The organism is Pseudomonas graminis, assembly GCF_900111735.1.
Lineage (GTDB): Bacteria > Pseudomonadota > Gammaproteobacteria > Pseudomonadales > Pseudomonadaceae > Aquipseudomonas > Aquipseudomonas graminis.
The window spans coordinates 1-44090 of sequence record NZ_FOHW01000041.1 but is presented as its reverse complement, the minus strand read 5'-3'; the positions used below and the strand labels follow the sequence as shown (position 1 = coordinate 44090).

Here is a 44090-nt window from a genome sequence, read left to right as displayed (position 1 = left end):
CGCGTCGCTTTTAGTGGGACCGGCTTTAGCCGGGAAGAGGTCAGTTCAAACACCATCAGATTTGCGGTGTCACGCCTGACGCCTTCCCGGCTGAAGCCGGTCCCACGAGGTGCGCGGTCTGTAGGACTGGCTTTAGCCGGGAAGAGGCCCGCGAGAACAACCATACATTTGCGATGTCACGCCTGACGCTTTCCCGGCTGAAGCCGGTCCTACGAGCGTGCGGCGTGTCAGTGGGACCGGCTTTAGCCGGGAAAAGGCCGGTATCAGCACCATTAGATTTTCGGTGTGACACCTGACGCTTTCCCGGCTAAAGCCGGTCCCACAAAAAAGCACGCGGCCCTCTGCCATCAACGCTCGTGCAATGCCTCGGCGCGGGCTTTGAGGACAGGTTTGAGCAGGTAGCTCAGGATGGTTTTCTTGCCGGTAATGATGTCCACCGAGGCGACCATGCCGGGGATGATCAGCAGCGGATGCTCATCGGTGCCGAGGTGGCTGCGGTCGGTGCGCAGTTTGATCACGTAGAAGGTGTTCTTCTTCTCTTCGTCCTGGATGGTGTCAGCGCCGATCTGCTCCAGCTTGCCTTTCAGCCCGCCATAAATCGTGTAGTCGTAGGCCGTGAACTTGATCATCGCTTCCTGCCCCGGGTGCAGGAAGGCAATGTCTTGCGGGCGAATGCGCGCTTCTACCAACAGCGTGTCATCCAGCGGCACCACTTCGGCGATGTCGCTGCCCGGCTGAATCACGCCGCCGACGGTGTTGACCAGCATCTGCTTGACCACGCCGCGCACCGGCGACGTCACCATCGTACGGTTGACGCGGTCTTCAAGGCCCTTGGCCGTCGACTGCGCCTTCGAAAGGTTGGTGCGCGCCTCGTTCAGTTGCGTCAGCGCGTCGCTGCGGAATTTGCCACGGGTCTCATCGATCTTGCGCTGCACTTCGGCAATCGCCGCTTGTGCGCGGGGGATTGCCAGGGTGGTGCCGTCCAGCTGACCACGGGTTTCGACCTCAGAGCGTTTCAGTCGCAGGATGTCCACCGGCGACACCGCGCCCTGGGACACCAACGGCTCGGACATGCCGATCTCCTGGCGCAACAGGCCCAGGCTGCTGCGGTATTGCTCCTGCTTGGAAGCAAATTCGCGCAACTCTTGCTGCCGTTGAATCAACTGCTGCTGCAAACCACCCACTTCGTCCACCAGTTGCTGACGGCGGCTCTTGTACAGGGACTCTTCGTTGGACGCCTGATTCGGCACCAACTTGCGCGCTTCAGCGCTGATGTTCAGCGGACGATCATCGACCTCGGCGCTCAGGCGCTCAACGCGCAGCTGCATGGCCAGACGATCAGCCTCTGTCTCACCAACGTTGGACGCAAAACGGGTGTCGTCGAGACGAATCAGCGGGGCGCCAGCGTCGACGATCTGGCCGTCATGGGCGTAGATCTGCGCAACGATGCCGCCCTCCAGGTTCTGGATCTTCTGGATCTTGGTCGACGGAATGGCCTTGCCCTCGCCCTTCGTCACTTCATCGATCACGGCGTAGTTCGCCCAGACCAGCAAGAACACGAAGAACAGGATCACGGCCCAAATGGTCAGGCGCACGATGCGCGGAGCGTCGTCCACCAATGCCTTTTTGACTTCGGGCAGCGCCTGGCCTTCCAGCGAAGGCGAGCCCTTGAAGTAGCCGAAGATGCCGCCACCGGAGTTTTGACCTGACTTAAGCAACACTGATCTGCCCCTTCTTCAACGCTTCCATAACGGCGGCTTTCGGGCCGTCGGCCACGATCTGGCCGCGGTCGATGACCACCAGGCGATCAACCAGGCTGAGCAACGAAGCTCGGTGTGTCACAAGAATCACGGTCTTTTTCTCGATAACGCCAAACAGGCGCTGCTTCAAACGTTCTTCGCCGGTGTTGTCCATGGCGCTGGTGGGTTCGTCGAGCAACAGAATCGGCGGATCGAGCAACAAGGCCCGCGCCAGGGCGACGTTCTGCCGCTGACCACCGGACAGATTCTGCCCGCGCTCACCCACTTGCAGCTCGTAGCCCTGGGGATGCAGGCTGGCGAATTCATGCACGCCGGCCAGTTCAGCAGCCTGCAGCACCATCTCGTCATCCACGTAACGCGCGCCGGAAATCAGGTTGTCGCGCAGCGTGCCGGACAACAGTTGAATGTCCTGGGCAACGTAACCAATGTTGTGGCGCACTTCACTGACGTCGATCTGGCGAATGTCGACGCCATCCACCAGCAGCGAGCCTTCGTCCGGCTGATACAAACCGACCAGCAGCTTGGCCAGGGAGCTTTTGCCTGAACCGCTACGGCCGATGATGCCGACCTTCTCGCCCGGGCGGATCACCAGATTGATGTTGCGCAGCGCCAGGTTCTGCTGGTTCGGGTACGTGAATTCCAGGTTGCGGAATTCCATGGCGCCCTGCAGGACCTGACGGCTGAGCGGACGCTCATCGAAGTTGCGCTCCTGCGGCAGCTCCATCATCTGATCGACCGACACCATGGTCACTTTGGCTTGCTGATAACGGGTCAGCAGACCGGACAGTTGCGCCAACGGGCCCAGAGCGCGACCGCTGAGCATGTAGCACGCCACCAGGCCGCCCATGCTGAGGACGCCGTCCATGATCATGTAGACGCCAAAACAGATCATCGCCACGCCGGCCAGTTGCTGAATCAGCAGGGTGATGTTCATGGCGAGACCGGAAAGCACTTTGACCCGCAGTTCCAGGCGGCTGAGCGTGCCGATGGTGTGCTCCCACTGGTACTGACGCTCGCTTTCAGCGTTGTTGACCTTCACTGCATCGAGGCCGGCGAGGGTTTCGATCAGGCTCGACTGACGCTCGGCCCCCAGCGCCATGGTGCGCTCAAGGGTGGAGGTCAGCGGTTTTTGCAGGAAATGGCCGATGCCCAGCGCCAGCGGGAAGGCAATGATGGGAATCCACACCAGATGCCCGCCCAGCAGCGCGATCACCAACAGGATGATCAACGTGAACGGCAGGTCGATGAGGCTGGTCAGGGTCAGCGAGGTGAGGAAGTCACGCATGCCCTGGAACTCATGGATGTTCTGGGCATAGCTGCCGACCCGCGCCGGGCGAAATTTCATCGCCATGCCGACGATTCGCTCGAACAGCGTGGCGGAAATGATCAGGTCGGTTTTCTTGCCGGCCAGATCCAGGCACAGACTGCGCAGGCCCTTGAGCAAAAGGTCAAACAGGAACGCGCCACAGATACCGGTCGCCAGCACCCACAAGGTTGCGGTGGCCTGGTTGGGCACGACACGGTCGTAGACGTTCATGACAAAAAGAGGGGTAGCCAGCGCGATCAGGTTGATCACGAAGCTGGCAGCGATCGCGTCGACGTAAAGCCAGCGAGACAGCTTGAGTGTGTCTTTGAACCAGGAGCGAGCGCGCGGGATGAGCGAGCCCTGGGTTACGTCAAATTTATGCTGCGGCTGTGCGAAAAACACCCGACCGCTGTAATCCTGCGCCAGCGCTTCGGTTTCGATCAGCACTTCGCCACCGTTGCTTTCGCTGATCAGCAGGCGGGCAGACTCACCCTCCCAACCGAGCAGAACGGCAGAGCGCCCTTCTTTCAGGAGCAGCAAGGCGGGCAAGGCGATCTCGGGAATCTGGGTGAGCTTGCGTTGCAGCAAACGCCCCTGCAAGCCGGCCCGGGCTGCGGCGCGAGGCAACAGATCCGGGCTCAGGCGTTGGTCGGGCAATGGCAGACCGGTGGTCAGCATCGCCCGGCTCGCTGGCTTGTGGTGCAGGGCGCAGAGTGTCAGCAGCCCGTCGAGTAACGGATCGTCGTGCTGGCTGCGTGGATCATGACCTAATTGAGCCGAAGGTAATTCCAAGTCCACGCTGACACTCTCTTTCTTAACGATTAAAAGAAGCTGACTCCGTCAAGAATCAGTTCATGCCCGGCAGCTGAACGGTCGGTTTGACATCGTTCTGCACAACCGATGCCATCGGCGCTACGACGCCCTGGCTTTTCAGCAATGTGCCCATGTCCGCCTTGATGCGGTACTGGGTGTACGTCTGCAGGTTTTTCAGCTGCACCAGACGCTGTTGCGCGGTGAACAACTCGTTCTCGCTGTCGAGAAGGTCGAGCAGGGTACGCTCTCCCAGACTGAATTGCTGCTGGTAAGAGGTACGCACACTGTTGGCCCGCTCGACGTACTGCTGAGCGATCGGCACCTGGGCATTGGCGTTGTTGTAGGCGTTCCAGGCCAGGCCCAGTTCTTCGTTCAACTGACGCAGTGCGTTGTTGCGGATATCCAGTGCCTGGCTCGACAGGTACGACTTCGATTGCAGGTCGGCCTTGTTGCTGCCACCGGCGTACAGGTTGAAGCGCATGCGGACCATGGCTTCCCAGCCATTGTTGTGGCCTTCGTCGCCGCCAATGTTGTTATCGGCATTGCGGCCCAGTTCTGCATCGAAACGCGGGTAGTAATTGGACTGAGCCGAGGTGTACTGCTTTTCAGCGGCAACGATGTCGGCTTCGGCCGAGCGCAGCACCGGGCTGTTTTCCAGCATCTGGCGGCGGGCTTCGTTCAGATCGGCAGGCATCATCGCGAACGGCGACGGTGCTTCAAGTTGATCAGCTTCCAGACCAACGGCACTCAAGTAATTGGTTTGTGCGTCGGCCAGGTTGGTTTGTTCGGTGATCAGGTTGTTACGAGCCTGTGCCAGACGGGCATCGGCCTGGTCCATATCGGCCATACGACCCACGCCGCGGGAAGTGCGAAGTTTGATTTGGTCGTAAATACGTTCGTGACTCTTCAGGTTCTCTTCAGCCAGCCGAACCATTTCACGCTGGGTAAGAACATCCAGATAGACCTGCGCAACAGTCAACGCGGTACGTTCGGTTGTATTTAACAGCGAGTATGCCCGGGAATTGGCGGTGGCTTGTTGACGCGCAACTTCGTTACTTGTTGCAAAGCCATCAAACAGCATCTGCTGAAGGCGGATGGCGGACTCGCCGCGGTCCAGCGTCTGGTAGTCGTGACGACCGGTCGAGGCACGGGTGCTTGGCGTATCGGAACCGGCCCGGCCGTAGCCAGCCGTGACGTCGACACGCGGCAGGTAGCCGCCTCTCGCAGCGCGGAGCGCGTAGTCCTGGGCGATACGGGCATTGATGCCGGCCTGCACCTCGGGATGTTCGTCCATGGCTTTCTGCATGGCGGACTGCAGGGTCTGAGCCTGAACGAAGCCGGCACAAAGGATAAGGGGTACAGCAGTGAAGAGGTGCTTACGCATTTTGGTGGTTTCCCGAGAACGTACTTGTTCAAAACGCAGCAATACACACTGCCGCATCGTAAAAATGGCCATTGAAGTGATCGTTTCGAGAGTGTTCTGAAGGGCGCTTGCGATCACACTGCAGAAATACGCGATCTCATCAAATATCAATGTGACATTACGGAAGCGATTGTTTAGGATGTCGCCGAATAGGTCAATACTTTGGCAGAAAGTTAATTCCGGTGCCGACCTGCTGTTGATAAATTGACGCCAGATTATGAGCAACTTAGTAAGTTCCCTAACTTGTTATCTGGCATCGAAACAAATGCGAATTTTTTACGTATCCCAGTATGAAGCGGCGTTAGTTAAGGCCGGTCAGCATGATGGATACCAACTGAACGGTAATTTCGGAGAGTCACCCCCATGAGCAGTGTTGTTGCCATCGTCAAAAGCATTGTTGGCCAGGTAGTCGCAGTTTCCCCGGAAGGGATTCGTCGTGTGCTCATCGAGGGTGACCGGTTGTTCACCGGCGAGCAGCTTGTGACAGGCCCGGGAGGCGCAGTCACGCTGCAGCTTGCTGATGGCCGTCAATTGGACATTGGCCGTGACAGCCAGTGGAGCGCAGACGCACCGGCTTCTACCACCAACCTTGCCGAAGCCACCGCGCAAGCGGCACCGTCCGTTGCTGAACTGCAGCAGGCCATCGCCGCCGGCGCCGACCCGACCAAAGACCTCGAAGCCACTGCAGCAGGTCCGCAAGCAGCCCCAGGTGATGGCGGCAACGCAGGCGGCGGCCACAGCGTGGTGATGCTCACCGAGACGGCGGGCGAAGTGGATCCGACCATCGGCTTCCCGACCAACGGTCTGGGGACGACGGCTGTGCCGCCTCCTACGCTGAGCAACGGCCTGCCGATCGACAACGGCAATGGCAACGCCGCCGCTCCTCAGCCAACGGGCACCCTGACACTGACCGCCACCCAGACGCTGACCGAAGCCGGCGGCGCGCTGGTGTACACGGCAAACGTCACGCAGGCCCCGACATCGGACCTGACCATTACCCTGTCCAACGGGTCGACCATCGTCATTCGTGGCGGCGACACGTCGGGCTCTACCACTGTTCAAGTGGCTGACAACAACACGCCGTACATCGACCCTTCAGTTATCAGCACGACCATCACTGGCACAACGGGCGGTGGCGGCCTGGTCGTGACGACCGATCCGACGCCGGCGGTGACCACCATCACCGACACCATCGACACCACCATTGCCAGCATCACCGGCACCCAGTCGGTGATTGAAGGCCAGGCCGCCACGTACACCATTACGTTGAGCAACCCGGCGCAGACCGAAGTCACGATCAACCTGACCTACAGCGGCACCGCGACCAACGGCACCGACTACACGCAAGTGGTCAGCGTGAAGATCCCTGCCAACAGCAGCAGCGTCACCTTTGACCTGAACACCCTTAATGACACGATCCCGGAAGGCGTTGAAAACGTCACCGTGGCGATCGGCGCCATCAGCGGCGGCAACTTCGAGAACGTCGCTGTCAGCGCTACCAACGGCAGCGTCACTACCACCATCATCGACAACGATGCTCTGCCGGTTGTCGATCCGAATGGCGGCGCTAACGGCACCAACAGCGAAACCACCTTCACCGAAGGCCAGGCTGGCGTATCGATCGCCGACCAGTTGACCGTCACCGACGCCGACAGCCCGAACCTGCAAGGCGCGAAAGTCACCCTGACCAACCCTCAGGACGCCGACACCCTGGTGGTGGGCAGCCCGAACACGAACATCGCGGTCAGCACCGCCACCGTCAATGGCCAGATCGTACTGACCCTGACGGGCGCGGCCACCGCTGCCGAATACGAAGCCGTGATCAAGTCGATCACCTTCCAGAACAGCAGCGAAGACCCGAGCGTCGCGGATCGCACCATCACTGTGACCGTCAACGACGGCCAGAACGACTCCGCACCGGCCACCAGTATCGTGCACGTCGTCGCCGTCAATGACGCCCCGACCGTCTCGTTCACCGGCACCGATTACGTCGAAAACGGCGCGCCCCAGGCGTTGGTCAACAACCTGCAGATCGGCGACGTCGACGGCGGCCAGTTGAGCGGCGCGAAGATCACCGTGACCGGCGTTCAGGCCGAAGACCTGATCGCATCGCCGTCCTTCCAGGGTGGCAACAGCGGTACCACGGCCTCGGGCATCAGCTACACGCTGGGCAACGACGCCAACGGTAACGTCGTCATTCAGTTGAACGGCAACGCCTCGATCGCCGACTACACCACGCTGATCAACTCGATCACCTACGCCAACAGCAGCGACGCACCGGTTACCACCCCACGCGGCGTGACGATCGAAGTGACTGACGTGGACACCCACGGCACCAACAACCTTACGGGCAGCGCCACCGGCGAAGTCGCCATCACCCCGGTCAACGACGCGCCGACCGTCATCGACGCATCGGGCAACGGCGACGAAGACACCATCATCGCGGTCAAGCTGACCGGCGCTGACGTCGACGGCACCATCGATCACTTCAATCTGGTCAGCCTGGCAGCCAACGGCACGTTCTACGCCGACGCTGCCGGTACCCAGGCGCTCACCAGTCTCAGCAACATCGCGGCTACCGCCAACGGCGCGACGATCTATTTCAAGCCGGACGCGAACTGGGCGGGCGATACCAACTTCACCTATACCGCGGTCGACAATCAGGGCCAGCCAGCCGGCGCGCCAGCCAACGGCATCATCAACGTCACTCCAGTGGCCGATGCGCCGATCGTTACCGTTGCCGACGCACAAGGTAATGAAGACTCCGCGATCAAGATCAACGTCGGCACCGCATTGGTCGACACCGATGGCTCGGAATCCCTGGGCCCGTTCGTGGTGTCCGGTATTCCAGTGGGCGCCGTGCTGACGGACGGCACCCACAGCTACACCTCGATCCCGACCGGCGACGGCGCTGTCTACATCAATGGCTGGGATCTGACCAACCTGACGATCACGCCGCCGAAAGACTTCAACGGCCCGATCACCCTGCAAGTGAGCTCGACATCGACCGAAAGCGCCAACAAGGACTCGGCCACCACGATTCAGTCCCTGACCGTGAACGTGACGCCAGTGAACGACGGCCCGGCGGTCAACTTCGACAGCGTGACTTACACCGAAAACGGTGCGCCGATCGCGCTGGTCAATAACTTCAGCATCACCGACATCGACAGCACTCAACTGAGCAGCGCAAAAATCACGCTGACCGGTATTCAGGCTGAAGACCTCGTTGTGTCCCAGTACTACAAAGGTGGCACTACTGGCCTGACTGACCTGGGCATCACCTACACCCTGAGCAACGACGCCAACGGCAACATCGTGATCGACCTCACGGGCAATGCCTCGGTCGCCAACTATGAAACCCTGATCAAGTCGCTCACCTACGCCGACAACAGCGAAAACCCGAGCACCGTACCGCGCGGCGTGAGCATTTCCGTCACCGATCTGGACGCCAACGGCACCACTAACCTGACCGCCTCTCACGACGGCCAGATTAACGTGATTGCCGTCAACGACGCTCCGACCGTAAACGCGGCATTGGGCCAGGGCAACGAAGACACCGCCATCGCGGTCAAGCTGACCGGCGCTGACGTCGACGGCACCATCGATCACTTCAACCTGGCCACCATGGCCGAGCACGGCAAGTTCTACGCCGACGCCGCCGGGACCCAGGAGCTGACCAACCTCAGCAACATCGCCGCCAGCAACAACAGCGCGACGATCTACTTCAAGCCGGACGCCAACTGGGCCGGCGACACCAACTTCACCTACACCGCTGTCGACGACCAGAACGTGCCAGCAGGCGCCCCAGCCAACGGCATCATCAACGTCACGCCGGTGGCCGATGCCCCGATCGTCACCGTTGCCGACGCCCAAGGTAATGAAGACTCCGCGATCAAGCTGAACGTGAGCACCGCGCTGGTCGACACCGACGGCTCCGAGTCCCTCGGCCCGTTCGTGGTGTCCGGTATTCCAGTGGGCGCTGTGCTGACTGACGGCACCCACAGCTACACCTCGATCCCGACAGGCGATGGCGCGGTCTACATCAACGGTTGGGATCTGACCAACCTGACGATCACGCCGCCGAAAGACTTCAACGGCTTGATCAACCTGCAAGTGAGCTCGACCTCGACCGAAAGCGCCAACAAGGACTCGGCCACCACGATTCAGTCCCTGACCGTGAACGTCGGGGCGGTTAACGACGCGCCAACGGTTACCTTCACCAACCCTGACTACGTCGAGAACGGCGCACCTCAGGCATTGGTCAGCAACCTCCAGATCGGCGACGTAGACAGCGCTCAACTGAGCAGCGCGAAAATCACGCTGACCGGCATTCAGGCGGAAGACCTGATCGTTTCCCAGTACTACAAAGGCGGCACCGACGGCACCACCGGTACCACCGACCTGGGTATCAGCTACACGTTGAGCAACGACGCCAACGGCAACATCGTTATCGACCTGACCGGCAAGGCGTCCATCGCGGACTACACCACGCTGATCAACTCGATCACCTACGCCAACAGCAGCGATAACCCGATCACCACGCCACGTGGCGTGACCATCGAAGTGACCGACGTTGATGCCAATGGCACCAACAACCTGTCGGGCAGCGCCACTGGCCAAATCGACGTGACTGCGGTCAACGACGCGCCGGTAGTGAACGCCGCTTCGGGTTCGGGCAACGAAGACACCACCATCGCCGTCAAGCTGTCCGGCTCTGATGTCGATGGCACCATTGGCCACTTCAACCTGGTCAGTGCCCCTGCCAACGGCACCTTCTACTCGGACGCCGCCGGCACTCAGCCGCTGACCAACTTGACCAACATCACCGCCAGCAACAACGGCGCGACGATCTACTTCAAGCCGGACGCGAACTGGGCAGGCGATACCAACTTTACTTACACCGCAGTCGACAACCAGAATCTGCCCGCCGGCAACACGGCAACGGGCACGATCAATGTCACGCCAGTGGCTGATGCGCCGATCGTCACCGTCACTAACGCCCAAGGTAATGAAGACAGCGCCATCAAGCTGGACCTGAGCGCTGCACTGGTGGACACCGACGGTTCCGAGTCCCTCGGCCCTGTCATTGTGGGCGGCATTCCAGTGGGCGCGGTGTTGAGCGATGGCAACGGCCACAGCTACACCTCCATCCCTGTTTCCGAAGGCGGCGATGGCGAGGCTTACCTCACCGGCTGGAACCTGAGCACCCTGACGATCACGCCGCCGAAAGACTTCAACGGCTCGTTCAACCTGCAAGTCAGCTCGACCTCGACCGAAAGCGCCAACAAGGACTCGGCCACCACCATTCAGTCCCTGACCGTGAACGTCGCGCCAGTGAACGATGCGCCAGTGGTGAACTTCGACAGCACCACCTACACCGAAAACGGTGCGCCGATGGCGATCGTCAAAGACTTCAGCATCACCGACGTCGACAGCACGGAGCTGACCAGCGCGAAGATCACGCTGACCGGTATTCAGGCTGAAGACCTGATCGTTTCCCAGTACTACAAAGGCGGCAGCGACGGCACCACCGGTACTACCGATCTGGGTATCAGTTACAAGCTGAGCAACGACGCCGACGGCAATATCGTTATCGACTTGACCGGCAAGGCTTCGGTTGCCAATTACGAAACCCTGATCAAGTCGATCACTTACGCCGACAACAGCGAAAACCCAAGCACTGCGCCACGCGGCGTGACCATCGCTGTGACCGACGCAGATGCCAATGGCACCAACAACCTGACCGTCGTTCACGACAGCCAGATGAACATGATTGCCGTCAATGACGCTCCAGTTGTTAACGCTGCGTCGGGCCAGGGCAACGAAGACACTACCATCGCCGTCAAGCTGTCTGGCTCTGACGTCGACGGCACGATCGACCATTTCAATCTGGTCAACACGCCAGCCAACGGCACCTTCTACTCCGATGCCGCCGGCACTCAGCCGCTGACCAACTTGAGCAACATCGCCGCCAGCAACAACGGCGCGACGATCTACTTCAAGCCAGACGCGAACTGGGCCGGTGACACCAACTTCACCTACACCGCCGTCGATGACCAGAACCTGCCAGCGGGCGCGCCTGCCAACGGGATCATCAACGTCACGCCGGTGGCTGATGCCCCGATCGTCACCGTCACCAACGCCCAAGGCGATGAAGACAGTGCCATCAAGCTGGACCTGAGCGCTGCACTGGTGGACACCGACGGTTCTGAGTCCCTCGGTCCGGTCATTGTGGGCGGCATTCCAGTGGGCGCGGTGTTGAGCGATGGCAATGGCCACAGCTACACCTCCATCCCTGTTTCTGAAGGCGGCGATGGCGAGGCTTACCTCACCGGCTGGAACCTGAGCACCCTGACCATCACGCCGCCGAAAGACTTCAACGGCTCGTTCGACCTGCAAGTGAGCTCGACGTCGACCGAAGGCGCCAACAAGGACTCGGCCACCACGACGCAGTCACTGACCGTGAACGTTGCGTCGGTCAACGACGCGCCGGTAGTCGACAACGCCACAGGCAAGGGCAACGAAGACACCACCATCGCCGTCAAGCTGACGGGCTCTGACGTCGACGGCACCATTGACCACTTCAATCTGGTCAACACGCCTGCCAACGGGACCTTCTACTCCGATGCCGCCGGCACTCAGCCGCTCACTGGTACCACCAGCATCACCGCCACCAACAACGGTGCGACGATCTACTTCAAGCCGGACGCGAACTGGAATGGCAGCACGCCGTTCACGTATACCGCCGTCGACAACCTGGGCACGGCTTCCACCACCCCGGCAACCGGCACCATCACAGTGACGCCGATCAACGACGCGCCTGTGGTCAACTTCGGCAGCATCACCTACACCGAAAACGGTGCAGCGACGCCGATCGTCAAAGACTTCAGCATCACCGACGTCGACAGCACTGAGCTGAGCAGCGCGAAAATCACGCTGACCGGCATTCAGGCTGAAGACTTGATCGTTTCTCAGTACTACAAAGGCGGCGCCGACGGCACCACCGGTACCACCGATCTGGGTATCAGCTACAAGCTGAGCAACGACGCCAACGGCAACATCTTCATTGATTTGACCGGCAAGGCTTCGGTAGCCGACTACGAAACCCTGATCAAGTCGATCACCTACGCCGACAACAGCAACAACCCGAGCACCACGCCACGTGGCGTGACCATCGCTGTCACCGATGTGGATGCCAATGGCACCAACAACCTGACTGTCGTGCACGACAGCAAGGTCAACGTGATCGCCGTGAACGACGCGCCTGTTGTCGACAACGCCACAGGCAAGGGCAACGAAGACACCACCATTGCCGTCAAGCTGACCGGCTCCGATGTGGACGGCACCATTGACCACTTCACCCTGGTCAACACGCCTGCCAATGGCACGTTCTACTCGGACGCTGCCGGCACCCAGCCTTTGACCGGTACCACCAGCATCACCGCCACCAACAATGGCGCGACGATTTACTTCAAGCCGGACGCGAACTGGAACGGCAGCACGCCGTTCACGTATACCGCCGTCGACAACCAGGGCACGGCTTCCACCACCCCGGCAACCGGCACCATCACCGTAACGCCAGTCAACGACGCGCCGGTGGTCAACTTCGGCAGCATCACCTACACCGAAAACGGTGCAGCGACGCCGATCGTCAAAGACTTCAGCATCACCGACGTCGACAGCACCCAGCTGAGCAGCGCGAAAATCACGCTGACCGGCATTCAGGCTGAAGACTTGATCGTGTCCCAGTACTACAAGGACAGCAACAGCGGTGATACCGGTCTGGGCATCAAGTACACCCTGACCAACGACGCCGACGGCACCATCTACATCAATCTGACCGGCAAGGCTTCGATAGCCAATTACGAAACCGTGATCAAGTCGATCACCTACGCCGACAGCAGCAACAACCCGAGCACCACGCCACGCGGCGTGACCATCGCGGTCACCGACGTGGATGCCAACGGCACCAACAACCAGACCGTCGTTCACGACAGCCAGGTCAACGTGATTGCCGTCAACGATGCGCCGGTGACCAAGTCAGCGTCGGCAGCGGGCGACGAAGACACCACCATCGCGGTCAAGCTGACCGGCTCCGATGTGGACGGTAAAGTCGATCACTTCAACCTGGTCGACATGGCGGCACACGGCACGTTCTACGCCGATGCGGCCGGCAAGGTCGCGCTGACCAGCCTGAGCAACATTGCGGCAGTCGGCAACGCTGCAACGGTGTACTTCAAGCCAGCCGCCGATTGGGCGGGCAGCACGTCGTTCACCTACAAGGCAGTGGACAACCAGGGCAAGGCAGACTCCACGCCAGCCACCGGCACCATCAGCGTGGCGCCTGTCGCCGACCAACCGCTGGTGACACTGGGTTCCGGCGTCGTTCAGTCGACCGGTCTGGTGAAAGACGTCTACGTCGGCACCCTGAAAAACATGGGCACGGACGGCAACGGCGCCAACGAATCGACCATCAAGGCCGGCTTCAACACCACCGTGGATCCGACCACGCACACGGTCGCAAGCGGTGCGCAGGACTCGTCCGTCTCGGTCGGGACCGGCACCAAGTTGTCCGGTCTGATGTACATGGAAGCCGGCCACACCTACACCTTCTCCGGTACCGCGGACGACAGTCTGTTGATCACCGTCGGTGGCCAGACCGCAGCCAACGCCACATGGGGCGCGGGCGGCAAGATCCAGAGTGCGGGCTTCACGCCAACGGAGTCCGGCTACTACACACTGGACATCTACCACTACAACCAGGCGGGCCCGGGCAGCTACAACATCAACCTGGTCGACAAGAACGTCGGCACCGGCGCGACCCAGACCGTCGCCCTGAACGGCAGCAACGTGCTGCTGTTCGCAACGGTCGATGACCTCAAGGCTTCCGGCCTGAACGTCTCGCCATTGCACGAAGGCACGGTTGGCAGCGGTGAGGGTTACTACACCGGTTACGAACTGAACCACGGCACCGAAGGCGCCGCGATCAAGCTCAGCCCGGTCAAAGCGGTATTCGGTGACAGCCTCGACGGTTCGGAGACTCACGTCACCACCCTGAGCGGCGGCGCACCGGCGGGCTCGATCCTGACCGACGCAGCGGGCCACACGGCCACCGTGACGACCCACGTCGAAAACGGCAAAACCGTGATGGACACGATCGACGTCAGCAAATTTGACCTGTCGACGCTGAGCATCACCACGCCTGACTACTTCAGCGGCAAGTTCACGCTGAACGTCACGGCGACGGCGACCGAAGCGACTGTGCCAGGCGTCCCAAGCGCCGTAGCCAGCGCCAGCGACAGCAAGGCGATCACCGTTACTGTCGAGTCTCAGACCTACAAATCGAGTGAAGGCCTGGCCGGCACCGACCCGACGCCAATCAACGGCACCACCGGTGGCGACATCATCGTCGGCGACGTCAGCGGCACGACCATCGTGCAGGGCAAGAGCTACAACATCGCCTTCATCGTCGACAGCTCGGGCAGCATGGGCAAAAACCTCGACACGGCGAAGACCCAGCTGCAATCGGTCTTCGAGAAACTGGCGAACGGTGCCCAGACGGCCAACGCCGGCAAGATCAACGTGCTGCTGGTGGATTTCGACACCAACGTGCGCTCGACCGTTGCTGTGGACATGTCTGACAAGGCTGCTGCCATGAAGACCCTGTCCGCAGCGCTGGCCGGGATGACCTCGGGCGGTACCACCAACTACGAAGATCCGTTCAAGACCACGGCGAACTGGTTTGCCGGCTTGAACAGCAGCAACCCGACGGGCGAGAACCGCACCTACTTCATCACCGACGGCGAGCCTAACGTTTACCAGAACACCAGCACGGTGCTTGGCAAGGTTAATGGCTCCGATTTCACCCTGGCGATGGCGCTGGTGACCTGGAAGGAAAAAACAACGTACGAGATCAACGGCAAAACGGTCATCACAGGCGATGGCACTGTTTACGACGCGAGCGGCAAGTGGGCCGGCGTACTGACCAGCCATGCCGACGGTAAGGGTGGCAAGGAATACAGCCTGACTTCTCCTGAGATGAACGGTAGCCAGGCGGTCATCACCGACGCGGACACCGGCTACGCACTGCTGTTGAAGCAGTCGCCAACCATCGAAGCAATCGGTCTGGGCTCGGGCGTGAAGACGGCCACCCTCGATCGCTACGACAGCGACCACCACTCGTTGAACAACGTCAACGCCGATGACCTGGCGAAAGCGGTGCTGGGCGACCAGAAAACCATCGCGCCGGGCAGCGACACCCTCAACGGTGGCGACGGCAATGACATCCTGTTCGGCGATCTGATCACCTTCAACAACCAGGGCGGCATTACGGCGCTGAAGGCGTTCGCGGCGGATACCTTGCACGTCAACGTGTCGACCATCGACGACAAGACGCTGCATTCGTTCGTGACCAGCCACATTGATCAGGTAGCAGACCTGGCCGGCAAGTCGTCGACTTCGCTGGACGGCAACGACACCCTGCTGGGCGGCAATGGCAATGACATTCTGTTCGGTCAGGGTGGCAATGACGTGCTCGTCGGCGGTAAAGGCAACGACATCCTCTTCGGCGGCGCCGGTGCGGACACGTTTACCTGGAAAGCTGGCGACACCAACAGCGGTGGCGTTGACGTGATCAAGGATTTCAACAAGGATGCTGGCGACCGCATTGATCTGCGCGACCTGCTGCAAGGTGAAGACACCGACACCCTCAGCAAGTACCTGCAGGTCAGCAACGATGGCCATGACACCATTCTGCAGGTGAGCACCACCGGGCAGTTCGCGTCGAACGTCACTGCGGCTGCCGCGGCGACCACGGCCGATGTGCACATCAAGGTGGAAGGCGTGACCTGGAGCAATGCCATGGTCAACTCGCTGGTGAGCGGTGCGGATCCGACCATCAAAGTCGATCACCACTGATAGCTGAGTCGCGAGAGCTGTTGTACTGTGCTGGCAGCCGTCCCTGACGGTTGCCAGCCCGGTTAGTCCCTGAGGAATGAGCCATGTTTTACGTTCAGCGCGATGCCGATGGCACGCTAATTCGCGTGGAAGCGACGGCCTTCGCCGAAGCAAGCGAGCAACTGCCGCCCGATGACCATCAGGTGCAAGCCTGGTTTGCCAACGAAGTGGTCGAGAAAAGCCTGATCCAGCTCAAGTCCAGCGACATGGACATGATCCGGGTACTGGACGACTTGATTCAGGTCCTGACCAGCAAAGGCATCCTCAACATCACCGACCTCCCCTCCGCCGCACAGGCGAAATTGATGGATCGTACCCAGGCCCGGGAAACACTGGGCGGCCTGAGTGATTTGATCAATGACGATGAACAACGGCTGATCTGAAGCCCACCCACCTCCCCGACCTTGGCGCTTATCCGCTTACGGCATGCCATTCGAAAACAATGCTGGCTGACGCGCTAGATGCAAGAGCGCGCGGGCCCGCGAATGCGTTCTGTCAGTTGATAAAAGGTAACCGACACACCGCAATCGCGAGCAAGCTCACTCCCACAATTTCACGCCCGCCCCCAAAATCCGCGTTGCACGCAAATCCCCTGTAGGAGCGTGGCTTGTCCCGCGATCTGGCGCGAAGCGGCAGTCAACCCGATGAATGCGGTGTGCTAGCGATAAATGCGTCGGGAGGTTTGACGACTGCTGCGCAGCCGATCGCGGGACAAGCCACGCTCCTACACCGTACGGTGTCTGGCGCAGCATCCCTGTTCGCCGCATATGCAAATCTGGAGCCGGCTTGCTGGCGAACGCGTCCTGTCAGTTGATAAAAGATAACTGACACACCGCATTCGCGAGCAAGCTCACTCCTACAATTTCTGCACGCGCATCCGCGTCGAACGGATTTACGTACCCGCACCCAAAATCCGCGTCGAACGCAAATCCCCTGTAGGAGCAATCGGAGGTTACGACGGTCGCGAAAGCGGCGGGTCTGTGACATTCATGCCGTCTGACCCACCGCAATCGCGAGCAAGCTCACTCCTACAATTTGTGTATCCGCCTCCAGATCCGCGTCGAACGCAAATCCCCTGTAGGAGCAATCGGAGGTTACGACGGTCGCGAAAGAGGCGGGTCTGTTACATGAATATCGCCTGACACACCGCCTTCGCGGGCAAGCGCGCTCCTACACAGAGCGCGTCAGCCAGCATTATTGAATTCCACCGGCAGACGCATTGGATGACCACCCGCCGCTGTGGAATCGCAGGATGAAATGGAATGGACCTCGGTCCGCCTCTGCCCGAAGGGCGTAGGAGCGCGCTTGCCCGCGAAGGCGTCTTCCGGGGCGCCGCCCCCCACGCCTGACACAACGCCTATTGACCAACCCATACAAATCCGTACGAGCCGGCTTGCTGTCGAATGCGGCGGGTCTGTTACATGAATATCGTCTGACACACCGCAATCGCGAGCAAGCTCACTCCTACAATTTCTGCACCCGCACCCAAAATCCGCGTCCAACGCAAATCCCCCTGTAGGAGCAATCGGAGGTTACGACGGTCGCGAATGCGGCGGGTCTGTTACATTCATGTCGTCTGACACACCGCATTCGCGGGCAAGCGCGCTCCTACACAGAGCGCGTCAGCCAGCATTATTGAGAGAACAGCAGGCGGATTCCTCAGCCCATCACTTCCACGGCGCAGGGTCCCCGAACAACTGCCCCTGTACCCCTTCAATCCCCATCTCAAGGATCACCCGGTGTTCACCTTCTGTCTCAACACGCTCGGCAATCAGCGGCAGGTCGATGCTGTGGGCCGCGCGCTGGACTGCTTCGATAAACAAACGCTTATGACTTTCCTGGTCAATGGTGCGGATGTAGCTGCCATCGATCTTCAAATACGCCAGCCCCAGATGCGCCAGGTTGCCGATCATGCTGAAACGCCCGCCAAACCGCTGCAGCGCCAGGGAATAACCGGCTTCTTGCAGGCGTCGGGTCAGCTTCTCCAGCACCGCTTGCTCCGGCACCTGCTCCTCGCCGATCTCGAAGGTCAGGCGGGCGCCGAGTTTCGGGTGCTGGCGCAGGGCGTTGAACACTTCGTTGAGCGCCGCCGCGTCGTTCAGCGTGGCCGCCGACAGGTTCAGCGCCAGTCGCTCATTGTGCGTACCCAGATGCCCCAGCACTTGCCGCAACATCAGCAAATCCAGCCGGCTCGACCAGCCAAAGCGTTCCAGCCACGGCAGAAAGCGCCCCGCCGGAATTGTCTCGCCGTCAGCATCGACCAAGCGCGACAGCACCTTGTAATGCATCACGGTCGCGCCATCGCCCGACGCCACCACCGGCTGGAAGAACAACTGAAAACGCCCGTGCTCAAGGGCATGGTCCAACGTCCTGTGCCACGCGTGCTGATCCTCACCCAGATCACCAATCGCGCCGCGCTCGATGCAATACCACGATCGCTCGCCGCCGCTTTCAGCCTGGGAAAGCGCCTGATCCGCCAACCCCAGCAGGGTCATCGACGCATCGCCCGGGCTGTACGGCGCCAGCCCCATGTGCGCGACGGGTGAGACATCGGAGGCACCGGTGGCTTCCAGACTCATCAGCGCCGCCTCAAGATTCTGCACCAGCTGCACGGCTTCATCGTGAACCATGCCCGGCGCCAGCACGGCGAACTCACCGCCTCGGCTGCGGCTGATGAGGTTACGGGTTTCCGGAAACTTCTCGCAGTGACGCACCAGTTGCTCCGCCACCGCCACCAGCAAGGCATCGGTGCGCTTGCCGCCCAGACGTTGGTTCAGACCGGCCAGATCGGTGACGCGCAACAGCATCAAATACCCCGCGCGGCCGTCTTCCAGATGACTGACGTGGGCGTTGAGCTGCATGTCGAAATAACGGCGGTTGGACAGCCCGGTCAGGCTGTCCTGATAAGACTCGATGCGCAGCTTCTCACTGCGCTCGGTGCTTTCCTGAAACAGCGCCTTGAGCTTCTCGACCATCTGGTTCATCGCCTGCACCACCCGGCGCAGCTCCGGCGTGCGCGGCAGCTCAGGCAGAACGAGGAACTCGCGACGACCAATCGCCTGGGACTGCGCCACCATGTAGTCCAGCGGCTTCAACTGCCGGCGCAACAGCATCGCCCCCAGAATCGCACTGACCACGCCGCACACCAGCAACCAACCCAGGCTGCCCAGCGCGCTCTGCCACAGTTTCGCCAACGCGAACATCGGATGACTCACCACCTCGACCCGCGCCGTCTGCTGCCAGCCACGGCTGACAATCGCCTCGCCGCCCGCCGGTTCAAGCCCGATGGCGTTGATGAACCACTGCGGCACGCCCTGATTGTCCGGCGTCGCACTGCGCTCGACGATCGCGTCGCCACTGGCCAGATCCACCACCCGGATGCTCGCGTAATAACCGCTGTCAAAGATCGACGACACCATCAGCTCAACCATCGCCGGGTCATCGATATTGGACGTCAGCGACAGGGCCAGCGAGGTCGCAGCGTCCTGGGCGTGGGAGCGCAACTGATTGACGTACTGCGCCCGCGAGCTTTCGAGGCTGACGACAAAACTCCCCGCAAAGGCAACCACCAGAAACAGACAGATCGCGATCAACAGCTGTTTGAACAGAGACATCAGTACTCCTAATTCTCGGGCTCGGTGGGGAAGCCTTCTGCAGTCATTTTTTTCAGCACGTCCTGCCACCGAGACAGACGCTTGGTGTCGCTCACTTTCTTGTTGCCCTGCGCGCCCGGCAGCCACAGCCCTTCAGCGTTGAAGGCATACACCGGCAACAGATCCGTGCGTTGGCTGGCGGGTTTGATCTCGTCGATCAGGCTGTCGAGCACCAGCGGCATGGCGTTGGGGCTCGAGTAATAGGTCAGCACCATGTGCGCGCGATTCAGGCGCAGCGCTTTAACGTACGTGATCAGCAGCTTCTCGCTGGGCACGCCGAGGCGGCGCAGGCTGAAATACTTGGCGATCGCGTAATCCTCACAATCCCCCGCGCCCTTGATCAGCGACTCGACCGGTGTCGCCCAGTAATCGACCTCGTGCCACAGGTCGATGTCTTCGGCGTAGCGCATCTGCTTGTTGAAGAACAGGTTCACGACCTTCAGCTTGTCCAGCTCGCTGACCTGCTTCTCGGTCGCCAGCAGGTTCTGCCAGGCATCGATGCGCTGCTTGCCGGCGCCCAACGGACCGTACAGCGCCTCGGCACGGCGGCTGATCAGGGAAAAATCCCAATCCGCGCGCAGATAGCCGACACACGCCGTGCACGTCAGTGCAAGCGCCAGAAGCATCCATAATCCAGGGCGCTTTTGAGCCGAACGTGCTGCCAATTTGTCTAGTCCATCGGGCAATGGATAACGGAAAGCGATGGTGAGGGGTTGGGGGAGGAAACGCAATGGCGCAGTGCGATCATGCGCGGAAGCAAATGCCCGCAAATGCGCTCCATGACAGGCTCGTGCCCGTTGATTTCATCGCTGCCAGGTTGCCAGTCAAACGCTGGCGGTAGGCTGAAAAGTGCTTGCGCCACACCAACTGACGCATGTTTTCCCCGTTTACTTGGGGCTTGAGTTACCCAAGTCCTTCAGCGCTTCGGAATCATCCCCGCCGAGCCAGACGTTCACACTGGCAACGCTCTCTTGCGACAGCTTGCCGGCCCAGCGATTGAGAATGAACAGGTTGGTGATGAAGTCGTACTGAGATTTCAGCAGATCGCCACGGGCCTTGAATTCGTTCTGCACGGCGGTCAGCACATCGACGGCGTTAACCACGCCATAGCTGAAGGCTTTCTGCGCGGCGATGCTCGATTGCTTGGCCGAAGACAATGCATTCTGCCCCGCGCGGATCTTGTCCACGGCAGACTGGGCCGTCAGATACGCGTTAGTGGTTTCCTTCACCACTTGCCGGCGCACCCCCTCCAGATCCTGCTCGGCTGCGTATTGTTCGTCATACAACCCGCTCACCCGCGCAGACGTCGAGCCACCGCTGTAGATCGGTACTTTCAGGCCGATGGTGGCGACATAGCTGTCGCTGCGCGGGGTCAGGGTGTTGTCGTAACCGACGTCACTCTGCGAAGCCCCGAGGTTGAAACTGAGCGAGGGATAGTGACCGCCCTTCCCTTCGCGCACCGCCGCATCGGCCGCCGCCAGATTGCTTTCATACGCTTTGAGTCGCGGGTTGCTGTCGAGCGCCTGGGCGATCCAGGCGTCCAGCGGCAGCGTCGGCGCTTCCAGGGCGATGTCGTTACGGATCCGGCTCAAGCGATCATTGATCGGGCGGCCGACGATTTCCGACAACCCTTCCCGTGACAAACGCACCTGATTGCGCGCCTCAATTTCCTGGGCAATCAGCAAGTCGACCCGGGCTTTAAGATCCAGCATGTCGGTGATCTTGGCCATCTGCCTGGCGTACAAGGCGTTGACGCGATCAAGGCTGCCCTGAGTGGCGCGACGCTCGGCCGAGACCAGCTCCAGCGCATCGTCGGCGGCCAGCGCAGCAAAATAGCGCTTGGCCAGATCCACCGTCGCTTCCGCCTGAGAGTCTTCGGACTGCGAGCTCTTCTGCAGCGTGACGCTCTTGGCCTTCTGATAACGCTCCCACGCTTCCTTGTTGTAGATGAACTGGCTCAGGTTCAGCGAATAGCTTTTGTTGTCATAGATGTCCCGGGATTGCTCATCCTTGCGCAGAATCCGGTTGATGTTGCTGCTCGCCGAGACTTGGGGCAGCAATCCGCCAAACGCCTCACGCTCCTGCTGCTTGGCAGAGCGTGCATGGGCGTAGGCCGAAAGAATGCGCGGATCTTCAAGCCGCGATTCCTTGTACAGCGTCATCAGGTCAAGGGAATAGGTCGAAGCGCTGACCTGTTGCGGGGCGGCGGGCTGCGCCGCAGTGGCGTTCAGCGCAAACAAGCCAAACAGCAGACCAGGAAGCATACGAACCACGGTCATTCCTCGATCATCGATTTGGCGAACATGTTGCGAGCAGGCTTGAGCAGGTATTGCAGCATCGTGCGTTCGCCTGCATTGATCAGCACCTCCGCCGGCATGCCCGGTTGCAGTTTGCGGTTGCCCAACCGCTGCATGCCTTCATCGGTGACTTTTACGCGCACCAGGTAATAGCCCTCGCCGGTCTTCTCGTCAGTGAGCCGGTCGGCGGAAATTCGCGTGACCTGCCCTTGAATGACGGGCGTGGTGGCCGCGTTGAACGCGCTGAAGCGAATATCGGTGAGCTTGCCGAGGGTGATGCGATCGATGTCGTTGGTCGAGACGTGCGCCTCCACGACCAGGTCCGAAGACTCCGGCACGATGTCCAGCAGCGGCGTCCCCGCGCTGACCACCCCGCCAATGGTGTGCACTTTCATGTCCAGCACCATGCCGTCTTCCGGGGCGCGGATGACGATGCGCGACAGCCTGTCCTTGAGCGCGCTGGCTTTCTCCTGCAAATCGAAGACCTGCGCCTGCACATCGCTCAGGTCCTTGGCCACGTCGGAGCTGAATTTCTGATTGGTCTGAACGATCTGCATCTCGGTTTCGTTGATTTGCAGGCGGGTCTTGGTGATCGTCGACTGGTGGTCAGCGACCTCCGACTTGAGCATGTCCAGCTTGCGTTCCTGTTCAAGCAGGCGCTGCTTGTCGACGAAGCCCTGACGCAAGAGGTCCTTCAGCTCGGTGATTTCACCGGTGTAGGATTTTTCGAGACTGACCTTGGTCGCGATCATGTCGTTAAGGCCGATGATCTGCTGCTTCAACTGGCCGATGCGCTCTTTCTGCACCGAGATCTCGCCCAGGCGCGCGTCATGCCGGGACCGGAACACCTGAGCCTCACCGTCGATGGCTTCACGGGCACGATCACTTTCGACACCGTCGATCTTCAGCGCCGGAATGGCCGGCTGATCGTCACGTTCGGCACGCAGACGCGCTTCTTTGGCCCGTGCGGTGATGAGCTGATTGCGGGTGGATTCGTACTCAGAACTGAGCTGGCCATCGTCAAGGATGATCAACGGATCGCCCTTGTGCACCGTGTCGCCGTCACGGGCGAGCAGTTCTTTTACGATGCCGCCCTCAAGGTGCTGGACGGTTTTGCGGTAGCTCTGCACGGTGACGACACCGGAACCGTAAACGGCGTTGCCCAGCGGGGCAAAAGCGGCCCAGGTGCCGAACAAGCCAAAGGTCACGAGCACAATGGTCATCCCAACCCGGCGGATGCCACGGTCGGAAGTGGGCATGTCTTCAGAATGCTCGTCGAGCACGGTAATCGCGTTACTGGTCATTCAAGAATTCCTGTCAGGCGCTGGGCTGAATAGCGCCGGTCGCAGCGGGAGCGACCCGAGGCGGTGTTTGACCCTGTGCCTGGGCCTGGGCCTGCGCTTGAGCTTTGGCCTGCTGCTGGGCCAGTTCGGCGATCACTTGGTCACGGGGGCCATACATCGTCAGGCTGCCGCTGTTCAAGACCATGATCCGGTCGAGTCGCGACAGCACGTTAGGACGGTGAGAAATGATGAACACCGTCGCGCCGGTTTCTTTCATCTTTTGCAGCGCCACACCCAGCGCACGTTCACCGACCTCATCAAGGTTGGAGTTAGGCTCATCCAGCACGATCAGCCGAGGGCTGCCATACACCGCACGCGCCAGACCAATGCGCTGACGCTGGCCACCGGACAAGTTAACGCCTTCGCTGCCGATCACCGTGTCGTAACCGTCGGGCAGTTGCAGGATCATTTCGTGGACGCCAGCCGTGCGCGCCGCCAGCACGACTTTCTCGGGGTCGATCTTGCCGAAACGAGCGATGTTGTCGCTGATACTGCCTTCGAATAATTCGATGTCCTGAGGGAGGTAACCCAGGTGCGGGCCGAGCTTTTGCTTGTCCCAGGCACTGATGTCGGCGCCATCGAGCCTGACAACGCCATGCTGTGGCGGCCAGATGCCGAGCAACGCACGCGCCAGCGTCGACTTGCCTGCCGCGCTTGGCCCGACGATACCGACGATGCTGCCGGCGGGCGTCACGAAACTGATGTTTTTGATCACCGCCGCTTTCGCACCCGGCGGCGCCACGAAGAGGCTTTCGACCTGCACATGCCCTTCCGGATTCGGCAAGGACATCCGCTCGGGCTCGGCGTTGAGCTTGTCCAGGGTTTCATTCAAGCGCTGGTACTGCACGCGCGCTGATACGAAGCCTTTCCAGCTGCCGATCATCTGATCGATCGGCGCGAGTGCACGGCCCAGCAGGATAGAACCGGCCATCATCAAGCCAGGATTGATCTCATGGGTAATCACCAGGTACGCGCCTGCCGCCAGCATCATCGACTGGGCCCAGGCCCGGAACGTCTTGGAGATGGAAGTGATCACGCCGCTCTTGTCGCTGGCCCCGGACTGCAACACCAGCACGCGCCGCTGCCGAACCGCCCAGCGTCCCATCAGGGTGTCGAGCATGCCCATCGACTCGATGACTTCAGCGTTGCGCAGGCTTTTGGTGGTGTGCAGATTGGCGGTAAGGCTTTGTTTGTTGGCCTCGGCCAGCGCGGCACCGGTGTAGCGATGATTGACGTACGCCAGCGCCACCAGCACCACCGCGGAGACAACCGTCATCCAGCCAAACCAGGGGTGAAACAGGAACATCACGGCGGTGTACACCGGAAGCCACGGCGCATCGAAGAACGCAAACAACCCGTTTCCGGTGAGAAATTGCCGCAGCGAGGTCAGGTCATTCAGGGACTGCGCCGACGCGTCCATGCCGCCGCTGTTCAGCGCTTTCCGGAAACTTGCGCGGTACACGTCGCGACTGAGCAGCACATCCAGCCGATTGCTGATGCGCACCATGATGCGCGACCGCACCCACTCCAGCGACCCCAGCGTCAGCATCAGCATGGTGAGAATGAGGGTGAGCATGATCAGCGTGGACGTGCTGCTGCTCGGCACCACCCGTCCCGAGACCTGGATCATGTAAAAGGTCGGAACGAGCATCAATGTGTTGACGAAAAGACTGAAGAACCCGACCGAGAGGAAGCTCCCGCGACAAGCCTTCAGTGCCGCTTGCAGGTTGTTTTCGTGTGAGCGACTCATAGAATCCATGACTGAATATAGAAGGCTGCGAAGCCGAGGGCGTGCGGCAACGGTTAAGGCCGGCAGCATAAGAGCCGTCAACCGACGTTGCGTTCCGCGTTCAGATTCTTTTCCTGCTATCTCGACACTGGACTACCGGTGTTATTCGTTGCCGGGCTGTCGATCCGACGAGCTGTCGACTGTGATTCGAGGCTATAAAGTAAGCGTGATGCCGGTTGGATGATGCTGCGATTGAGGGCGGCGATCCAATACCGTCGCTCGTTTAGCGCAGGTTCAAGCGCGCAACCGCAGAGTGGAACAGATGCGAACGGACACGGAATGCGGTTTGGCATTGATGCTCGGCTGCTGCGCTGGACCGGCTGCCAACATGTAGAGTCGGCCTTACCAAGGCGGATGAGCCGACCTCAGCTCATGACATGGGCTTGCTTGAGATGGGAGCTAATGGTCTCCAATCTGGGCTGAACTGATTATTACAGCAGTCGCATACAATCAATCACTAGCCCAACGCTACCTAACGCGATGGATCGTTCAAAAACCTACGGGGCGGGAAGCTGACGTAGGAGGCCCAAGACGTTAATATGCCGAGCTTTTACCAGTGAAGAAATTTTTGAACACGCAGCTTCTGGAGAAGAATAAGGGTCACGCCGCAGAAACGGTTAACGAGCGGGCCGATGTCGCGATTCTGATGTGTACCTACAACGGTGCAGCGTACCTGCGTGAACAACTTGAATCTTTCGAAAGCCAGTCCTTGAGGAGCTGGACACTTTACGTGTCTGACGACTCATCCACAGACGAGACACGCTCCATCCTCAACGAGTACCAGCGTCGCTGGGGTGAGCGCAAGCTACTGATGTTCGAAGGTCCTTGCCAAGGCTTCGCCAAAAACTTTGTGTCCTTACTGAAAAGACCCGAAGTCCAAGCGCGTTACTACGCGTTCAGCGATCAGGACGATGTCTGGTTCAGCGACAAGCTGGAACGCAGCGTAAGGCATCTCGATGCTACTGCTGAACACACACCAGCACTGTACTGCTCAAGAACCCGATTGATAAACGCCAACGGCTCCATCATTGGGTTTTCTCCCCTATTCAGCCGCCCGCCTTCGTTCCGAAATGCTCTGGTCCAAAGCCTCGCCGGGGCCAACACCATGCTTGTAAATGACGCTGCGCGAGACTTGTTGATGGGCGTTCCAGGAGACGCAACGGTCGTAGCGCACGACTGGCTGACCTACCTCATCGTTACCGCTTGTGGGGGTACGGCCGTTTACGACGCGGAGCCAACCCTAGACTACCGCCAGCATGGGGGTAATCTCATTGGTGCGAACGCAAGCTTCACTGACCGGATTACAAGGATTCGAAAAATGCTGTCCGGCCGATTTGTTGAGTGGAACGACGCTAATTTGCATATCTTAAGCGTCATAGAGTCTCAAATGACTCTTATGAACAAAAAGACTCTTAGCGACTATAAAAACGCGCGAAATCTGGGTCCTTGGGGCCGCATGCGAGGGATACACGTTGCAGGTCTCTACCGGCAAACGTTTGAAGGCAATGCCAGTCTGGTTTTAGCAGCATGTCTTGGCCGGCTTTGAAGCAAAGCCAAAACCCAAAAATCTGAATCATTTGGCGAACCTGAACATTAGCCAACCATTGCAGCCGGGGTCGGGCATGTCGTTCGTCGCGATAGGGGTGAGGTATGCGTGGTAGACAAGCGCTTATGTTAATGTGCAGCCCTTTGGCTGGCGCATAGCCAAAGATCATCCAGCCAGGCAATTGGTGTGCTGCGCGCGTCGCTGACGGCGCGATAAAAGCGAATTGCCCGTTGTTGGTCGTAGGGGGGCGCAACGTGACCTACCACGTCCAGCCCCACTCGTGCGGCCATGCAGAATCGACCTGAAAAATTCTTACCAGCTAGCGGAGATAAAGCTCACATGAAAGCCACTCGCCTTGATATCCCAGAGGTCATACTCTTTGAACCCAAAGTATTTGGCGATGATCGCGGCTTTTTTTTCGAAAGTTTCAACCAAAGACTATTTGAAGAAACCATCGGGAAACCTGTTCAATTCGTCCAGGACAATCACTCACGATCTGTCAAAAACGTCTTGCGAGGATTGCATTACCAGATTCAGCAACCGCAGGGAAAGCTGGTTCGAGTGACTCATGGTGAGGTATTTGACGTGGCCGTAGATCTGCGCAAAAGCTCCCCGACCTTTGGTCGATGGGTCGGTGCGAGCCTAAGCGGTGACAACAAGAGACAACTCTGGATTCCCGAGGGCTTTGCCCATGGCTTCGTAGTCATCTCAGAATTCGCCGAGTTTCTTTACAAAACTACTGACTACTGGGCGCCGGAACATGAGCGCAGTCTCGCCTGGAACGATGAGACTGTCGGTGTTGAATGGCCCTACGCCGGGGCGCCGATCTTGTCGATGAAAGATCAAACGGCGGTGAAGCTTAGCGAGGCAGACCTATTCTCCTAAACGGCAGAGGTCATGCAGGACTGGAAAATGAGTTACGCGGATCCTTAGCGGACGCACTGTTCCTACTGGTACGAGCGCATGCCAAGGTAATAACCGTACGCGTTGAATCAGATGTTGGTTAACAAACTATCCACTGGAGAAATTAATGCAGGCCCACCCCATAGCCCCATCGGAAATGGCGAAAAGCTTTATCCGGAATCGGTCCCTAACATGGGCGCTTATTAAAAGAGAGGTTGTCGGCCGGTACCGCGGGTCAACGCTGGGTTTGCTCTGGTCGTTGTTCAATCCGATTTTTATGCTGGTGATTTACACGTTCGTCTTCAGCGTGGTGTTCAAAGCAAGGTGGAGCGTAGATAGTAGTTCCAAAACCGAGTTCGCACTTATGCTGTTTGCTGGACTTATGATATTTAACCTGTTCTCAGAATGCATAAACAGGGCGCCATCACTAATAATCAGCAACACGAATTATGTTAAGAAGGTTGTCTTTCCCCTGGAGATACTATCCTGGGTTGCAATGGGGTCAGGTTTTTTTCACTTCCTTGTAAGCTTAGTCGTATGGCTCGCTGCCTATATGATTCTCTTTGGAGAACTTCATCTCACGGCTCTGTTACTACCTGTAGTTCTCGCCCCGCTTCTCCTGCTCACGCTTGGACTGGTATGGTTTCTGGCATCGCTGGGCGCATACCTTAGAGACGTAAGTCAGATCATCTCCGTCCTGACTTCCGTGCTGATGTTCATGTCCCCGATCTTTTACCCTGTAACATCTTTGCCTGAAAAGTACTGGGTATATATGAACTCTAACCCCTTGACGCCTCCGATTGAGAATGCGCGAAAAGTACTTTTCAGGGGAGAACTGCCGGACTTTAGTGCGCTCGCCATCTATTATGCGGTAGCGATTTTAATATTCTGGTTAGGCTTCGCCTGGTTCCAGAAAACACGTAAAGGATTTGCTGATGTGCTCTGATATCGCGATTGATGTGGAATCAATTAGCAAGCGCTTTCAAATATATGACAAGCCTAGAGATCGTCTGCTACAGATGATCACTCGAGGTAGAAAACAGTATTTTCGCGAATTCCTAGCAGTTCGGGACGTGACATTCCGAGTCGAGAAAGGGGAAACGGTAGGAATCGTTGGCCGAAATGGGAGCGGAAAGTCCACGCTTCTGCAATTAATCTGCGGGACATTAAACCCCTCAGCTGGCAACGTCCGCACTTGGGGTCGGGTTGCTGCTCTTCTGGAACTAGGTTCAGGATTCAATCCAGAATTCACCGGTAGAGAAAACGTATATATGAACGCTGCGGTTTTAGGCCTTTCTAAAGCCGAGACCGATTCGCGATTTTCGGACATCGAAGCTTTTGCAGAGATCAACGAATTCATCGATCAGCCTGTCAAAACGTATTCGAGTGGGATGATGGTCAGATTGGCATTCGCAGTTGCGATCAATGTCGATCCACAAATTTTGATAGTAGATGAAGCATTGTCTGTTGGTGATGAACGTTTTCAGCGTAAATGCTTCGCTCGGATTGAAGCAATCAAAGCCAAAGGCGCCACGATCCTGTTTGTGTCTCACTCCGGGAATACTGTGATCGAACTGTGTGATCGCGCCATCTTGATGGATGCAGGTGAAAAACTAGCCGAGGGCCTGCCTAACCAAATAGTCAGCCAATATCAAAAGCTGCTTTATGCACCAGCAGAGAAGGCGGCGGCAGTCCGCGATGAAATTCGAAAAGGTATTTTGGAGGAGCAGTTAAAGGTTGCTTCGCCTCGAAGCCTGTCTGAAATTCCTGTTTTGGTTAAGATGGATGAACATCTGGACCTAGAAGAATACTTTGATCCACATCTAAAGTCGAAAAGTGTCGTCTCTTATGTATCTCATGGTGCGCGTATCAGCGAGCCGCACATAGTGAACCTTAAAGATGAGCCGGTAAATTGTCTACGCAGAGGCGACAGTTACAAATATAGATATACCGTCGACTTTGATAGATCTGCTACAGCGCTGAGGTTTGGAATGATGATCAAAACCTTAGCAGGCGTAGAAATTGCCGGGGGAACTTCGGCTACAAGAATTCAAGACGCTGTCCCTCATATAGCGGAATCAACCAAAATCCAAGTCGAGTTCAAATTCAACTGCCACCTAAACCCAGGCGCGTACTTTTTGAATGCTGGCGTGATAGGCATTGTTGACGAGAATGAAACATATCTGCACCGACTGATAGATGGATGCTTAATTAAAGTTCTACCAATGTCGGTTAACACGGCTACTGGCATAGTAGATTTTAGCTGCAAAGTAAACTTAACAGACTTGGTTTAAAATTATGAATGATCGAATCCAAAAGACGATTATCATCGTACTAGGCATGCACCGGTGCGGTACAAGCAGCATTACTAGAGCCCTAAAGGTACTAGGTGTTAGCTTGGGGTCTCGACTTATGCCACCAGCGGGCGATAACAATTCAAAAGGCTTCTTCGAAGATATCGATTTCAACGAAATCAATATCGAGATACTGAGAATTTTAGGCCATGAATGGCATAGCCTTACACCAGTGAACAGATCAGAGTTTTCCAACTCACAACTCGCTCCGCTAAAGCTGAGAGCAGTTGAAATGGTGCGTGAAAAAATGGAGGCGTTGGATCTTTTTGCAGTAAAAGATCCACGCATGGCTCGCACTATGCCCTTCTGGGAAGATGTATTTCATCACCTTAGTTATGAATACAAATTTGTTGTTGCAACTCGGAATCCCGCAAACGCAGCGCGATCCCTCGCTAGAAGAGACAACTTTGACTTGGTGAAGGGATATCTCCTTTGGCAAGAACACATGACCTTAAGCTTGATGTACAGCTCTCATAAACCGCGGGTGATTGTAGACTACGATAACCTGATGCAAAACGCACCAAAAGAGATAGCTAGAATTGCGAAGGCATTAGACTTGGTATTTGACGCCGAGTCGCCAGCATTGAAGCTTTTTTATGATGAGTTCCTAGCATCAAGCCTTACCCACCACGCACTCACACGATCAGATCTTGTTCTCGACCCCGAACTGCCATCGCAAACATTGGAGCTCAGCAACTTACTGTTTGCACTCGCGGACGATACACTTACCGATGAAAGCGCAATCGACAAGGACACCGACTCTCATTACACAGAGATGTTCGCAAACGATAAAATATTTAACTTACTAACTCGTTTTGATAGAAAAAACTTCGAGCTCACTTCGTATATTGATTCACTGGAAGGAAGTTTGATCGATCTAAAAGTCGAAGTAGCAGAAACCAAAACTAGCCTAGAAGCAGCCAACGAGCAACTCATAGAAATGCGGGCGGCGCATGGGGCTGCAACAGCAGAACTCAGCGCAACCAGCGGCTCAATAGACGCATTGCAGTCGAAGTTAGAGGCCGCACTTCGAAAAGAGGAGGCGTCCGCTTTGGCGCTGCGCGAGAGCGAAAAAGTCGTCGATGCAAAAAACGCTGAAATTCATCATTTGCACCTTGAGCTACAGCGCGGACTGTCTCTAAGGTCTGCGGTTAAAAATCGAGTAAAAAACAAGCTAAGAAAATTAAAATATCAGCGGATGGTGAGCAGTCAAACAACTAAACGTAAGCTGATAGAAAGCGGGCTGTTCGATCCATCTTACTATGCCGCCAACAATCGAGATGTAAGAGACGCAAACTTAGATTTATTCGATCACTACTTGAATCATGGCTGGCTAGAGGGCCGGGACCCCTCGAGCGCATTCGTAACCAATCTGTATCTGGAAGCCCACTCCGACGTACGAACTAACGGTCTGAATCCGCTTATACACTATGTGAAGTTCGGTCACAAAGAAGGGCGCTCTATATATAACCACAAAAAAGTGGCATACCATGTTCCGCTTAGAAAGACACGAGCTGAACAGGCAGTATCTTTCTTCGGCTTGGTATCGAAAAACCCCGAACTGGTACAGCGTTTCATTAAAGAAGCACGTACCGTAGGGATACGTCAGGCACTTCGAATGACAGCTGAAAAGCTAAAGACTGTCGGACAACGTAACTTTTACTCCCAAAGCTTAGAATTCGAAGGCACGAAAGCTGATTTAGAATACAGTACCTATAAGGTGGTACCGTTTTATCTAGACCCTTATAAAACATTCGCGGACCAGCAATCGCCTGGAAGCATCGCCGTCCACCTGCATCTCTTTTACGGCGATATGATTCCGCAATGCATCAGCTATCTAAGTAATATTCCTTACGCTTTTGACCTATATATATCCACACCGCAATCATCAAACGTAGAGATGATCCGGGAGAGCTTCCGCACCTCCCTCCCGTACGTGCAGCAAATAATCATTGAACAAACTCCCAATAGAGGCCGTGATATTGCGCCGCTGATTATCGAGTTCGGTGAAAAACTGAGCAGCTACGACTTCATCGCGCACTTCCATACTAAGAAAAGCCCGCACAGAGCCACTCTAAATGGATGGTTCGACGCGCTAATGGCAACTCTATGCGGAACGCCGAGTGGGGTTATGCAAATATTTGATTTGCTAAAATCCGACGCTAAGGTTGTTTATCCCGCCGGCAATTTAATGCCCGCTTGGGACACAGGGTGGAGCGATAACAAGGATATCGCCAAAGATCTGCTAGCAAAATACAGCGATCTTAGTGTGAACGATTATCCATATGTCGAATTCCCCCAAGGCACGATGTTTTGGGCTAAAGCCAGCAGTATAAACGGCCTCCTATCATTACCATTATCTTATAACGATTTCCCCGAGGAACCCATCCCAGCTGACGCGACACTTGCTCACGCCCTTGAACGCCTCATCCTCATCTATACCACTGCGCATCCTGGACGTAACTATAGATTGGAAAGCCCTGGGCTATCAAAGGAGTCGGATGCTTACTATGAAGCTCAGCACGACTACTCAGAAACAATAGCGCATGACACGATCAAGGTAATGGCATACTTTCTCCCGCAATTTAATCCGAATCCACTGAACGATGAGTGGCACGGAAAAGGGTTTACAGAATGGCATAAGGTCCGTTCAGCACAGCCATTATTTCAAGGCCATTATCAGCAACATGTACCCCACGACGACACGGGTTACTATTTGCTAGATACTTCTGCACAACTTCGAATCCAGGCGGACCAGCTTAAGAAATCCGGGGTGCATGGTTTTATTTTCTACCATTACTGGTTCTCCGGTACTTTGATTCTTGAGCAACCGGCGCAGATGCTCCTTAGGGAAGCTGATATAGCCATCCCGTTTTGTTTCTGCTGGGCAAATGAGAACTGGACACGCAGATGGGATGGTAATGAACAGGAGATCCTTCTCGGCCAAGTGTATTCGCCCGATGACGCTCGATCTTTCATTCAATATCTGATTCCGTTCTTTAAGGATCCTCGCTATGTCACCATGGATGGTCGTCCTATCCTTTACGTCTACAGACCTTCAGCGATGGAGTATGTCGACGAATATATGTCTGTTTGGCGAGAAGAGTGCAGACTCGCAGGCCTTCCTGATCCCTACGTTATCGCTACCATGACGCGCGGTGCGACCGCACCTCAAGACTATGGGATGGATGCTGCTGTTGAGCGGGTACTCCAAGACTGGACCGGTGGGGCAGTCGAAAATATTAAAGAGCAATTGCGCCCATACGGACCGATTAACGGCAGCATTTTGGATTATGACGCGGTTGCTGACCATTACATGGAGAAACCGGTCGATACAGATTACGTTTTTTTCCGTTCTTTGGTTCCTACATGGGATAACACTGCACGTTATGGAAGCGAGGCCTTCGCGCTGCACGGTTTCAGCGTTTCTACTTTCCAAAAGTGGATGGAGAACCTAATCGATTACTCGGAAAGGACTCTGCCAGCGAGCAACCGCTTTGTCATTGTCAATGCCTGGAATGAATGGGCCGAGGGCGCTCACCTCGAGCCCGATCAGCGCTTTGGCTACGGGTATTTGAACGCAATTGGTAGAGCCCTATCGAATCACTCATATACATCTATAAATCATGTAAAAATCCCAGAGAGTTTGCAGGTAAAGCTTCAGCTTAGCCATGAAGTTATTTGTCGCCTTGAAAATGAGCCTGAAAATAGCGCTAGATTCTTCACCGCCCTAGCCAACTCAACAATATTCCAGCTCTGTTCAGTTAGTGCATATGACATCGCGACCGAAAATCTTGCCAGTAAACAGCTGTCGTTCAGTTCCAAAACTGGAGAAGACGATGAAGCTTCGTTAACTCTTGTCTTTAATGACCTGTACTTAGTCACCAGCACATGCATAGAAACAATGACTAAAATGGCATTAAAATTCGAGGGCTTTAACGTTTGTGCGAGTGTTAGAAACGTCGCCAACTATCTCGACGATATTGATGCTAATGGAAATTTTGACATTAGCCACTCGAAGAGATCTGGACTGGAGATAGGTCCATTCAAGCAGGGTGCAGGATACAAGGTGTGTACTCAGGGATCTTGCTTCTTGCTGCAGAAGCCTGAGAAAACACTAGGGAAAGTTTCGGTAATAATACGCTTCCACAAGTCTGGCAGTCGTCAGCTACTTGATAATGCGCTGTTCTCGCTGCTGAGCCAAAACGGCAGTCAGCCTCGCCCCTACCTCGCGCTACAGGATTTCGATACCGCTCAGATAGCGCAACTAGAAAAAGAGCTGTCTCTACTTCCTTGGGCAGTCGGCTGTGAACCTGTAATCGAAAGCTATACATCATCTCCGGAACAGCCTGACTTAAGGTCTTTGATGCTCAATGATATGCTGAAAAAGGTACCCAAGGGTTTCACTGCATATCTTGACTACGATGATGTCCTATTCCCACAGGCTTACTTGACGCTTATTAGGCAGATTCAGAAGAGCAACAAAAACGCTACATTTGCTAGGGTATACTCTACCCAGGTCGACGCCCAAACTGGGAGTTTAATCAGCAGGTCTGACACTTATGACTACGGCTATTCGTACGAAGAGTTTCTAGAAGTAAATCATGCACCCTTGCACAGCTTCATGCTGGACCTAGCAAAAATCGATGCAAACGAGATACGGTATTTTCCCGAAATGAAGTATATGGAAGACTACTATATGACTCTCCAGATATTCACTAGGGATGGAACGGACTGGCAGTCGCTTCGGGGCAGTAAATTCATTGGAGATTACATACACCGAGTTGGCGACCTCAATAACACACTAGCGATTAGTGATGCTATCGAACGTCAAAAGCTCACAAGCAGCGAAGCGTTCATGCTGTCGGAATCACGAATCGCTGAGCTTCGAGAAACTCTGAAACGAGGTCTTAGCTAACAAACTATGGAGGCTAGTCGCCAAACCGGCGACTAGCCTCCAATTAGCGATCCCATACTGAAATATCGATTCTGTACCGTTATTTTTTTTGGTTTTTATTATCGAATAGATTGGCTATGTGCATCGCTACATTTTTAGCGTGGATTCTAAGCTCAGGGACTGCAGTAGCTTCCCAGAATTGAGCTTTCAACATAGGTCCTACGTAGGAAAGCCAAGGCTGAGCATTTCCACTACCATCCAACACTTGGTAATCGCTTCCAACCTCCAGCCCTAGTTTTAATATATCCGGCAGTATCAACTTTTGCTCTAGGAGAAACTTTACAAACTCATCATTAGTTCTTGAAACATTATTACAAGGTCCGGTACAGTTAATTACCTTATCAAAGGTAAGCTTCTCCTCTACAGAACTTCCTCGGCGCCGTATCCGTACCGACGCTCCGTCTGGCTCACGGGTAAGGGATATCAATCTACCAGCAATAATTTCCACTTCGCCTCTTGAAGAATATTGTTCGAACTCACCGAACGTCACTGGCGCTACGCGGTGCCGGTGGACATCCCAGTACGCTTGGACGTGCCGAACGAATCTTCTCTTTTCATCTTCAGGAAGTCGTTGCCAAAGTTGTGCGGTGATGGGTCTCAAAGCTGTGAGTAAGTCTCTCCACTGGCTAGGCTCATGAGCTACAGCTCTCCGAATAATTTTCAGATAGCCACGCGCAGACGGCTGCGATGTTAGTAATTCCTCCTGGACATGAGGCTGCGGGGTATGATGCGGTACGTTTTTTCGATGACCACATGGGGTTAGTCCTCGACGCGAGAGCATCACCACCTTTCTGCTGGGATGAGCACGTTTAAGGGTCAATAGCATGTCAACTGCTGTCAACCCGCTTCCTATCAGCAGAACCTTTTCATCTTCTGACCGCACAGAGCCCATTTCCGAGCCCCATGGATCACTAATATATGAATCACGCATCTCTTGCTTATCTACAGCCACTGGGTCGACTGGAGAAAAGTTACCAAAGGCTAATAGCAAGTGATCAGCTTTTAGTGTTAGCCCGGTTTTCAACAGCACCGATACACTGCCATTCTCTTTTGTAAGCCCAACTACTTCATCTATTACACGGACACATTCTACATCCGTTATCCTCTGCTCCTCGGCAATGGCAAGCAACTGCTCAAGATATCTACCATACGTAGCGCGAGATACAAAACTGCCAGGCTCTGTGGCTGGAATTAAACCCTTACAGTACTCTACAAAGGAGTTCGCATCACTAACAAGCGCAGACATATTACCGGCGGGCACATTAAGCAAATGGTGCTCACTGGCGGTACCGTAAGCTAGGCCCCGCGCAATTTTTCCTGAGCGGTTTATCAGTATAAGTTTAGACCCCGGAGGCGCAACTCTGAGAAACTCCACTGCAGCCACAGCCCCACTGAAACCGCCACCAATTATAACTAAGCAGCTCACTTCGATCGCCACGCTTCTAAGTATGCCATGACCTGATCAACGCCTTCTTCTATAGAATGAGTAATAGTATCTATTATAATATCCGGATCAGTGGGTGCCTCATATGGCGAGTCAATACCGGTAAAGTCCTTAATTAATCCTTGTCGAGCTTTTTTGTACAATCCTTTCGGATCCCTTCTCTCGCATTCAATCAAAGGGGTAGCCATGTAAACCTCGATGAGGTTCTGATCACCAATCACGCTGCGCGCGAGATCCCGGTCGCGCTGAAAAGGAGAGATGAAGGATGTTAAAACAATCAAACCTGCATCTAATAGCAGATTTGCAACTTCAGACACCCTCCTTATATTCTCTTCACGATCTGCTGCGCTAAATCCAAGATCTTTACAGAGTCCCAATCGAACATTATCTCCATCAAGAAGATACGTATGAAAACCGTTCACTACGAGCCTCCGCTCTAATGCATCGGCCAGAGACGACTTTCCGGATCCGCTAAGGCCAGTGAACCAGAAGACAACGGGCTTTTGCTTCTTTTGCGATCCCCGAGCTTCGCGGGACGTAGAGACAGACTGGACGGTAAGATTGTTACTCATATATTTACTCTCTGTTCCTCTTGAAGACTGGGCTCTCTCAAAATAGCTTGAGAAATTCATCACCAGACTAGACTTCGGCAGATCTCATTGCCTCAAGGGTCTGATATCAGCTCTGTCGCTGAGATCTGCTTTTCATGTAGGCATAGCACTACAATACTCTTTTGCTGGTAATCGTCAGACCTAATCCCTAGCTGACGTCGGCTCCGTGTTGAGCGAGGTCGCTATTTGACATGCACAGATAAGCAAGAGCGCCACTCGATCCCTCGGACGCCTGCGATACTGCCTAACGTTGGAAATAATGCGCAGGATCGAAAGGTCAGATTCGGATTCATCAGCCTCCATATTCGGTACCCCGATTCGAGTGAGTGAAGCTACCAACCGGACCTGCTCGAACCACCAACCGTCCAGGGCTTTCTTTGCCCGGGCGACTGCTGTCCTGAATCCAGCATTCACGCCAACCTGATTCCCCGCATGCTGCCGATAATCCATCCCTGGAACCGGATCGATAAACCACTTAAACCCATGACTCCGCGCATACGCGTAGCAAAACCAGTCATGCAACGCGACCTCTTGCACCCTCTTCCACTCGTCCAGAATCAGCTTCTTGAACCCAGCCGCAAGCGCTGGCTTGAGCACATAAGTGCATCCCGGCCCCGCTGCTTCGAAGAGGTAATCCCATTGGACTTGAGGCTGTGCCTTGTCTACACGCATTCGGCGGCCATTGGGCCAGAAGGCAACAACATTGCTGGAGTATCCATCGACGTCGTCCGAGCGAAGCTTTGCAATCGCACGTTCGAGCTTGTCGGGATACCAGATGTCGTCCTGGTCGGAGAAGGATACGAAGTCGTATTCACTGAAATCGACATCGCGTATCAGGCGGAAGAAGTTACGCGCAGCGCCCTTGAATGGTCCAGCAGGCGGGAGCAACGTTACGTTCGGGTGAGTCGCTGCGTATTCGGCGCACCAGCCTTCGGTGCCGTCGGTCGAGGGGTCGACGCTGATGTAGATGCTGACGTGGACATTGGTCTGCGCGAGGATAGAGGCTAGCTGCTCCTCTATCCACGACATGCCGTTATAGGCAGCCAACAGCACAGCGACTTCGGGTAACTCAAAAGACATGCTGTTTGCAGCCTATTCGGTCAAAGGTCCATCACGCGTTGCCGTGATCCAGCATCTTTTGCAGGTACTGGCCGTAACCGGTTTTCTTCAGCTTATTGGCTTGGGAAGCAACCTGTTCTTTGGTGATCCAGCCGTTGGCGTAACCGATCTCTTCCAAACACGCCACCTTCCAGCCTTGGCGCTGTTCGATGGTGTGGACGAAATGGCTCGCTTCAAGCAGCGACTCGTGTGTGCCGGTATCCAGCCAGGCGAAGCCGCGACCCAGCATTTGCACGGTCAGACTTTTCTGCTCAAGGTAGGCACGGTTGACGTCGGTGATTTCAAGCTCGCCGCGCTCGGACGGTTTGATATTTTTCGCAATCTCGACAACCTGGTTGTCGTAGAAATACAAACCTGTCACCGCATAGCTTGATTTCGGCGCGGCTGGTTTTTCTTCAATGCTCAGTGCACGGCCGTCTTTGTCGAACTCAACCACACCAAAACGCTCTGGGTCATTGACGTGGTAGCCGAACACGGTTGCACCTTCGGTCTGCTCGCCCGCTGCGCGCAGATTGTCCGAGAAGTGTTGGCCGTAGAAGATGTTGTCGCCCAGGATCAGGCAGCAAGGGTCTTTGCCGATGAACTCCTCGCCAATGATGAAGGCTTGGGCCAGGCCATCCGGGCTAGGCTGTTCGGCGTAGGTCAGTTCAATGCCGTATTGGCTACCATCGCCTAGCAATTTGCGGAAGCTCGGCAAATCTTCAGGTGTCGAGATGATCAGGATTTCGCGCATGCCGGCCAGCATCAGAACCGACAGCGGGTAGAAAATCATCGGTTTGTCGTAAATCGGCAGCATCTGCTTGGAAACGCCCAGGGTCAGGGGGTGCAGACGCGTGCCGGAGCCGCCAGCCAGGATGATTCCTTTACGATTGGTCTTGTTCATTTGTTCAGAGCTTCCATGAGCATGCGGGTTACGCCACTTTGCCAATCCGGCAAGTGTAGAGAGAAGGCGTTGCGGAGCTTGTCCGTTACAAGACGTGAGTTCAGCGGACGGCTCGCAGGGGTCGGGTAGTCGGTGGTTGGAATGGGGTTGATCGTCTCGACTGCAAGCACCTCGCCGTTGGCTCGCGCGAAGTCGATGACATAGCTGGCGTAGGCGTGCCAGGACGTTTCACCTGTCGGCGCCAGATGGTAAATGCCACACAGCTCGGGACGTACCAAGGCTTGCTGCACCGCCGCAACGGCGACGTCCGCCAGCAAATCGGCGCCTGTTGGCACACCGATCTGATCGGCAATCACGTTCAGCGACGGCCGATCTTTGGCCAGTCTCAGCATCGTTTTGGCGAAATTGTTGCCACGCGCCCCATACACCCAACTGGTGCGGAATATCAGATGCTTGCAGCCCGAAGCGACAATCAACTGTTCGCCCTCCAGCTTGGTAGCGCCGTAGTAATTGACCGGCGCGACGGTGTCGGTCTCCTTCCACGGCGTCATGCCACTGCCGTCGAACACGTAGTCGGTCGAGTAATGCACCAGCAGCGCGTCGAGCCGCTGCGCTTCTTCAGCCATCACCTGGCTCGCCAACGCGTTGATCGTGTGCGCCAGTTCGCGCTCGCTTTCGGCTTTGTCCACAGCGGTGTAAGCAGCAGCATTGACGATGACCTGCGGCGACACGCTGCGAATGGCTTCGCGCAGACCGGCTAGGTCCGACAAATCGCCTACCAGCGTGCCGTAGGGGGTGGCAGCCGGATGGCGATCAAGTGCAATTACCTCATCCAACACACTCAACGCGCGTTGCAACTCCCAGCCGACCTGTCCGTTTTTACCCAGCAGAAGAATCTTCATGCCTTGTCAGCGCGCGCGGCGTAGTTCTTGTCGATCCATTGCTGGTAGCTGCCGCTTTTGACGTGCGCTACCCACTCAGGATTGTCGAGGTACCACTGCACCGTTTTGCGGATGCCCGACTCGAAGGTTTCTTCGGGAACCCAGCCCAGCTCGCGCTGAATCTTGCTGGCATCGATCGCGTAACGCAGATCGTGGCCGGGACGGTCTTGAACGTAGGTCAGCAACTCCACGTGAGGACGGAACGCTGAATCAGGACGCAATTCGTCGAGCAATGCACAAACGGTGCGCACGACTTCGATGTTCTGTTTCTCGTTGTGACCGCCGATGTTGTAGGTCTCGCCCACTACGCCTTCGGTAACGACCTTGTACAGCGCACGGGCGTGATCTTCAACGAACAGCCAGTCGCGGATCTGGTCGCCTTTGCCATAGATCGGCAGGGGCTTGCCTTCCAGCGCGTTGAGGATTACCAACGGGATCAGCTTCTCGGGGAAGTGGAACGGCCCGTAGTTGTTCGAGCAGTTGGTGACCAGCGTCGGCAGGCCATAGGTGCGAGCCCAGGCGCGGACGAGGTGGTCGGAGCTCGCCTTGCTCGCCGAATACGGGGAGCTTGGCTGATACGGGGTGGTCTCGGTGAAGAGATCTTCTGGCCCATGGAGATCGCCGTACACTTCGTCAGTCGAAATGTGGTGAAAACGGAATGCAGACTTCCGGCTCTCGTCCAGCGCTGACCAATAACCGCGTGCGGCTTCAAGCAACACGTAAGTGCCGATGATGTTGGTCTGAATGAACTCGGACGGCCCGCTGATGGAGCGGTCAACATGGGACTCGGCCGCCAGGTGCATCACGGCATCCGGCTGATGTTCGCGGAATACACGATCAAGGTCTTCGCGGTTGCAGATGTCGACGTGTTCGAAGGCATAGCGCTCGTTCTGGTCAACTGTTTGCAGCGACTCGAGGTTACCCGCGTAAGTCAGCTTGTCGACGTTGACGACCGAATCGGTGGTGTTGGCAATGATGTGCCGTACGACTGCTGAGCCGATGAAGCCTGCGCCGCCAGTAACTAAGATCTTCACGCGAATTTCATACCCTGATTGTTGGCAACATTGCGCGCTGCCGGGTCCATGGAAAGCAAGGGCGCCCGAAAATGGTCAGCCTCTTGTGCGAATCGACTGTCGGACAGGTCCGAACACAGGTGCCGACGATCAACGAAATGAACAGACCGCATTTTAACGGCAACGTCCATTATTGCTACAGGGGATTCAAGGTGCCTTATGGCTTGCGCTTGCGCGGCCCCGTGTTGAACACCGGGACTTTGCGCACTGGCTTGATGGCTGGTACTTCAGGCGCCGCTTCGCCGCTGTCGACCCACTTGCCCAGATTGCGTTTGCCGCCTCCCCCGCTGGTTTTGGGTTTCTTTGGCTTTTTCGGCTTTTTCAGAATCTGCCCAGTCGCGTCGGTGGCCGGTACGCGGTGTTCTGGAATGAAATCGGGCTCTTCGCGGCGCTGCAGGGTCTGGCGGGTCAGCATTTCGATGGCGCTGAGCAGGTCGACTTCGTCGGCGCACACCAGGGAGATCGCCTCACCGGTCTGGCCCGCACGACCAGTGCGGCCAATGCGGTGGATGTAGTCTTCGGCAACGATCGGCAGATCGAGGTTGACCACGGTCGGCAGGTCGTCGATGTCCAGGCCGCGAGCCGCCACATCGGTCGCGACGAGAATCTGCACGTCACCGCTCTTGAACCGATCCAGCGCGCGCTGGCGAGTGGCCTGGGGTTTGTCGCCGTGAATGCCGTCTGCGTTGAGGCTCAGGCCTTGCAGGCGCTCCACCAATTGGTCGACGCCAACGCGGGTTTTCGCGAACACCAACACCTGCCCCCAGCGATGCTTCTTGAGCAGATGAATGAACAGTTCGCTCTTGCGCTTCTTGTCGACGGTGACGATCCACTGCTTGACCGACGACGCCGCCACGTTGCGCGGGCTGACTTCGATGGTCAGCGGGTTGTCGAGCATCTGCCCGGCCAGCGCACGGATCGCATCGGAGAAGGTCGCGGAGAACAGCAGGGTCTGGCGGCGTTTCGGCAGCGCGGCGTAGATGTCGCGCAGTTCTTCGGAGAAGCCGAGATCGAGCATGCGATCGGCTTCGTCGAGGATCAGGGTCTGCAGCTGGGAGAACTTCACAGCGTTCTGGCGATACAGGTCGAGCAGACGGCCGGGGGTGGCAACCAGCACGTCTACGCCACGGCGCAGTTTCATCATCTGCGGGTTGATGCTGACGCCGCCGTACGCCGCGTAAGTGGTCAGCGGCAGGTGTTCGGCGTATTGCGCGATGCCTTCGTGAACCTGCTCGGCCAATTCGCGGGTCGGCACCAGCACCAGCGCGCGCACGGAGTTGGCGGCGACCTTCGGGCCTTCCATGGTCAGGCGTTGCAGCAATGGCAGCGCGAAACCTGCGGTCTTGCCGGTGCCGGTCTGGGCGGCGGCCATGAGGTCGCGGCCTTCGAGCACGGGCGGAATCGCCTGGGCCTGAACGGGGGTGGGAGTCTGGTAGCCCAGTGTTTCGAGGGCACGCAGCAGGGGTTCGATCAGGCCGAGGGAGGCGAATGTCATTTCAGTACCGTTGGAAAAAGGTCAGCGCACAAGAGTCTGTAGAAGACAATGGCGCGCAGTTTACCCTTTCTGCAACGGTTTCTGCTTGCGCCACTGCGGCAGGCCGATGAGCACGACGGCGCTGATGATCACCGCCATCGCCGCACCTTCCGCCCAGCCGATGTGTTCGCCAGCGAACAACACGCCCAGCAACACCGCCACCGCCGGGTTGACGTAGCAATAGCTGGTCGCGGCGGCAGGCCGTACGTTCTTCAGCAGGTACATGTATGAGCTGAACGCGACGATGGAGCCGAACACCACCAGATACGCCATCACCAGCCAGCCGGACAGGCCGGGGGATTGGGTCATGCGTTCGCCGCTGATGAAGCTGCCCAGCAACAGCACGGCGCCGGCCACCAGCATTTCGCAGGCGCTGGCCATGGGTCCGGCGGGCAATGGCAGGTAGCGGCTCCATACCGAACCGAACGCCCAGGTCGCGGCGGCGAAGATCACCAGCGCGGCGCCCATGGGGCTGGCCTGCAGGTTCGAGCCGAGGTTGAGCAAGGAAATGCCGACGAGGCCGAGCAAAATGCCGGCCCACTCAAGGCCGGTGTTGCGATGGCCCCAGATCAGGCCGAACAGCAAAGTGAACAACGGCACCACGGCGACGGCCAGTGCCGCGACGCCGGAGGCAACGCCTGCGTGCTCTGCGAGGGTCACGCCGCCATTGCCGCAGGCGAGTAACAGAAAGCCGATCATTGCTGCGGATTTCCACTGTTTCCAGGTGGGCATCGGCGCGCCACGAAAGCGCATGAAGGCAAACAGGATGGAACCGGCGATAGTGAAGCGCACCCCGGCCATCATCAGCGGAGGCCAGGTTTCGATGCCGATGCGAATGGCGAGATAGGTTGAGCCCCAGATCACATAAAGCGCGAAAAAGGCCCCAATGAGCAGCAGGGGAAAACGGCGGGCGGCAGGCATGAAAGGCTCTAGTACAGTCGTTTATTGTGGGACTGATTCTAGAAATGTCCGCGGCGCTGGCGTCAGTTACAAATGGGGTTTATTCGACCCGTACACTTTCTTGCGCGCTGAAGCGCCGGTCTCACTGACCGACCGCGTACACCCGTAGGACTGGCTTTAGCCGGGAAGGCGTCGGTTGTCACACTGCAAAAGTGATGTCCAACGCGCTGGCCTCTTCCCGGCTGAAGCCGGTCCTACTGACAGCACGCATTCATCCAGTGGGACTGGCTTTAGCCGGGAAGGCGTCAGATGTCACGCCGCAAAGGTGATGTCGAACACGCTGGCCTCTTCCCGGCTGAAGCCGGTCCCACTGACAGCACGCGTTCATCCAGTGGGACTGGCTTTGGCCGGGAAGGCGTCGGTTGTCACGCTGCAAAGGTGATGTCGAACGCGCTGGCCTCTTCCCGGCTGAAGCCGGTCCCACT

General features: G+C 57.0%; 23 protein-coding genes. 7 read left to right on the top strand and 16 right to left on the bottom strand.

From position 1 onward, the window contains the following. Positions 1 to 347: 347 nt before the first annotated feature. Genes BMY98_RS22680 through BMY98_RS22670 form a run of 3 tightly spaced genes read right to left on the bottom strand, consistent with a single transcriptional unit; the run spans position 348 to position 5263 of the window. Complete coding sequence (locus BMY98_RS22680) at positions 348 to 1721, bottom strand: HlyD family type I secretion periplasmic adaptor subunit (RefSeq protein ID WP_074892617.1); 1374 nt, start codon at positions 1719 to 1721, stop codon at positions 348 to 350. Then, a complete protein-coding gene (locus BMY98_RS22675; RefSeq protein ID WP_074892616.1) occupies positions 1711 to 3864 on the bottom strand; it encodes a type I secretion system permease/ATPase in 2154 nt (717 codons plus the stop codon). The genes BMY98_RS22680 and BMY98_RS22675 overlap by 11 nt, the downstream gene beginning before the upstream one ends. A gap of 49 nt (positions 3865 to 3913) precedes the next feature. Further along, on the bottom strand, positions 3914 to 5263 hold the full coding sequence (locus tag BMY98_RS22670; protein WP_074892621.1) for a TolC family outer membrane protein: 1350 nt from the start codon (positions 5261 to 5263) through the stop codon (positions 3914 to 3916). 402 nt (positions 5264 to 5665) lie between these two features. On the opposite strand from BMY98_RS22670, the gene BMY98_RS22665 reads away from it, so the two are divergent. Beyond that, positions 5666 to 16219, top strand: a complete 10554-nt coding sequence (locus BMY98_RS22665) for a retention module-containing protein (protein ID WP_074892615.1) — start codon at positions 5666 to 5668, stop codon at positions 16217 to 16219. A gap of 83 nt (positions 16220 to 16302) precedes the next feature. Then, a complete protein-coding gene (locus BMY98_RS22660) occupies positions 16303 to 16641 on the top strand; it encodes a tryptophan synthase subunit beta (protein WP_074892614.1) in 339 nt (112 codons plus the stop codon). A 1284-nt stretch (positions 16642 to 17925) separates the two neighbouring features. Here the strand turns inward: BMY98_RS22660 and lapD are convergent. The 5 genes from lapD to BMY98_RS22635 form a co-directional block, all read right to left on the bottom strand. After that, a complete protein-coding gene (lapD, locus tag BMY98_RS22655; protein ID WP_074892613.1) occupies positions 17926 to 19872 on the bottom strand; it encodes a cyclic di-GMP receptor LapD in 1947 nt (648 codons plus the stop codon). A gap of 8 nt (positions 19873 to 19880) precedes the next feature. After that, entirely contained in the window at positions 19881 to 20576 is a 696-nt protein-coding gene (gene lapG, locus BMY98_RS22650) for a cysteine protease LapG (protein ID WP_074892612.1), read from the bottom strand. Positions 20577 to 20798: 222 nt separating this feature from the next. Further along, entirely contained in the window at positions 20799 to 22190 is a 1392-nt protein-coding gene (locus BMY98_RS22645; RefSeq protein WP_074892611.1) for a TolC family outer membrane protein, read from the bottom strand. Continuing rightward, positions 22187 to 23512, bottom strand: a complete 1326-nt coding sequence (locus tag BMY98_RS22640; protein ID WP_074892610.1) for an HlyD family type I secretion periplasmic adaptor subunit — start codon at positions 23510 to 23512, stop codon at positions 22187 to 22189. The genes BMY98_RS22645 and BMY98_RS22640 overlap by 4 nt, the downstream gene beginning before the upstream one ends. A gap of 13 nt (positions 23513 to 23525) precedes the next feature. Beyond that, positions 23526 to 25301 (bottom strand): type I secretion system permease/ATPase, encoded by a 1776-nt coding sequence (locus BMY98_RS22635; RefSeq protein ID WP_074892609.1) that lies wholly within the window; start codon positions 25299 to 25301, stop codon positions 23526 to 23528. 607 nt (positions 25302 to 25908) lie between these two features. Here BMY98_RS22635 and BMY98_RS22630 point away from each other — a divergent pair. The 5 genes from BMY98_RS22630 (at position 25909) to BMY98_RS22610 (ending at position 35061) form a co-directional block, all read left to right on the top strand. Then, positions 25909 to 26886, top strand: coding sequence for a glycosyltransferase family 2 protein (locus BMY98_RS22630; protein WP_074892620.1), 978 nt, complete (start codon positions 25909 to 25911; stop codon positions 26884 to 26886). Between the two features lie 339 nt (positions 26887 to 27225). After that, positions 27226 to 27771, top strand: a complete 546-nt coding sequence (gene rfbC, locus BMY98_RS22625) for a dTDP-4-dehydrorhamnose 3,5-epimerase (protein WP_074892608.1) — start codon at positions 27226 to 27228, stop codon at positions 27769 to 27771. A 145-nt stretch (positions 27772 to 27916) separates the two neighbouring features. Then, positions 27917 to 28735 carry an ABC transporter permease gene (locus BMY98_RS22620; RefSeq protein ID WP_074892607.1) on the top strand — a complete coding sequence of 273 codons (819 nt, stop codon included), beginning with the start codon at positions 27917 to 27919 and terminating at the stop codon, positions 28733 to 28735. Next, positions 28725 to 30083 carry an ABC transporter ATP-binding protein gene (locus BMY98_RS22615; RefSeq protein ID WP_175514205.1) on the top strand — a complete coding sequence of 453 codons (1359 nt, stop codon included), beginning with the start codon at positions 28725 to 28727 and terminating at the stop codon, positions 30081 to 30083. The genes BMY98_RS22620 and BMY98_RS22615 overlap by 11 nt, the downstream gene beginning before the upstream one ends. A 118-nt stretch (positions 30084 to 30201) precedes the next feature. Next, the gene (locus BMY98_RS22610) at positions 30202 to 35061 is read left to right on the top strand and encodes a glycoside hydrolase family 99-like domain-containing protein (protein ID WP_074892606.1); all 4860 of its coding nucleotides are present in this window, start codon (positions 30202 to 30204) and stop codon (positions 35059 to 35061) included. A gap of 79 nt (positions 35062 to 35140) precedes the next feature. Here BMY98_RS22610 and BMY98_RS22605 read toward each other — a convergent pair whose 3' ends face one another. The 8 genes from BMY98_RS22605 to yedA all read right to left on the bottom strand — a co-directional run bounded on the left by BMY98_RS22605 (position 35141) and on the right by yedA (position 43626). Further along, entirely contained in the window at positions 35141 to 36538 is a 1398-nt protein-coding gene (locus BMY98_RS22605) for an FAD/NAD(P)-binding protein (RefSeq protein WP_175514204.1), read from the bottom strand. Continuing rightward, complete coding sequence (gene cysC, locus BMY98_RS22600) at positions 36523 to 37116, bottom strand: adenylyl-sulfate kinase (RefSeq protein WP_074892605.1); 594 nt, start codon at positions 37114 to 37116, stop codon at positions 36523 to 36525. The genes BMY98_RS22605 and cysC overlap by 16 nt, the downstream gene beginning before the upstream one ends. Before the next feature lie 180 nt (positions 37117 to 37296). Further along, positions 37297 to 38235 (bottom strand): glycosyltransferase family 2 protein, encoded by a 939-nt coding sequence (locus BMY98_RS22595; RefSeq protein WP_074892604.1) that lies wholly within the window; start codon positions 38233 to 38235, stop codon positions 37297 to 37299. Between the two features lie 31 nt (positions 38236 to 38266). Beyond that, entirely contained in the window at positions 38267 to 39157 is an 891-nt protein-coding gene (rfbA, locus tag BMY98_RS22590; RefSeq protein WP_074892603.1) for a glucose-1-phosphate thymidylyltransferase RfbA, read from the bottom strand. Continuing rightward, the gene (gene rfbD / locus BMY98_RS22585) at positions 39154 to 40059 is read right to left on the bottom strand and encodes a dTDP-4-dehydrorhamnose reductase (protein ID WP_074892602.1); all 906 of its coding nucleotides are present in this window, start codon (positions 40057 to 40059) and stop codon (positions 39154 to 39156) included. Before rfbD ends, rfbA begins: the two co-directional genes overlap by 4 nt. Beyond that, positions 40056 to 41132, bottom strand: coding sequence for a dTDP-glucose 4,6-dehydratase (gene rfbB, locus BMY98_RS22580; protein WP_074892601.1), 1077 nt, complete (start codon positions 41130 to 41132; stop codon positions 40056 to 40058). Before rfbB ends, rfbD begins: the two co-directional genes overlap by 4 nt. A gap of 196 nt (positions 41133 to 41328) precedes the next feature. Then, positions 41329 to 42666, bottom strand: coding sequence for an RNA helicase RhlE1 (rhlE1, locus tag BMY98_RS22575; RefSeq protein WP_074892600.1), 1338 nt, complete (start codon positions 42664 to 42666; stop codon positions 41329 to 41331). A 60-nt stretch (positions 42667 to 42726) separates the two neighbouring features. Next, a complete protein-coding gene (gene yedA / locus BMY98_RS22570; protein WP_074892599.1) occupies positions 42727 to 43626 on the bottom strand; it encodes a drug/metabolite exporter YedA in 900 nt (299 codons plus the stop codon). Between the last annotated feature and the right edge of the window lie 464 nt (positions 43627 to 44090).

What these genes read in the sequence shown, in the direction of transcription:
- BMY98_RS22670 (WP_074892621.1), bottom strand. Translation starts at nt 5,263, where the DNA reads ATGCGTAAGCACCTCTTCACTGCTGTACCCCTTATCCTTTGTGCCGGC.
- BMY98_RS22665 (WP_074892615.1), top strand. Translation starts at nt 5,666, where the DNA reads ATGAGCAGTGTTGTTGCCATCGTCAAAAGCATTGTTGGCCAGGTAGTC.
- BMY98_RS22660 (WP_074892614.1), top strand. Translation starts at nt 16,303, where the DNA reads ATGTTTTACGTTCAGCGCGATGCCGATGGCACGCTAATTCGCGTGGAA.
- lapD (WP_074892613.1), bottom strand. Translation starts at nt 19,872, where the DNA reads ATGTCTCTGTTCAAACAGCTGTTGATCGCGATCTGTCTGTTTCTGGTG.
- BMY98_RS22645 (WP_074892611.1), bottom strand. Translation starts at nt 22,190, where the DNA reads ATGACCGTGGTTCGTATGCTTCCTGGTCTGCTGTTTGGCTTGTTTGCG.
- BMY98_RS22640 (WP_074892610.1), bottom strand. Translation starts at nt 23,512, where the DNA reads ATGACCAGTAACGCGATTACCGTGCTCGACGAGCATTCTGAAGACATG.
- BMY98_RS22635 (WP_074892609.1), bottom strand. Translation starts at nt 25,301, where the DNA reads ATGAGTCGCTCACACGAAAACAACCTGCAAGCGGCACTGAAGGCTTGT.
- rfbC (WP_074892608.1), top strand. Translation starts at nt 27,226, where the DNA reads ATGAAAGCCACTCGCCTTGATATCCCAGAGGTCATACTCTTTGAACCC.
- BMY98_RS22620 (WP_074892607.1), top strand. Translation starts at nt 27,917, where the DNA reads ATGCAGGCCCACCCCATAGCCCCATCGGAAATGGCGAAAAGCTTTATC.
- BMY98_RS22615 (WP_175514205.1), top strand. Translation starts at nt 28,725, where the DNA reads ATGTGCTCTGATATCGCGATTGATGTGGAATCAATTAGCAAGCGCTTT.
- BMY98_RS22610 (WP_074892606.1), top strand. Translation starts at nt 30,202, where the DNA reads ATGCCACCAGCGGGCGATAACAATTCAAAAGGCTTCTTCGAAGATATC.
- cysC (WP_074892605.1), bottom strand. Translation starts at nt 37,116, where the DNA reads ATGAGTAACAATCTTACCGTCCAGTCTGTCTCTACGTCCCGCGAAGCT.
- BMY98_RS22595 (WP_074892604.1), bottom strand. Translation starts at nt 38,235, where the DNA reads ATGTCTTTTGAGTTACCCGAAGTCGCTGTGCTGTTGGCTGCCTATAAC.
- rfbA (WP_074892603.1), bottom strand. Translation starts at nt 39,157, where the DNA reads ATGAACAAGACCAATCGTAAAGGAATCATCCTGGCTGGCGGCTCCGGC.
- rfbD (WP_074892602.1), bottom strand. Translation starts at nt 40,059, where the DNA reads ATGAAGATTCTTCTGCTGGGTAAAAACGGACAGGTCGGCTGGGAGTTG.
- rhlE1 (WP_074892600.1), bottom strand. Translation starts at nt 42,666, where the DNA reads ATGACATTCGCCTCCCTCGGCCTGATCGAACCCCTGCTGCGTGCCCTC.
- yedA (WP_074892599.1), bottom strand. Translation starts at nt 43,626, where the DNA reads ATGCCTGCCGCCCGCCGTTTTCCCCTGCTGCTCATTGGGGCCTTTTTC.